The organism is Amorphus orientalis (assembly GCF_030814015.1).
Classification (GTDB): domain Bacteria; phylum Pseudomonadota; class Alphaproteobacteria; order Rhizobiales; family Amorphaceae; genus Amorphus; species Amorphus orientalis.
Map to the genome: position 1 here is coordinate 455978 of NZ_JAUSUL010000003.1, position 56154 is coordinate 512131.

At 67.3% G+C, this 56154-nt stretch carries 54 protein-coding genes (2 of these 54 only partly in view); 27 read left to right on the top strand and 27 right to left on the bottom strand.

The features are described from left to right. From J2S73_RS16535 to J2S73_RS16550, 4 genes are all read right to left on the bottom strand, one after another. Window positions 1-220 carry the start of a TRAP transporter small permease subunit gene (locus tag J2S73_RS16535; RefSeq protein WP_306886724.1) on the bottom strand. It extends 302 nt beyond the left edge of the window, so only the first 220 of its 522 coding nucleotides appear in the window; its start codon is at window positions 218-220; its stop codon lies beyond the left edge, outside the window. Window positions 221-298: 78 nt separating this feature from the next. Further along, window positions 299-1324 (bottom strand): TRAP transporter substrate-binding protein DctP, encoded by a 1026-nt coding sequence (dctP, locus tag J2S73_RS16540; RefSeq protein ID WP_306886725.1) that lies wholly within the window; start codon window positions 1322-1324, stop codon window positions 299-301. Between the two features lie 444 nt (window positions 1325-1768). Next, the gene (locus J2S73_RS16545; RefSeq protein ID WP_306886726.1) at window positions 1769-2200 is read right to left on the bottom strand and encodes an amidase family protein; all 432 of its coding nucleotides are present in this window, start codon (window positions 2198-2200) and stop codon (window positions 1769-1771) included. 90 nt (window positions 2201-2290) lie between these two features. Beyond that, window positions 2291-2728, bottom strand: a complete 438-nt coding sequence (locus J2S73_RS16550) for a VOC family protein (RefSeq protein WP_306886727.1) — start codon at window positions 2726-2728, stop codon at window positions 2291-2293. Window positions 2729-2830: 102 nt separating this feature from the next. Here J2S73_RS16550 and J2S73_RS16555 point away from each other — a divergent pair, with 102 nt between their 5' ends. The 9 genes from J2S73_RS16555 to J2S73_RS16595 all read left to right on the top strand — a co-directional run bounded on the left by J2S73_RS16555 (window position 2831) and on the right by J2S73_RS16595 (window position 12579). Beyond that, window positions 2831-3775, top strand: coding sequence for a LysR substrate-binding domain-containing protein (locus J2S73_RS16555; RefSeq protein WP_306886728.1), 945 nt, complete (start codon window positions 2831-2833; stop codon window positions 3773-3775). Between the two features lie 114 nt (window positions 3776-3889). After that, window positions 3890-4873, top strand: a complete 984-nt coding sequence (locus J2S73_RS16560; protein ID WP_306886729.1) for an ABC transporter substrate-binding protein — start codon at window positions 3890-3892, stop codon at window positions 4871-4873. Between the two features lie 76 nt (window positions 4874-4949). After that, the gene (locus J2S73_RS16565) at window positions 4950-5777 is read left to right on the top strand and encodes an ABC transporter permease (protein WP_306886730.1); all 828 of its coding nucleotides are present in this window, start codon (window positions 4950-4952) and stop codon (window positions 5775-5777) included. After that, complete coding sequence (locus J2S73_RS16570) at window positions 5774-6580, top strand: ABC transporter ATP-binding protein (protein ID WP_306886731.1); 807 nt, start codon at window positions 5774-5776, stop codon at window positions 6578-6580. Before J2S73_RS16565 ends, J2S73_RS16570 begins: the two co-directional genes overlap by 4 nt. Window positions 6581-6584: 4 nt before the next feature. Beyond that, complete coding sequence (locus tag J2S73_RS16575) at window positions 6585-7328, top strand: ABC transporter permease (protein ID WP_306886732.1); 744 nt, start codon at window positions 6585-6587, stop codon at window positions 7326-7328. Window positions 7329-7374: 46 nt separating this feature from the next. Continuing rightward, complete coding sequence (locus J2S73_RS16580; protein WP_306886733.1) at window positions 7375-8898, top strand: amidohydrolase family protein; 1524 nt, start codon at window positions 7375-7377, stop codon at window positions 8896-8898. Window positions 8899-8902: 4 nt separating this feature from the next. Next, window positions 8903-9748, top strand: a complete 846-nt coding sequence (locus J2S73_RS16585) for an FAD binding domain-containing protein (RefSeq protein ID WP_306886734.1) — start codon at window positions 8903-8905, stop codon at window positions 9746-9748. Beyond that, on the top strand, window positions 9735-10229 hold the full coding sequence (locus J2S73_RS16590) for a (2Fe-2S)-binding protein (protein WP_370874451.1): 495 nt from the start codon (window positions 9735-9737) through the stop codon (window positions 10227-10229). The genes J2S73_RS16585 and J2S73_RS16590 overlap by 14 nt, the downstream gene beginning before the upstream one ends. Continuing rightward, window positions 10222-12579: a xanthine dehydrogenase family protein molybdopterin-binding subunit gene (locus J2S73_RS16595; RefSeq protein ID WP_306886735.1), complete on the top strand. Its 2358-nt coding sequence runs from the start codon at window positions 10222-10224 to the stop codon at window positions 12577-12579. Before J2S73_RS16590 ends, J2S73_RS16595 begins: the two co-directional genes overlap by 8 nt. Window positions 12580-12697: 118 nt before the next feature. Here the strand turns inward: J2S73_RS16595 and J2S73_RS16600 are convergent, their stop codons facing one another. The 6 genes from J2S73_RS16600 to J2S73_RS16625 all read right to left on the bottom strand — a co-directional run bounded on the left by J2S73_RS16600 (window position 12698) and on the right by J2S73_RS16625 (window position 19014). Next, entirely contained in the window at window positions 12698-13768 is a 1071-nt protein-coding gene (locus J2S73_RS16600) for an Ldh family oxidoreductase (RefSeq protein ID WP_306886736.1), read from the bottom strand. Next, window positions 13765-15048: a hydantoinase/carbamoylase family amidase gene (locus J2S73_RS16605; RefSeq protein WP_306886737.1), complete on the bottom strand. Its 1284-nt coding sequence runs from the start codon at window positions 15046-15048 to the stop codon at window positions 13765-13767. The genes J2S73_RS16600 and J2S73_RS16605 overlap by 4 nt, the downstream gene beginning before the upstream one ends. A 69-nt stretch (window positions 15049-15117) precedes the next feature. Continuing rightward, the gene (locus J2S73_RS16610) at window positions 15118-15903 is read right to left on the bottom strand and encodes an HpcH/HpaI aldolase family protein (RefSeq protein WP_306886738.1); all 786 of its coding nucleotides are present in this window, start codon (window positions 15901-15903) and stop codon (window positions 15118-15120) included. Between the two features lie 35 nt (window positions 15904-15938). Beyond that, window positions 15939-16916 carry a hydroxyacid dehydrogenase gene (locus J2S73_RS16615; protein WP_306886739.1) on the bottom strand — a complete coding sequence of 326 codons (978 nt, stop codon included), beginning with the start codon at window positions 16914-16916 and terminating at the stop codon, window positions 15939-15941. Beyond that, entirely contained in the window at window positions 16913-17815 is a 903-nt protein-coding gene (locus J2S73_RS16620) for a hypothetical protein (protein WP_306886740.1), read from the bottom strand. The genes J2S73_RS16615 and J2S73_RS16620 overlap by 4 nt, the downstream gene beginning before the upstream one ends. 233 nt (window positions 17816-18048) lie before the next feature. After that, entirely contained in the window at window positions 18049-19014 is a 966-nt protein-coding gene (locus J2S73_RS16625) for a LysR family transcriptional regulator (RefSeq protein ID WP_306886741.1), read from the bottom strand. Window positions 19015-19713: 699 nt separating this feature from the next. Here J2S73_RS16625 and J2S73_RS16630 point away from each other — a divergent pair. Continuing rightward, window positions 19714-21399, top strand: a complete 1686-nt coding sequence (locus J2S73_RS16630) for a thiamine pyrophosphate-requiring protein (protein ID WP_306886742.1) — start codon at window positions 19714-19716, stop codon at window positions 21397-21399. Window positions 21400-21475: 76 nt separating this feature from the next. Here the strand turns inward: J2S73_RS16630 and J2S73_RS16635 are convergent, their stop codons facing one another. The 7 genes from J2S73_RS16635 to J2S73_RS16665 form a co-directional block, all read right to left on the bottom strand. Beyond that, window positions 21476-23380 (bottom strand): TRAP transporter permease, encoded by a 1905-nt coding sequence (locus J2S73_RS16635; protein WP_306886743.1) that lies wholly within the window; start codon window positions 23378-23380, stop codon window positions 21476-21478. 225 nt (window positions 23381-23605) lie between these two features. Beyond that, complete coding sequence (locus tag J2S73_RS16640) at window positions 23606-24538, bottom strand: TAXI family TRAP transporter solute-binding subunit (protein WP_306886744.1); 933 nt, start codon at window positions 24536-24538, stop codon at window positions 23606-23608. 94 nt (window positions 24539-24632) lie between these two features. Next, window positions 24633-25829 carry an ABC transporter substrate-binding protein gene (locus J2S73_RS16645; protein WP_306886745.1) on the bottom strand — a complete coding sequence of 399 codons (1197 nt, stop codon included), beginning with the start codon at window positions 25827-25829 and terminating at the stop codon, window positions 24633-24635. A gap of 43 nt (window positions 25830-25872) precedes the next feature. Continuing rightward, a complete protein-coding gene (locus tag J2S73_RS16650; protein ID WP_442320081.1) occupies window positions 25873-26607 on the bottom strand; it encodes an ABC transporter ATP-binding protein in 735 nt (244 codons plus the stop codon). Next, complete coding sequence (locus tag J2S73_RS16655) at window positions 26600-27400, bottom strand: ABC transporter ATP-binding protein (RefSeq protein ID WP_306886747.1); 801 nt, start codon at window positions 27398-27400, stop codon at window positions 26600-26602. Before J2S73_RS16655 ends, J2S73_RS16650 begins: the two co-directional genes overlap by 8 nt. After that, window positions 27397-28323 carry a branched-chain amino acid ABC transporter permease gene (locus tag J2S73_RS16660; RefSeq protein WP_306886748.1) on the bottom strand — a complete coding sequence of 309 codons (927 nt, stop codon included), beginning with the start codon at window positions 28321-28323 and terminating at the stop codon, window positions 27397-27399. The genes J2S73_RS16655 and J2S73_RS16660 overlap by 4 nt, the downstream gene beginning before the upstream one ends. Next, window positions 28324-29241, bottom strand: a complete 918-nt coding sequence (locus J2S73_RS16665) for a branched-chain amino acid ABC transporter permease (RefSeq protein ID WP_306886749.1) — start codon at window positions 29239-29241, stop codon at window positions 28324-28326. Window positions 29242-29654: 413 nt separating this feature from the next. Between J2S73_RS16665 and J2S73_RS16670 the strand changes: the two genes are divergently transcribed. The 6 genes from J2S73_RS16670 to J2S73_RS16695 all read left to right on the top strand — a co-directional run bounded on the left by J2S73_RS16670 (window position 29655) and on the right by J2S73_RS16695 (window position 35107). Then, a complete protein-coding gene (locus J2S73_RS16670; RefSeq protein ID WP_306886750.1) occupies window positions 29655-30860 on the top strand; it encodes an FAD-dependent oxidoreductase in 1206 nt (401 codons plus the stop codon). A gap of 37 nt (window positions 30861-30897) precedes the next feature. Then, complete coding sequence (locus J2S73_RS16675; RefSeq protein WP_306886751.1) at window positions 30898-31644, top strand: maleate cis-trans isomerase family protein; 747 nt, start codon at window positions 30898-30900, stop codon at window positions 31642-31644. Window positions 31645-31675: 31 nt separating this feature from the next. Next, on the top strand, window positions 31676-32587 hold the full coding sequence (locus tag J2S73_RS16680; RefSeq protein WP_306886752.1) for a polysaccharide deacetylase family protein: 912 nt from the start codon (window positions 31676-31678) through the stop codon (window positions 32585-32587). Beyond that, a complete protein-coding gene (locus J2S73_RS16685) occupies window positions 32542-33318 on the top strand; it encodes a GntR family transcriptional regulator (protein ID WP_306886753.1) in 777 nt (258 codons plus the stop codon). The genes J2S73_RS16680 and J2S73_RS16685 overlap by 46 nt, the downstream gene beginning before the upstream one ends. A gap of 65 nt (window positions 33319-33383) precedes the next feature. Then, window positions 33384-34220 carry an SDR family NAD(P)-dependent oxidoreductase gene (locus J2S73_RS16690; RefSeq protein ID WP_306886754.1) on the top strand — a complete coding sequence of 279 codons (837 nt, stop codon included), beginning with the start codon at window positions 33384-33386 and terminating at the stop codon, window positions 34218-34220. A gap of 5 nt (window positions 34221-34225) precedes the next feature. Further along, entirely contained in the window at window positions 34226-35107 is an 882-nt protein-coding gene (locus tag J2S73_RS16695; RefSeq protein WP_306886825.1) for an MBL fold metallo-hydrolase, read from the top strand. A gap of 26 nt (window positions 35108-35133) precedes the next feature. On the opposite strand, the gene J2S73_RS16700 is transcribed toward J2S73_RS16695, so the two are convergent. Continuing rightward, window positions 35134-35922: a GntR family transcriptional regulator gene (locus J2S73_RS16700; protein ID WP_306886755.1), complete on the bottom strand. Its 789-nt coding sequence runs from the start codon at window positions 35920-35922 to the stop codon at window positions 35134-35136. Window positions 35923-36155: 233 nt separating this feature from the next. Here J2S73_RS16700 and J2S73_RS16705 point away from each other — a divergent pair, with 233 nt between their 5' ends. Genes J2S73_RS16705 through J2S73_RS16730 form a run of 6 tightly spaced genes read left to right on the top strand, consistent with a single transcriptional unit; the run spans window position 36156 to window position 41250 of the window. Continuing rightward, window positions 36156-36905, top strand: a complete 750-nt coding sequence (locus J2S73_RS16705) for a maleate cis-trans isomerase family protein (protein WP_306886757.1) — start codon at window positions 36156-36158, stop codon at window positions 36903-36905. 39 nt (window positions 36906-36944) lie between these two features. After that, complete coding sequence (locus J2S73_RS16710; protein WP_306886758.1) at window positions 36945-37808, top strand: isocitrate lyase/PEP mutase family protein; 864 nt, start codon at window positions 36945-36947, stop codon at window positions 37806-37808. Between the two features lie 16 nt (window positions 37809-37824). After that, the gene (gene leuC, locus J2S73_RS16715; protein ID WP_306886759.1) at window positions 37825-39240 is read left to right on the top strand and encodes a 3-isopropylmalate dehydratase large subunit; all 1416 of its coding nucleotides are present in this window, start codon (window positions 37825-37827) and stop codon (window positions 39238-39240) included. Beyond that, entirely contained in the window at window positions 39237-39857 is a 621-nt protein-coding gene (leuD, locus tag J2S73_RS16720) for a 3-isopropylmalate dehydratase small subunit (protein WP_306886760.1), read from the top strand. Before leuC ends, leuD begins: the two co-directional genes overlap by 4 nt. Beyond that, window positions 39854-40507 (top strand): isochorismatase family protein, encoded by a 654-nt coding sequence (locus tag J2S73_RS16725; RefSeq protein ID WP_306886761.1) that lies wholly within the window; start codon window positions 39854-39856, stop codon window positions 40505-40507. Before leuD ends, J2S73_RS16725 begins: the two co-directional genes overlap by 4 nt. Further along, on the top strand, window positions 40504-41250 hold the full coding sequence (locus tag J2S73_RS16730; RefSeq protein ID WP_306886762.1) for an SDR family NAD(P)-dependent oxidoreductase: 747 nt from the start codon (window positions 40504-40506) through the stop codon (window positions 41248-41250). The genes J2S73_RS16725 and J2S73_RS16730 overlap by 4 nt, the downstream gene beginning before the upstream one ends. Window positions 41251-41265: 15 nt before the next feature. Here the strand turns inward: J2S73_RS16730 and J2S73_RS16735 are convergent, their stop codons facing one another. The 7 genes from J2S73_RS16735 to J2S73_RS16765 form a co-directional block, all read right to left on the bottom strand. After that, entirely contained in the window at window positions 41266-41988 is a 723-nt protein-coding gene (locus tag J2S73_RS16735; RefSeq protein ID WP_306886763.1) for an ABC transporter ATP-binding protein, read from the bottom strand. Further along, window positions 41978-42718, bottom strand: coding sequence for an ABC transporter ATP-binding protein (locus J2S73_RS16740; protein WP_306886764.1), 741 nt, complete (start codon window positions 42716-42718; stop codon window positions 41978-41980). Before J2S73_RS16740 ends, J2S73_RS16735 begins: the two co-directional genes overlap by 11 nt. After that, window positions 42715-43725 carry a branched-chain amino acid ABC transporter permease gene (locus tag J2S73_RS16745; RefSeq protein ID WP_306886765.1) on the bottom strand — a complete coding sequence of 337 codons (1011 nt, stop codon included), beginning with the start codon at window positions 43723-43725 and terminating at the stop codon, window positions 42715-42717. Before J2S73_RS16745 ends, J2S73_RS16740 begins: the two co-directional genes overlap by 4 nt. A gap of 3 nt (window positions 43726-43728) precedes the next feature. Continuing rightward, window positions 43729-44592 (bottom strand): branched-chain amino acid ABC transporter permease, encoded by an 864-nt coding sequence (locus J2S73_RS16750; protein WP_306886766.1) that lies wholly within the window; start codon window positions 44590-44592, stop codon window positions 43729-43731. 37 nt (window positions 44593-44629) lie between these two features. After that, window positions 44630-45886, bottom strand: a complete 1257-nt coding sequence (locus J2S73_RS16755) for a thiolase family protein (RefSeq protein ID WP_306886767.1) — start codon at window positions 45884-45886, stop codon at window positions 44630-44632. A gap of 27 nt (window positions 45887-45913) precedes the next feature. Then, window positions 45914-47464, bottom strand: coding sequence for a class I adenylate-forming enzyme family protein (locus J2S73_RS16760; RefSeq protein ID WP_306886768.1), 1551 nt, complete (start codon window positions 47462-47464; stop codon window positions 45914-45916). An 86-nt stretch (window positions 47465-47550) separates the two neighbouring features. Beyond that, window positions 47551-48735, bottom strand: a complete 1185-nt coding sequence (locus tag J2S73_RS16765) for an ABC transporter substrate-binding protein (RefSeq protein WP_306886769.1) — start codon at window positions 48733-48735, stop codon at window positions 47551-47553. 192 nt (window positions 48736-48927) lie between these two features. Between J2S73_RS16765 and J2S73_RS16770 the strand changes: the two genes are divergently transcribed. Next, window positions 48928-49467, top strand: a complete 540-nt coding sequence (locus J2S73_RS16770; RefSeq protein WP_306886771.1) for a MarR family winged helix-turn-helix transcriptional regulator — start codon at window positions 48928-48930, stop codon at window positions 49465-49467. A 20-nt stretch (window positions 49468-49487) separates the two neighbouring features. Here the strand turns inward: J2S73_RS16770 and J2S73_RS16775 are convergent, their stop codons facing one another. Together J2S73_RS16775 and J2S73_RS16780 are read right to left on the bottom strand one after the other, a co-directional pair. Then, window positions 49488-50384 carry a hydroxymethylglutaryl-CoA lyase gene (locus tag J2S73_RS16775; RefSeq protein WP_306886772.1) on the bottom strand — a complete coding sequence of 299 codons (897 nt, stop codon included), beginning with the start codon at window positions 50382-50384 and terminating at the stop codon, window positions 49488-49490. Window positions 50385-50421: 37 nt separating this feature from the next. Then, window positions 50422-51801, bottom strand: a complete 1380-nt coding sequence (locus J2S73_RS16780; RefSeq protein WP_306886773.1) for an aminotransferase-like domain-containing protein — start codon at window positions 51799-51801, stop codon at window positions 50422-50424. Between the two features lie 138 nt (window positions 51802-51939). Here J2S73_RS16780 and J2S73_RS16785 point away from each other — a divergent pair, with 138 nt between their 5' ends. The 4 genes from J2S73_RS16785 to J2S73_RS16800 form a co-directional block, all read left to right on the top strand. Next, window positions 51940-53244 carry a hydroxymethylglutaryl-CoA reductase, degradative gene (locus J2S73_RS16785; RefSeq protein WP_306886774.1) on the top strand — a complete coding sequence of 435 codons (1305 nt, stop codon included), beginning with the start codon at window positions 51940-51942 and terminating at the stop codon, window positions 53242-53244. 74 nt (window positions 53245-53318) lie between these two features. Next, complete coding sequence (gene dctP, locus J2S73_RS16790; protein WP_306886775.1) at window positions 53319-54362, top strand: TRAP transporter substrate-binding protein DctP; 1044 nt, start codon at window positions 53319-53321, stop codon at window positions 54360-54362. A 72-nt stretch (window positions 54363-54434) separates the two neighbouring features. Continuing rightward, entirely contained in the window at window positions 54435-54971 is a 537-nt protein-coding gene (locus tag J2S73_RS16795) for a TRAP transporter small permease subunit (protein WP_306886776.1), read from the top strand. Then, window positions 54968-56154 carry the 5' portion of a TRAP transporter large permease gene (locus J2S73_RS16800; protein WP_306886777.1) on the top strand. Its footprint extends 127 nt past the window's final position, so the window shows 1187 of its 1314 coding nt (coding positions 1-1187); it begins with the start codon at window positions 54968-54970; its stop codon lies beyond the right edge, outside the window. The genes J2S73_RS16795 and J2S73_RS16800 overlap by 4 nt, the downstream gene beginning before the upstream one ends.

The window sequence follows — 56154 nt, forward strand, 5'->3', positions numbered from 1 at the left end:
CGAAGTTGCCTCGGGCCAGCGCCCACGGACCGCCCAGGAAGATCATGGCCACCAGAAGCCACGAGGACAGCTCGCCGGCCCAGGCCATGGAAACAGAGAAGAGATCCCGCGAGATCATTTCGGCGATCATGATGGCGATGATCACGAGGATCAGTAGCGCCACCAGCTTGCCGAGACCGGCGATGAACGCATCAATCACGGCAACGATACGTCGAAGCATCTCGGGCCGGTCCCCTCTTCAAGAAGCGGGCGGGGCTTCCCAATGGAAACCCCGCCTCAAACATCGGCCGCCGGGCCGTTACTGCTGCACCCGCCCCAGATCGACGAGGAAGCCGTTCAGCATGTCCACGCCACGCTTGGCGAGATCGCCCTCGTCGGCGTAAGCCTGCCACAACTCGCGGGCCTGCGCTTCCATCTCGGCCCACTCTTCCGGCGGGATCGTGGACACCTCGACGCCGGCCGCTTCCATTTCCTTCATCGCCTTGGCGTCGTTGTTCATCGACGTCGCGATGTAATCGAGCGACGAAGCGACTGCGGCTTCCTTCAGGATTGCCTGAATGTCGGCCGGCAGGCTCTCCCAGGCCGTCATGTTGACGGCGAAGAAGTTGTTCGGCACCGGCATCGGCGACGGCTGGACGTAGTATTTCGCGACCTCGTGGAAGGAGTTGTTCATGTTGCCGGCCGGGCTCGCCCACCGCGCGGCGTCGATCACGCCGGTGGCGAGCGCCGTGTAGATCTCGCCGCCGCCGAGAAAGACCGGGCTTGCGCCCATCTTCTCGTACCAATCGGCTTCCAGGCCGAAGGAGCGGATCTTCAGCCCTTCGAAATCCGCCATGGAGGTGATCGGCTTGGTCGACATGATGTCCCAGGACGGCGAAAGCTGCGGTCCCAGATAGTAGACGCCGTACGCCGAGTAGGCCTCACGCGCGAGATCGATGAACCCCTTCTTGTAGAAAAAGTTGAAGCGCTCCATCGGCGTGCGCAGGGAGCCCGGGACGCCGCTCTCCAGATTGGCGATTGGACCGAGCTTGCCGGAGTAGTAGCCCCCGGTCAGCACCGCCATTTCGGTAACGCCCGCACCGACAGCCTCAAGGCCGTCCTTCACCGGATAGAGCGCACCGACCGGGAAGATCTCGAACGTGATCTCGCCGCCCGACATCTCCGTGGCCAGGTCGGCGAACTGCTCCTTCAATGCGACATAGCCCGGCTCACCGGGGTTGAGATTGCTCTGAATGCGCCAGTGGAACTCTTCGGCCTCAGCGCCCGCCGCCACTCCGACAGCCATCGCGCAGGACAGCGCGATCCCGCAAACGCTCTTCATCATGGACATCATTCCCGCTCCAATGTTCCATTTTTCGAGATAATATCTTGTTTTTTGGGATTTTGTCACGGTGCCAACAGATCCGTCAAGCTCAACAAAGCGGCGGAGGCGCCATCGACGCGGGGGCACCCGTCCGGAGGCCGCTGTGGAAGCGGGGTCGGGACTGATGCAGAATGGAGGGGTCGACGCGGGGTGCGGGCGGGCCGCACGCCGGCACCGGGCCGGATGCGCTTCCGGTCGCGGACGTGCGCCGGCCGGATCCCGAGGGGAACGGACATCGGCTTCCCTCAGCGCATGGGCGTGTGTCATGGAGAGGGTGTCGCGGAGCGTATCAGGTCCAAATGCGGGGGACCACGCCGGGTGGCGCCCTGATCGTTGCAACGATCAGGGAAAGCGGCTGGATGGAGCCGGACTCCTTACCCCCGCCGTTCACGTCGGCCGTCGAACCTAGAGGGACGGACGTGCGCGCTTCTCATGGCCGGTGGCCCGTTCGTAGGCGCCGCCGAGCGATAGGAGCGAAATGTCGTCATGGGCGGAGGCCACGGCCTGAAGGCCGACGGGAAGGCCCTCCGACGACAGCTCCACGGGGATGGACGCCGCAGGGTTGCCTGTCAGGTTGAACGGATAGGTGAAGGTCGCCCACGAAACGATGTTCTTGTCCTCAAAGCCCGGCGAAAGGATGATGCCGTCGTCTTCCGCCGTGCCCGCCAGCGCCCGATGTGGGCGGGCGTCGGCGTTGCAGAGGTCGGGAAGACCGCGGCACGACCGAAATGAGGCTTGATGCCGAACAGGCAGATCAATCCGGCAGGGCTGCGCGCGTTCTTCCGGCCTGACGCAGCTAGGTCCATCGTGCGCATTTACTTGGCCCGCTCGGTGCACTCGGCCGCTTCGGAAACGCCTTAAGCCCTATTTCAAGGACTCAGCGGTCACCCCTTTATGGGAAGACCAGATCCTTTGTAGCTATACGGCTCAGGCTTGGAAAACCGCATCGTCTGACGCAAAACCCTTGAACTCAAGCGGGTTTCCCGATGGGTCAAGTATGAACAGCGTCGCCTGTTCTCCGGCTTCGCCTTTGAAGCGCACCTTGGGCTCCAGCACCCAGCGCGTGTCGGGATTGGACTTCAGACGATCAGCGAGAACAATCCACTGCTCCATGGTGAGCACGACCCCGAAATGGGGGATCGGAACGGCATCGCCGCCAACCAAACCCGTTTCGTCGCCCGCAAGCGATGCGGGCCTCAAATGCGCGGACATCTGATGGCCGTAGAGATCAAAATCAATCCAACGGCCGGGGTCTTCACGTCCGATCCCGCAGCCGAGCACATCGCGATAAAAGGTGCGCGTCGCCTCCAGATTGGTCACTGGGAAGGCAAGATGGAACGGGCGCGCTTTATCCTGAGCGGTCATGCTCTCTCCTCAAGTCTCGACTTCACCGGAGAAATAACGGCTCTCCGCGCTCGTTCAATTGCACTATGCTCATGCATCCATTCCAAAAACTCATGATGGATCATGTTGCATACCCGCTCTTCCCGAGTCCTCGCCGCCCTGCCCCTTTTTGATGCCTGCGCCCGGTTCAAGAGCTTCACGAAGGCCGCGCACCATCTGGATCTGACGCAGAGCGCGGTCAGCCGGCGTATGCAGGCGCTTGAGGCGGAGGTCGGCTCGACGCTGTTTTCACGTGGCGGTCGACGTCTCACCCTCACCCGCGACGGTGAACGCTTCTGGGACTACGCCACCGAAACGATGCGTCGCCTGGAAGCGACGACGCAGGATTTTGCGGAAAGCCTCCCCGGCATCCTTCGGATCGGAACCCTGCCCTCCATCGGCGCCATGTGGCTGACGCCGCGGCTGGGCCGATTTCTGGACGCTCACGCGCATGCGGCGATCGAACTCGTCACCATCGACGCCGATTTCGGCACCGACCGCAAAGACCCATTGAACTGGGACCCTGGCGCCATCGACATCGCGATCACCTGGGGCCGTGGCGGATGGGCTCCGTTGTTTTCCCAACGTCTCATGCCGGAGACGATGCTCGCCGTGGCGAGCCTCGAGTTCACCAAGCATCATGGGCTTGAAGCGCCGGGAGACTTGGCACGGGTGCGCAGGCTCAGCCACACGACCCGCGCCCAGGCGTGGTCCCGTTGGGGCGCGCGTCACGGAATCCAGCTCGATTCCGACACGGTCAATGCGCTCGCATTCGAGCACTTTTTCATGGTGCTTGAAGCTGCCCGGTCGGGATTGGGAGTCGCGCTTCTTCCGGAAATACTAGTCCGCAATGATATCGCGTCCGGACGCCTTGTCGCCGTTCCCGGCGCCGATTGGCTTACCGGGGCAAGCTACTGGTGCGTCTCCCGGCCGGCCGCCGCTAGCGCCCCTGTTCTCTCGGCATTCATCCGCTTTCTGCAGACGATCGCAAACGATCGAAAGCCATCCCCGGCGGCAAATGAGCTATAAATTAAAGAGAATAGTTTATTCGATCTTTCCATTGGTCTGATTAATCGAGCCCATGCGAGGCTGTCGGTCGTGCCGCAAATCTAGGCTGCGGTTGGACGTTCGCAGGAGATCCCCATGAACATGCTTAAACCGATTACGACGGCAGCTTTCTTCGTGATGACCGCCTTCGGCGCTCAAGCCCAGGATGTCGGCACCATCCGTATTGCCGAAGCCGACACCTTCTCCGCGGAAGACCTGATCCAGCTCATTGCGTACGAGCGCGCCAAGGAGCGCGGCGTCGACATCGAGCTGTCCTCGCTGCGGGCGGACGACATCGTGTTCCAGGCTGTCTTGAACGGACAGATCGATATGGGCGTCGGCGATTCCTACGAGCCGATCCTCAACCTCAACGCCCCGGTGCGCAACATCTACCAGATCCGAAAGCTCGCCTACATTCCAGTGAGCGACAAGACGATCCACCCGGACTGGGCTTCGCTCGACGGCAAGCCGTTCGTGGTGCATTCGCGCGGCTCCGGCACCGAGACCATGGCGCAGATCATCGAGGCCAACCGCGGCATCGAGTTCAGCGAAATCAGCTACGTGCCGGGCTCCGAAGTCCGCGTCGTCGCGATGCAGCAGGGCAACATCAAGGCGACCTTCCTGGACATGACCAGCGCGGGAATCCTGCTGGACAGCGATCCGGACCGGTTCGGCCGGCTGCCGATGGATGGCGTCGACGCCTCCGACTCCACCCTCTACGCCAACACTGAATTCCTTCAGAGCAACCCGGAAGCGGTCCAGATCTTGCTTGAGGAGCTCCTGAAGGCTGCCAAGGCGACCGTCGCCGACCCCTCCTGGCCGGCCGCCCAGCGCGAAGAGCTCGGACTGCTGCCTGACCTGAGCGATGAGGAAGTGGCTGACATCACGCCGTTCTTCGAGGCGGCCGTCGAGGCGGGGATCTTCCCGACAGACGGCGGCGGCGAGGCCGCGGCGAAGTCGGACATCCAGTTCCTGGCCAAGGCCGGCAAGATGGACACGTCCGCTGCGGAAGACCTGGAGACGGTCTGGGACTTCGGTCCTCTCGACGCGGCCCTCAAGTCCGTCGGCGGCTCCAACTGAGCCGACGCCAATCCCGACTGCGCCCGGCCCGTCCGGGCGCAGTTTCCGTTGCCCATCGCGAGGTCTGAACGAGACGATGTCCGCCGATACGGTCGCCCATCCTCCGATCTCCGCGGGACCCGCCGCGTCCCCGCAGAGCCGGGCCCGGAACCTTCCGCCGATTGCCTGGAAGGTCCTCTCGTTCGTGATCTTCTTCGGCATCTGGGAGATTGCGGGTCGCATTCCGGTCAGCCTCGCCTTTCCGCCCTTCAGTGAGGTCATGCTGGCCCTGGTTCGACTGATGGCGAGCGGCGAACTGTTCACCGCCTACAGGCGCACGCTGCCGCCCCTTGCCATTGGCCTTGCCATCACCTCGGTGCTCGGGGTCGGGCTTGGCGTCGCAATGGGCCTCTCGCGGCTCTCCGAGTGGGCGCTGTTTCCGCCCATGATCATCATGCAAACCGCGCCAATGGCCGCGATCATCCCGTTGATCACTTATGCCTACGGGATCGGCATAACGGCCAAGGTCATCGCCGTCGTTATCCTGAGCCTGCCGATGGTGACGCTGAACTCCTACAACGGCATCCGCTACACCTCCGCCTCGCTTCTAGAGATGACGTGCTCCTTCATGGGAACACGGCGCCAGCAGGTCACCAAGATCATGCTTCCCCACGCCAGCGGTATGATCTTCGCAGGCCTTCGGCTCGGCATCTCCGGCGGCTTCATCGGCATTGTCCTCGCCGAACTCCTGATCACGCCCACCGGCATCGGCGACATCATCAGCTACTACCGCTCGATCGCGCGCTACGCGGAAATGTTCGCTGCGATTTTCTCCATCATCGCCTTCGCAACGTTGGTGCTGACCGGCCTTCAGGTCGTCGAGCGCCGGATCTTCAAGGCCCTCGGCCAGGGGAGCGCCAAGTGACCACCATCAGCGCCATTCGCACGGCGGAGATCGAACCAGCCAAGGTCGACGCGATCGTCAAGGCCGTTTCCATCTCCAAGCGCTACGGCGACGGGACCGAGGCGCTCTCCGACGTCTCGATCGAGTTCCGGCGCGGCGAACTGACCACGCTGCTCGGGCCTTCCGGCTGCGGCAAGACCACGCTGCTCAAGATCATCGCGGGACTGTTGCCGCCCACCGACGGCGAGGTCCGGGTCAACAACAAGACCGTCTACGGTCCCGGCCCCGAGCGCGCCTTCGTGTTCCAGGACTTCGCGCTCATGCCTTGGGCCACGGTCCTGCGCAACGTCGCGTTCGGGCTCGAACTGAGGGGGACCCCGAAGTCCGAGCGAGAGGACGTGGCCCGGCGCTACATCAAGAGTGTCGGTCTCGCAGGATCGGAGCACAAATTCCCGAGCGAGCTCTCCGGCGGCATGCGCCAGCGCGCCGGCCTCGCCCGGGCACTCACCGTCAACGCCGACGTCCTCCTGATGGACGAACCCTTCTCCGCGATCGACGAGCAGATGCGCCGCAAGCTGCAGGAGGACTTGTTGGAACTCCTGCGCGAAGAGAAGAAGTCGGTGATCTTCGTCACCCACTCGATCGAGGAGGCGGTCTATCTCTCTGACCAGATCGTGCTCTTGACCCGCAACCCCGGCCGCGTGGTCAAGTCGATCCGACCCGGCTTCGACCGCGCAGCTGGTCCGGACGCGGTGCGCCGCGATCAGCGCTATCTTGATGCGGTCGACGATATCTGGTCGCAGCTCAAGCAGTATCTGAGCTGAACCGATGGCCGGACGTCTTCCCATCCTGCTGTCACTGCTGACCTGGGCGATTCTCTGGGAGCTGGCGACCCGGATAGCCGGCAGCACGATGTTCCCGCCGCTGAGCACGATCCTGTTGACGGTCGGCGACGTGGTTCAGCTCAAGTCGTTTCAGACCGCGCTGGTCGTCACCGCCCGCGCCTTCGTGATCGGAATGGCGCTGGCGCTCGTTGTCGGGATTCCGGTCGGCGCGCTGATGGGCCGCTTCTCCGCCGCCGACAAGATCCTGAACGTCTGGGTGAACATCTTCATCTCGGCGCCGCTGACGGCCGTCGTGCCGGCGCTGATGCCGCTGCTCGGGATCGGTGAAACGACCGTGGTCGCGACGGTCTTCCTGTTCGCGGTCTGGGTGATCATCATCGACACCCGCGAGGGCATCCAGGGTGTGAGCCCGTCCCTCGTCGAGATGGCACGCTCCAACGGCGCCACCCGCTTCCAGATGTTCTGGAAGATCCTGCTGCCGTCCGCGATGCCCGAGGTGATGACCGGGGTCCGGCTCGGCGTCGTCCGCGGCGTGAAGGGCGTCATCATCGGCCAGATCGTGATCGCGCTGGTCGGCTTCGGCGCCCTGTTCGAGACCTATCTGCAGACCTTCCAGATGACCCGCTTCTGGGCGCTGGTGCTGGTCGTGTTCTCGCTCGGCTTCGTTCTCGTCGAGCTCGTCGGCCTTCTGGAAAAGCGCCTGACCTTCCACGCAAAGTCGCGCTGACGTCGGCTTTCTCCCTTCTGTCGTCTTGCTCGGAGGCCCGTTCGGTATGGCCGGCTGTTCCCTTCTGATCCGCAACGGTCTCGTCCTCGTCGACGGCGGCGACCCGCATCGCCCGCAGCAGGCCGAAATCCTGGTGAAGGACGGCGTCATCGCGGCAATCGGGGATCAGGCGGTTGTCGGGGCGGCAGCGATCCCGGGGATCACGGAGATTGACGCCGGCGGCAAGCTGGTGTCGCCGGGCTTCATCAACGCGCACTATCATTCCCACGACACGCTGGCGAAGGGGCTGATGGAGCAGAAGCCGCTGGAGACCTGGCGGCTTCTGGCGCTGCCGCCGCAGTATCCCAAGCGCAGCCGCGAGGAAATCAAGGCCCGCACCCTCCTCGGCGCGCTCGAATGCCTGCGCTCAGGGATGACCACCGTGCAGGACATGGTCACGCTCTATCCGTTCGACGAGGAGCACCTGGACGCAGTGCTGGAGGCCTATGACGAAATCGGCCTGCGCGCCGTCGTCGCCCTTCAGTACGCCGACATCAAAGGGATCAACACGATCCCGTTCTGGAAGGAGGTCTTCCCGAAGGAGCTGCACGGCCAGCTCTCCACGGCGGCCGAACCCGATGCGCGGATCGACCAGCTGGCCTACTTCGAGGACACCTTCCTGAAGAAGCCCTGCCAGTTCGAGCGGATCACCTGGGCGCTGGGTCCCTCCGCGCCGGAACGCTGCACCAGCGATCTGATCGCCCGCACGGTGGCGCTCTCTGAGACCTACGACCTGCCGATCTTCACCCACATCTACGAATCCAAGGGCATGGCACTGCAGGCCCGCATGGAATACCCGGAGCACGGCGGCTCGCTGATCCGGCGTCTCGACGAGGAAGGCCTGCTCGGCCCGCGGCTCAACCTGGCCCACTCGGTCTGGCTGCAGGACGCGGAGATCGAGCTCCTCGGCGAGACCGGCACCAACGTCGTGATCAACCCGCTCAGCAACATGAAGCTCAAGAGCGGCATCCCGCCGATCCTGGAGCTGCAGCGGGCCGGTGTCTCCCTGGCGCTCGGCTGCGACAACTGTTCGTGCAGCGATGCCCAGAACATCTTCCAGGCGATGAAGCTGTTCGGGCTGATGGTGCACATCAGCGACGATCAGGACCAGACCCCGCAGGCCGAGGCAGCCTTCGATGCGGCAACCACCGGCGGTGCCCATGCCGTCAACCGCGACGCCGATCTCGGCCGGATCAAGGTGGGAGCGCGCGGTGACCTGGTCCTCTTCGACCTGACCGATCCGTCCTACGTGCCTCTCAACAGCGCGGTCCGCCAGATTGTCTACACAGAAGGCGGCCGTGGCGTGGACACGGTGATCGTCGACGGCCGTGTGGTGATCGACGACGGCGAGCTGAAGACGATGGACCAGGCCAAGCTGCTGGAGCAGATCATGGCCGTGGTGCCGCAGTTCCGCGAGGACTACGCCCAGATTGAGAAACGGGTCGACAAGCTACAGCCCTATCTCGACGAGGCGCACCGCAGGATCTGGGCGGCCGACGTCGGCGGAAACCGCCTGTTCACCGGCCACTGATCCGATGAAGCCGGCGCCGTTCGCCTATCTCCGGCCGGACAGCCTGGAGGCAGCGCTGGAGGCCCTCGACGAGCACGGCGCCGACGCCGCGATCCTCGCCGGCGGCCAGAGCCTGATGCCGGAGCTCGCCACCCGCGTGCGGGCGCCTAAGGTGCTCGTCGACGTCAACCGGATCGGAGCGGCCCACGCGATGATCTCGGCTGACAGCGAAAGCCTGACCATCGGCGCGAACGCCCGCCACCGGGATGTGGTTGGCGACGCCACCGTGGCGCGGACGGTCCCGATGCTCGCCCACGCCGGTACGCTGATCGGCAACGTCGCGATCCGCAACCGGGGAACTTTCGGCGGCTCCATCGCCCACGCCGACCCGTCGGCCGAGTGGCCGCTGTGCCTCCTGGCCCTCGACGGGCGGATCACCGTCGCCTCGACTTCCGCCACACGCTCGATTGCGGCCGAGACCTTCTTCACCGGCCGCAATGCGACCTCGCGTGGAGCAGACGAGATGGTGGTCTCCGCGACCGTTCCGATTCCCGACTTCGCGTTCTTTGACGAGATCGCGCTGCGGCCGACGGCACCGGCGATTGCGAGCCTCTCCCTGTCCCGGGCACGTGACGGGACGATCCGGACCGCGCTCGGCGCAGTTGCCGACCGGCCGATCCTGATCGCGGCAACGGCACTTGCCGCGCTCGCGCCCGATCCGGACTGGCGCGCCGTGCGCGCGGTCGCCGAAGCGGAGATCGGCGACCTGTTTCCGGTGTCTGACCGGACGTACCGGCTTCATCTCGTCATGACCCTGCTCGGGCGCGCCGCCCGGGCCCTTCGGAAGGTGTCCGACCCTGACCAGTCCTGAGCCCTTTCGCACCATCACCTGCCGCGTGAACGGGATCGCTCGGACCGAGGCCGTTCCCGTCCGCATGAGCCTCGCCGACTTCCTGCGCGACGTCCTCGGACTGACGGGCACGCATCTCGGCTGCGAGGAGGGCCAGTGCGGCGCCTGCACCGTGGTCTCCGACGGCGCTACCGTGCGCGCGTGCCTGCTGCTCGCCGTCCAGGCCGACGGAATGGCGATCGAAACCATCGAGGGTGCGAGCGACAGCGGCCGGCTGAAGGATCTGCAGGAAGCGTTCTATGCCCGCAGTGCGCTCCAGTGCGGTTTTTGCACGTCCGGCATCCTGCTGACGGCCGACGCGATGCTGCGTGACGACAGGCCGGTCGACCGGCGCGCGATCCGCGAGGGGCTGACCGGTCACATCTGCCGCTGCACCGGCTACCATGCCATCGTCGACGCGATCGCCGAGACTGCCGAACAGCGGGCGACCTGCGATGGGTGAGCTCGGACGTCCCGGCGTCCTCGGCGGCCGGGTCCCGGTGCCCCGGACGAAACGGCTTCTGGCCGGTCGCGGGCGATACACGTCGGACATTGCCGCGCCGACCGCGCTCGCCGCCGCCTTCCTGCGCTCGCCGCACGCCCACGCACGGATCGTCTCGATCGACACCGAGACGGCGAAGGCGCTTCCCGGTGTCGTGGCCCTCATGACCGGTCGCGACCTGGCGGACACCGTCGCCGGCTTCGCGGCAACGACCGCCGTCCATCCGGAGATGAAGGTGCCACTCCAGCGTGCGCTCGCCGTCGACGTCGCCCGCTGGCACGGTGAACCCGTCGCCGTGGTCGTCGCCGACACCCGCGCCCGTGCCGAGGATGCAGTCGCCGCGATCGCGGTCGCGTGGGAGCCCCTGCCCGCTGTGACCGATCCGGCCACCGCAGCTGACGCGCCGCCGATCCACCCGGATCTTGGCACCAACGTCGCACTTCATCTCGAACAGGCGAGCGACGGTGCGGCGGCGGTGTTCGAGTGCGCCGACCGGGTCGTCGAGCGCACCTTCAGCTTCAACCGGCAGACCGGTGTGCCGATGGAGCCGCGCGCGATCCTCGCCGATTTCGATCCGAACGAAGGCCGGCTGCAGGTGGTGATGAGCCACCAGTGTCCGCATCAGATGCAGGTGGAGTTCGCCCGCCTTCTCGGCCTCGCCCAGCACCGCGTGCGGATCACCACGCCGGACGTCGGCGGCGCCTTCGGCGTGAAGCAGCAGCTCTACGGGGACGAGTTGGCGGTGGCCGCCGCGTCGGTCGCCCTCGAACGCCCGGTCCGCTTCGTTGCCGACCGGGCCGAGGCGATGCTGTCGGACATCCAGGCCCGCGAGCACGTCGTCGGGGCCCGGATCGCCCTCGACGAAGACGGCGCCATCACCGGCTTTGCGGTCGACGACGTCTACGCGATCGGCCCCTATCTTCAGTATCCCCGCTCCAACCTCGGCGAGTGCCGGGCACTGATGACCCTGACCGGCGCGCCCTACGGCTTCGATGCGTTCGCGGCGACCGCCGACATCGTGTTCCAGACCAAGGCGATGGCCGGCCACTATCGCGGCGTCGGCCATCCGCTCGCCTGCACCGTCACTGAGGCGCTGATCGACGAGGCGGCAAGAGCCTCGGGGCGCGACCGGATCGAGATGCGCAAGGCGCAGATCGTGCGCAGCTTCCCTCATCGATCGCCGACCGGAGTCGTGTTCGAGCGCCTCGCCTTCGCCGAGTGTTTCGAGGCGCTGGGCGCGAAGGTCGGCCTTCCCGCCATCGCCGCCGAGGTCGAGGACGCCCGGCATGCCGGCCGGATTCTGGGCTGGGGCATTGCCGCCTTCGTCGAGCAGACCGCGCGCGGCCCGGGCTTCTACGGTCAGGGCGGACAGGCCGTGTCCAGCCGCGACGGCGCCGTGGTCCGGCTCGAGCCTTCCGGCACGATCCGCTGCCTCTCCAGCGTCACCGAGCAGGGCCAGGGAACGGAGACCGGTGTCCGGCAGCTCGTGGCGCGGGCGCTCGGCCTGCCGATGGACGACGTCGAGATGATCACCGGCGACACCGCGACGACGCCTCACGGCGGCGGCACCTGGGGGTCGCGGGCGATGGCCATCGGCGGCCAGGCCGCCTGGGATGCGGCCATGATCCTGCGCGCGGAGATCCTGCGGTTGGCCGGTCTCTTGACCCAGCGCCCGCCGGAAGCGCTCGACCTGCGCAACGGGAACGTCGTGGACAGCGAAACCGGCTCAGCCCTGATCATGCTCGCCGATCTTGCTGCGATGGCGCACTTCCAGCACTACCAGTTCGGCACCGACCACCAGCCGCAACTGTCGGCCAGCGCCGAATACGGCCCGCTTAACCAGCCGTTCCGTGCCGGCACGGGCATCCAGCTCTCAGTGGTGGAGATTGATCCCGGCACGGGTCAGCTCGTGCTGCTCCGCCATCTGGTCGTTCACGAGGCCGGGCGCGTGGTGAATCCGCTGCTGGTCGATGAGCAGATCCGGGGCGGTGTCGCCCAGGGGCTCGGCGCGGCCCTGTTCGAGCACTGCGCCTATGACGAGGACGGCCGGGCGCAGGCGACCTCGCTTTCCCGCTACATCGTGCCGATGGCCATCGACCTGCCGGACATCGAACTCGTCCACGCGGCAAGTCCGGCCTTCACCGATGACGGGCTCGGCATCGTCGGCGTTGGCGAGGCCGGCACGGTTGGCGCCGGTGCGGCCCTCCTGAACGCGGTCAATGACGCGCTTGCGGCGACAGGCGGCCGGGAATCCGTGTTCGCGTTTCCGTTGACGCCGCAGCGGATCCTGGCCGCCCTCGGCGTCCTTTAGCTCATCATGATGGTTAATGCCCGGATTCGGACGCTGATTCGGCAAAGCGCCCGCCAAGCCAGCGGACCAACGGCTGCTTTCTACACATGATGCGAGGCTGCGCTCCGAATCCGACGGGTCAGGTTAGTTCCGGCTGCCCGAGGTCGGCCGCCAACCCGTTCAGCCGGTCGAAGGTCCAGCGCGCCAGCGGGATTCCCTCCGCTTCGCGGGCCTTCTGCGTGCGCTGGCTGCGTTCCCCGGCGAAGCTGATGCCGGTCGCCTCGGCCGCCAGCGGCACCGCCTTCATAGTGTCGATCATCTGCTCCATCGTGGCCTCGAATTCGGCGCGCGGCTGGAAGGCGGAGATGTCGACGGCGAGCATGGTGAAGCTCGTGTTCATCGCGCCGTCGAAAGGGCGGAAGCCGGTCGACGAGCCCGCGAACAGCTGTCCCGCGGCGAGGACGCTGGTGAAGATCTCGTGGACGGCGGCGAGATTGAACGCCTTGTAGCCACCGAACGGCTGCAGCGAGAGGGTCTCGAGCGCGACGGCGGGATCACGGGTTTCGCGACCCTCCGCGTCCAGCGCCCAGCCCGGCGGGATCGCCTCGCCGCGCTCGTTCGCCTTGACGATGCGCTCGACCGCGGCTGCGGTGCAGGCCATGTCGAGCACGAACGCGCCGTAGCGTCCGGCCGGGGCGGCGTAGGCGACCGGGTTGTTGCCCAGCACCGGTACCGTGCCGCCGGGCGGCGCCATCAGCTTGCGCGAGGTATTGGTGAAGGCGGCGCCGACCATCCCGGCATCGGCCGCCATCAGCGGATAGTACTTCGCCGACGTGAACGAGTTGCCGTTGCGCACGGCCACCAGCCCGACGCCGGTCTTGCGCGCCATATCGATCGCCCGCGCCATTGCCCGCGCGGCGGTGACCTGGCCAAGGCTGCGGTTGGCATCCCAGTGCGCCACGGAGGCGCGTTCGGACAGCACGGTGATGTCGGTCGCTGCCCGGTCGCCGCCGGCGCGCACGCGCTCGATCACCTGACAGAGCAGCCGGATGCCGTGGCTTTCCTCACCCATCAGCTCCGCCTGCAGGAAGACGTCGACCGTCTGCGCGGCGTCGGCTTCCGACACGCCGGCCTGGGTCAGAAGTCCCTCGCAGTGCCGGCGCAGCCGATCGGCGGGCAGCAGGACGGACGTCTCGACGTCGGCGCTCATTCGGACCTCCAGGCGGTGGCGGGGGCGGTCAGCATCTCGGTCAGGGCTGCAAGCGCGGCGTCAAAATCCACCATCTCCATCGCCTCGTCCGGATTGTGACTGCCGTTGGCGTTGCGGATGAAGATCATCACGCTCGGCACGCCTGCGTTGGCAAAGGTGGCGGCGTCGTGGCCGGCTCCGCTCGGCATGGTGTGGACAGGCAGGTTCTTCGCGCGGCAGGCATCGTTGACCAGGGCGACAAGGTGCGGCGCCATGATGGCCGGTTTCGATCTGCTGCGGGGGCCGAGATCGAACCGGGTGCCGGTCTCCTGTCCGATCGTCGCGCACAGGGTCTGAAGTTCCTGCTCGACCCGGGCGAGCGTCGCCTCGTTCTGGCTGCGGACGTCGAGACAGAGCCGGACCTCGCCGGCGACCTTGGAGAAGGAGTGGTTCGCCGGATCGGTCCCGATCTGGCCGAAGGTCACGGTCAGGTCCTCGCCGTCGGCCTCCATCCGCTCCCAGAGCCCCTGCATCCCGACCACCAGCCGGGCCGAGGCGACAGCCGCGTCCCGTCTCAGGTGACGCGGCATCGCTCCGGAGTGAGAATATTCGCCGCGGCAGACCATTTCCCGGAAGCGGAAGCTGCCCCGGATGCCCGAGACGGCAGCGAGCGGCAGGCCGGCATCGATCAGCGCAGGCGCCTGCTCGATGTGCGGTTCGATGTAGGCGACGACGGTCTCCGGCGTCAGCCAGGAGGCACCGTTGCGCACGCCCTCGGCGTCGAAGCCGAGTGCATCGATGTGGTGGGCCAGCGTTTCGCCGCTGTCGGAGCGGCGAACACCATCGACGATCCCCTCCTCCAGCCGGCCGAGGGCCGTCTTCGAGCCGATGTAGGAGTGCGGAAACCAGCAGCTTTCCTCCGCCCTCAGGCAGGCGACGGTAACGTCGTAGGCGGGCACGACGCCCGCCTCCGCCAGCGCCTTCTGGGCGGCCACGCCCATGATCACGCCCGCGGCGCCATCGAAGTTGCCGCCGTGGGGAACGCTGTCGAGATGGCTGCCGACGACGATGCGCTTCGAGCGATCCCGGCCGGCGAGCGTCAGGAACTGGTTGCCGGCGGCATCGAAGGTCTGCTCCGCCCCGAAGGCCATCGCCGCCTCGGCGACGAGCGCGAACGCGGCCTGTTCACCGTCGCCGTACGTGACCCGGGTCACGCCCGGATCGTCGCGGGTCTGCTCGAAGAGCGCGTCGAACAGGCCGGAGGCGAGCCTGCGCGCCGCGTCGAGGTCGAGGGAAGGCATGGAAGGCCCTTTTTTTGTACGGGCGATGCGGGGCCGGTCTAGGTCATGTCTTGACCGCTGCCCCCCGGATTATCGACCGCCCACCTCGTGCAGCTTCGGCACCGCGGCACGGGCGGTGTTGAACACCATCGCCGCATCGTTCTGATACGGGATCCACTTGCAGCCCTTGGAAACCCAGTCGCCCGCCATCTCCGGCGACTGCGCCGACAGGCCGTAGGTCACGCCGTGCTTCTTGCAGAGCCCGAACACCTCGTCATAGGCCTCGTGCAGAACCTTGGCTTGAAGGTCGCCCGGTACGCCGAGGTCCTGGCTCAGATCGTCGGGTCCGATCATGATCGCGTCGAGGCCCTCGACTTTCAGGATATCCTCCAGATTGTCGATGCTCTTGCGCGTCTCCACCATAGCGACGGTCAGCGTTTCCTGGTTCAGGTGGGCGATCACCTCGGCCGGCGGCGCGACGAAGTAGTCGGTGTGCGGCCCCTTCAGGTTCATCGGGCGATTGCCAATCGGGTAGTACTTCACCTGCTTGATGATCGCCTCGAGCTGGCTGGCATCGTCGATCGACGGCAACAGAAGTCCCTGCGCACCGGCGTCGAGCGGCCGGGTCAGGTCGTGCGGCTTCAACGTGCCGGCTGGGCGCACGATCGGGGCCAGGCCACATTCGCGGGCGTACATCGCCAGCGTTCCGACCGTCTGCATCGAAAAGTCGGTGTGCTCCATCTCGATCAGCACGAAGTCGAAGCCGGCAACCGCCAGGATCTTCACGACGCGGGGATGCGGACACAGCGTGATCCAGGTGCCGAATGCGGGCTTGTCCTCGGCCCAGAGCGCCTTCACGGGGTTGGACTTGATCATCTCGATTTCCTTGCTGGGGTGCGGGGCGGAGGGGATCAGGCCACCTTGCGGCGGCGCTCCCACACGTCCGGATTGACCATGTGCTCGGGCCTTTTCCCGTTCAGGACGGCAAGCACCGCCTCTGCTGCCTGGACGGCGGTGCGCTCCGCAGCCTCCTCGGTCGACCCGCCGATGTGAGGCGACAGCACGAGGCCCTTGCAGGCGAGATAGGGATGGTCCGCGGGCGGCGGCTCGGTCTCGAACACGTCGAAGGCGGCGCCGCGCAGGTGGCCGCCCTCGACCGCCTCGACCAGCGCTTCGCGATCGACGAGCGCGCCACGCGCAGTGTTGATCAGCGCCGCGTCCTTTTTCATCGCGAACAGCCGCTCGCGTGAGAAGAGCCCGCGGGTGCGCGGCGTCAACGTCTGGTGCAGGGAGACGTAGTCGGCCTCGCCGAGGGCGGCGTCGAGATCGGGCGCGGCGACAAATCCGGCGGCCTCGATGTCAGCCGCCGGAACCGACGGGCTGTGCACAAGGATGCGCATGTCGAACGCCGCCTTCGCCACTTCCGCCGTGCGCCGGCCGATCCGGCCGAAGCCGCAGATCAGGAGCGTCTTGCCGCTGACCTCGCGGAAATCGCGGGTGTAGCGATAGTCGAACCGGTCATCCCGGACGGCCGTGTCGCACTCCCGCACCCGCTTGGCGATCGCCAGCATGTGGGCGATCACCAGCTCGGCGACCGACTGGACGTTGGCGTAGGGCGTGAACGCGATCGGCAGGCCGATTTCGGTGGCGTAGTCCACGTCGACCGGATCCACGCCGATGCCATGATTGCCAAGCACCTGAAGCTTGGAGCCCGCCTCCATCGCCGCCCGGTTGAGCCCGGCATTGCGGGTGATGGCCGCATCGGCGCCGACGATCTCGCGGGCAACCGTCTCCATGTCATGGGCACTCGCCTGGACGACTTCCAGCCCGGCCTCCTCCAGCAGCGCGATCCCGCTTGGATGGATCGGCTGGATCAGAAGGCACTTCATGCCGTCGCCTCGAGGACGAAGCGGTCATGCAGCGCGCGCGCCTCGGCGGTGGTCACGAACTGCCCGTGCCGCTTCGGCACCACGTCGAGGAATCGGCGATAGCGCTCCAGCCACTCCGGTACCCCGACGGAGGCGGTGTGGAACAGGCAATGGACGATCTGCGATCGCTCTTCGCGCTCGGCGCGCGCAACAATCGCGGCCCAAACACGCTCGAGATTGTCGAGTTCGCTCATCTCCACGTGCAGGATGTTCTCGTACGCCTCGCCCTCGCCGTCGGACCCGATCGGGATCTCCAGAATCCTGGTGCGCCGCTGCCCCTCCCAGGGCTCACGCGGTTTTTCGGGAATGTAATCCGCGCTCAGCGATGCATGGGTCCAGATCGCCTCGCGGTCGGGCTTGTTCATGCCGGGGCAGCAGGAATAGTCGACCAAGACCTCCTGCGCCTCCATCAGCTCGTTCATCAGCGGATGATAGGCATTGTGGCCGCCGCGATAGGCAACCGGGATAATGCCGGCGTCCTCGAGGCGGCGCTGGCAGTCCTTGAACACCTCCGCCATGTGCTCGGGCTCGTCGTAGCGGGTGCCCTCGCCCTTGATCTCCTCGTGGAGGTGAACTGACAGCTCGCCGCCCATCTGCACCGCCTCGCGGTAGACGTCGAGCATCTCGCCCTCGTAGTAGCCGGTCCGGCAATAGGTGCCCGCATGCGGCGTGAGGATGAACTTGCCGTCCGTCATCGACTTCATTTCGCCGATGAGCTGGCGCGTATCGAGGACCGACTGCGGCACGTTCGGCGGATCGACGCGGAAGTTCCGGCCGGGGTCGAAAGGCGCATAGACCAGCCAGTTCACGTCGATCAGCGGCACCACATAGACGCGGTTGTCGTCGGGTCCGAAGGCCACGCATCACCTCCTGCTTGGTTCGTATTTCCAAGCATTTATAGAAGGCCGGCCGGCGCCCGAACAAATCCAATGACCCGAACGATTATTCGACGCAACTTCACAATCGGCCGCATAGATAATTGTTTTCCGCGGTATCCGGCGGGTGCCTATCTGGGGAGAAGGGCAGCGACGCGCTGCAGCGATGGCCGGGCGGATCGGCGCCCTCCGAAGCGGCCGCCTCAACGCAGGTGCCGCTAGAACAGCCTGGTCTTCTCCAGGGCCTTGTGATCCCACTCGACGTTCGGAAAGTGGGCCTCCATCTCGCCGTCGACGATGCAGCGGTGCAAGGAGGCCAGGATCGCGGAGGCCGCCGGAGACAGGCCCTGCCCCTTTTTCCAAAACAGCGAGATGGGGCGCCGAATTGTCGGGTTGGAGAGCGGCCGGCGGCGGATCAGCGACTGGTTCTCGCGGGGCAGCGCAAGATCCGGCGCGGCGGAAATGCCGATACCCTCCTCGATCATGCCGCTCAAAGTGGCTAGGTTGGAGATTTCGCTGACGATTTTGAGCGAGATCCCGAGCTTTTCGACCGTTTCATCTACCAGGTCCCGAATGCCGGTTTCGTGGGACATGGCCACGAAAGGCTGACCATCCAGATCCGCCCATCGGATCGCGCGCTTGCGGGCCAGGGGCGAAGTAACCGGCACCACGACGCACATCATGTCCTTGGCGAACGCGCAAGCATCGAGATCGCTATGGGCCACGACGGCGCTGCCGATCCCGAAATCCGCGTCGCCCGAGAGGATCATCGCGGCCACGCCCTTCATGTTGCTATCGCGGATCGTCACGTGAATGTTCGGGAACTGCTTCTCGTTGACGGCAAGTACGCGGGGCATCAGGCGTGAAGCGACCGATGGCAGACAGGCAACGGTGACGTTTCCCTGGCGCCGCTGGACCGTATCCTGGACGTTGGCCATCAGGTTGTCGAATTGGCGCAGGATGTCGCGAGCGTGCGGGATGAAGCTCAGGCCTAGCGGCGTGATGTAAACCGACCGGGTGGTTCGATTGAACAATGGACTGCCGATATGATCTTCCAGCTGACGGATGCACTGCGACAGGGCCGGCTGCGAAAGATTGAGCGCGGCCGCCGCTTTCACGAAGCTCCCCTTGTCCGCGACCATCACGAAGGCGCGGAGCTGCCGCAAATTGACACTATTCACCATTTCAAAACAAAAGCGCCCAGTTATTTGATTTGCCTATAAAAATAGCACCGGCGGTCCGCCGTCAATCGCGCGTCGGATCGCCGAAACTGGACCATCCCCATGCAGAACCGGGACCGGGCAGCAATAATCTGTCTGCCTTCAACGCTTTGAGGCGACCGCGGGCGAGGGCAAACTCGTGCTTGGTTGATTTTTTTGACACGGAGCCAGAAGTCGATCATTAGCCCAGTCCCAGATCCCTTCAAGGAACTTCCAAATCTGAGCAATCGACATGCCGACGCGGTCGAGGTGCCGGGGTACGGATCGGAGGGGCTGGCACCTCGCTGAAGATCCACTCTGAATTCAGAATACGGTGCCCCAGTCCGCACGACGGATCGGGGACGACCCTTGCGCGGGTGGCGACGGAAGGGGCGGACGAAGGCATGTCCGTCACGGATGAGGCGGTCCCGCCCGCCCGTATCGGGTCGTGACGACCGGCCCGACCGCTCCGTATTTGTCTGGACAACCCGGCCCGCCTCCTCAACACTGGACCCGATCGAGCAGCCCGCAGCCGCGGGCGTCCGCCTGCCCGTCCCGCGACTCCCGTGGCCCGGATCTTCCGTGCCCGAACGCCCGGCACCACCGGCCGGCCGTGTCGCCCGGTCGGGTCCGGACGCTCCACGGCCCAGAGCGGGCAGACACGCCATTGGAGGGACGGACGGCATGAGCGAGGGACGCGGGCTTCTGGCGGCGGAGGCCTATCTGCGGGCGATGAAGCGGTACGGCATCGATGCGCTCTATGCCGTCGCCGGCACCGACTTTCCCTCCGTCGTCGAGGCTTACGGCCGGGTCGGCGAGCAGTCGGACGATCTGCCCCGCCCGCTGATCTGCCCGCACGAGAACCTCGCGGTCGCGATGGCGCACGGCCACGCCCTCGTCACCGGCCGTCCCCAGGCGGCGATGGTGCACGTCTCCGTCGGCACCGCGAACATGGTCTGCGGCGCGATGAACGCCGCCCGGGACAACGTGCCGATCCTGCTGTCGGCCGGCCGCACGCCGGTGACGGAGCAAGGGCCGCACGGCACCCGGACCCGGTACATCCACTGGGCCCAGGAGATGTTCGACCAGGCCGGCGTCCTGCGCGAGGCGGTGAAGTGGGACTACGAGATCCGCTACGGCGAACAGGTGGAGGACGGCCTCGCCCGGGCGCTGGAGGTGGCGATGGCGCCGCCGCCCGGCCCGGTCTACCTCTCACTGCCACGCGAGATGCTGGCGGAGACCGTCAACCCGAACCGGCCGGACCGGCGCCCGACGCCGGCGAGCCTGCCCTTCCCCGACCCGGCCGCGATCGACCGCCTCGCCGACCGGCTGCGGGCCGCCGACGCGCCGCTGATCATCACCGCCAACTCGGGGCGCGATCCGGCAACAGTGCCGCTTCTGGCCGAACTCGCGGAGCGCTGGGCCGTGCCGGTGGTCGAATTCAATCCGCGCTCGATGAACATCGCCGCCGATCATCCGATGCATCTGGGCTTCGAGCCGGCCGGCCTGGTCGGAGGGGCCGACCTGATCGTGACGATCGGCGTCGACGTGCCCTGGGTGCCGGCCGTCACGAAGACGCGGCCGACCGGCGCGATCGTGGAGATCGGCCTCGACCCGCTGCACGCCCGCTATCCGATGCGGAGCTTCAACGGCGAGGAGGCGATCACGGCGGCGCCGGCCCAGGCGCTGGCGGCCCTCATCGAGGCGCTCGGCCCGCTGGGTGATGCGGAGCCGCGGATCGAGGCGCGCCGTGCCCGGATCACCGAGGCCCACGCCCGCACCCGGGAGGCCATTGCGGCGGAAGCGGCCGGCGACAGGATGACGGCGGCAAGCGCAAGCCGGGCACTGGCCGAGCTTCTTCCGGCGTCCGCGACCATCGTCAACGAATACTCGTTCAAGGTCGCCCAGGCCGGCCTCAGCCGGCCGGGCTCCTACCATGGTTCGACGCCCGCCGGCGGCCTCGGCTTCGGCTTCGGCGCCGCGCTCGGCATCAAGAATGCCGGCGTGCCCGGCCCCGTCGTCGCCATGCTCGGCGACGGCGCCTACATGTTCAACAACCCGTCCGCCTGCCACTGGGCGGCGGAGGCGCACGGCCTGCCGATCCTGTCGGTGATCTTCAACAACCGGCGCTGGGGCGCGGTCCGCAATTCCACGCTCGCCATGTACGGCCAGGGGGCGGCGGCGGCGAGCGACGGCATGTTCATGGCCGACCTGTCGCCCTCGATCGATCACGTGATGCTGGCCAGGGCCCACGGCGCCCACGCCGAAGCAACCGGCGACCTCGCCGAGCTGCCGACGCTGGTCGATCGCGCGCTCACGGCCCTCGCCGGCGGCAAGCAGGCGCTGATCTCACTCGATCTGCCGGAATAGGCGGCGCCCGCCCAAATTCACACGCGCCTGAAAGCGCCGCGCCCGTCCGGAGCGCGGCGTTTTCACGTGTGTTGATTCAGGAGGCTTCCTGACGCGCGGGTGCGGCCACGCCCGGCCGCCGGCTGTGCCAGACGATCAGGGCGATGCCGGCGATCGCGCTCGCCCAGGTGGCGATCACCAGTGCATCCACCCCGCCCGACGGCACGATACAGATCACGCCGAGCACCCCGGCCAGCACCCGTTCGGCCAGGCTCAGCCGGCGCATCCCGTAGCCCAGCATCGCCGCCGTCACCAGCGGCACCGCGATCAGCGCGAAGGCGGTTTCCGACAGGACGGCGAACACGCCGCCCTGCATGAGCAGCGCCGGGTGATAGATGAACACGAACGGCAGCACGAACGCGATCCAGCCGAGCCGGATGCACTCGAAGGCCGTGGCCATCGGCTTCGCGCCGGCCATCGTCGCGGCCGCAAAGGCGGCGAGCGCGACCGGCGGCGAGATCATCGACAACAGGCCGAAATAGAAGACGAAGAAGTGCGCCTCGAGCCGGCCGATTCCGAGCTGGACCAGGGGCGGCGCGGCCAGCGTGGCGAGCAGCAGGTAGACGCCGGTGGTCGGCAGGCCCATGCCGAGAATGATCGACACGATCGCCGTCAGCACCAGGAGAAGGATCAGGGAATCCTGGCCGAGCTGCAGCAGTACGAAGGTCAGGCCGAACGACAGGCCGGAACTCGACAGAAGCCCGATGATCATGCCCGCGACGGCGCAGATCAGGAGGATCTCGGCGGAATCCCGGCCGGCGTCGTAGATCGCCCGGACGAACGCGCCCGGCGACACCCGGTGCGGCCCCCCGAGATTGAACAGGCCGATCACGATCAGCGCGCAGGAGGCCCAGACCACCGCCTGTTCCGCCGACGTGTCGAACGCGAACAGGCCGGTGAGCAGCGTCAGGATCGGCACCACCACGACCATCGCGTGTCGCACGATCACCGAGGCCGGCTTCGGCGGCTCCTGCTCTCCCGATCCGAGATTGTGCTTTTCGGCCAGGAGCGAGATCTGCAGGTAGACCGAATAGAAATAGAGCAGGGCCGGGATCGTCGCGGCGATGATGATCTCGCGGTAGGGCATCCGCAGATATTCCGCCATCAGGAACGCGGCCGCGCCCATCACCGGCGGCAGGATCTGGCCGCCGGTGGAGGCGACCGCCTCGATCGCGCCGGCCGTCTGGGCGCGGAAGCCGGCCTTCTTCATGGCCGGGATCGTGACCACGCCGGTCGACATCACGTTGGAGACGGCGCTGCCGGAGATCGAGCCCATGAAGGCCGACGCGATCACCGACATCTTGGCGGTCGCCCCGCGCTTGTCGCCGGCAAGCGCCCGGGCGGCATCGGTCAGCACGCCGGCCCCGCCGGTCACGACCAGGAGCCGGCCGAAGATGATGAACATGACCACCACGAAGGCCGCGACCTGGAGCGCAGACCCGAGCGTGGCGGCGCTGTCGACGCCGACGAAGCGGATGATCTCGGGAAGCGGGATCGGCTTACCCTGCAGCCGGCCTGGCACGTGGTTGGAAAACAGCGCGTAGAGCACGATCGCCAGCAGAATGAAGATAAGGCTCTTGGCGCCGACCCGGCGCAGCCCCTCCAGGGCGATCAGGCAGACGCCGGCTCCCAGCAGGAGCGATTCCGTCGGATGGAAGAAGGCGCCTTCCGACAGCACCGGAAAGCGCCACAGAATATGGACCGCGACCCAGAGGCTGATCGCCACCAGGACCAGATCGACCGCGAGCATCAGCCCGCGCTCCTCGGTGGCATTGCGCAGAAACACCGAGGCGGCCGCGAGCCCGAGCATGAAGCCCGCAACCTGCTCGGGATAGACCAGCAGGCCGAGATAGAGCGGCACGTTGAGCGCCCACGCAACCGGCAGCAGGGCAACCGCAAGGCACAGAACCCACAGGGCGACGTTGACGACAGTCCGGCGCATGGCCGCTCCACCTGGCTGGAGCATTTCCAGGCGAAGTGGGAACCGGTTCGCCGTCAGGAAATGCGTCGAAACAATTGGTTAGAGCCGGCCAGCGATTCCGTGAAACGCTGAACGGGTCTAGAGCAGGTCCCGTCCGGACCGACCGGCGCGAACGGGACGTGTTTGGGACCTTGACCCAAACGTCGTTGTGTCCGGCCGGACGTTTCCGCCCGGCCGGAGCAGGCCCTAGTTCAGGCCGAGGTCCTTGCAGGCCGCGAGCGCACCCGGATGATATTCGAGGTCGCTGTTCTTGCACATCTCGTCGCGCTTGAAGTCGGACCAGATCGGGCTGGAAGCAATCAGCGCGTCGGAATTGTCGTAGATTGACTTGAACACGCTGGAGACGACCGCGTCGTCGACGTCCTTGTTGGCCCAGAGCATGTAATCGTAGGCGAAGATCGTCGCGCCCTCGTCGATGCCGGGCAGATCGTCGCTCGCCTCGACCTCGTAGAGGAAGATGCCGGGCATCAGTTGCTCCATCCCCGGCAGGTTCTCCTCGGTGAAGGACAGGAACTTGATGTCGCCCAGCGAGGCTTCGAGATCGTAAGTCGGGCGGGCACCGAGGGCGGAGATCGAGATCGCCGTCTGGCCCTGCTTCAACGCCTCGTACATGCGCGGGAAGTTGGCGACGGGGACCTCGGTGACGTCGTCATAGGTCAGGCCGCCGGCCTGGAGCCCCATCCGGATCACGAACTCGCCGAGCGAGTCGTCCGGGAACCTGGGCACACCCTTGCCCTTGAGGTCGGCGAAGGAGTCGATGCCGGACTCCTCCGTCACGACCAGTCCCGCCACGAACGGGAACAGCGTCGCGACCATGCGCAGGTTCGGGTTGGGCTCGCTGGACATCCCCTCGCCCTTCACCGCGTACCAGGTCTGCGGGAAGTTCGCGACGCCGAACTCCAGCTGGCCGGCGTTGACGAGCGGGATGTACTGGGAGGTGTTGGCGACGATCTGCGGCCGCATCTGGATCTCGCCGTCGGCGGAGACCTCGTTGGCAATCGCGGTGGCGAGCTGGTTGGTGGCGCCGCCCTGGGTGGTGCCGATGCCGACGGTCTGGGCCGAGGCCGCGGCGATCGACGTCAGCACGAGCGCCGACGAGATCAGGATGGATTTGAACATCTTGGTGCCTCTCTGGATTTTCTGGTTGGAGGGGTCCGACGCCGCCCGCGCCGAGACGCGAGCGGCCAGGACCGGACGACGCGCTGCCGCGTCGCTACTCGCAGGGATCGGCCGGAACCTCGTCGAACTTGGTCCACTCGCCGTCCTTGATCTCGATGATGTAGCCGGGCAGCTGCGCGTCCTGCCCCTGGAAGCAGATGTCGTCGCCGATGATGCCGGAGAAGACGATGCCGTCCATCGCGTCGACGATGGCCTGGCGCTCCTCCTCCAGCTTCGCCGGATCGCCGGTGACGTCGGCTTCCTCCATCGCCTGCTTCAGCATGTAGACGATGTCGTAGGCCTGGGCGTCGGAATGGTGCGCGCCCAGCTTGTGGATGCCGCGGGCCTCGGCCTCTTGCACGAACGCCTCGTTGAAGGCGGCGGACTCCTCGGTGCGGCCCTTCCAGAAGCCGGCGACCAACAGCGTGCCGTCGCCGGCCTCGCCGAACAGCTCGACCACGTTCGGATCGGCGAAGATCTGGGAGCCGATGATGCGGCCGTCGTAGCCCAGCCGGCGCAGCTCCTTGATCACCTTGGAAGCCTGGTCCGGCAGGCCTGCGATGGCGACGATGTCCGGGTTTTCCTGTTTGATCTTGGCCGCCTGGGCGGACATGTCGAAGCTCTTGAACTGGACCGGGATCGGCTCGCCGTACTCGATGTCGTACTTGTCGAACAGCGCCGGATAGAGCTTGGTGCCGGCGATGTTGGAGACGACGTCGTCGGAGATGTAGACGATCTGGGCCGTATCGGCCTTGATCCCGTCCTTCTTCATGGTGTCGAGCAGACGGCCGAACTGGACCGCCTCGTCCTCCGAAAGCCGGAAGATGTAGCTCTTGCCGTCGACCAGCCCCGGCGCCGAAGACGAGGTCGGCAGCATCAGCGTCTTGAAGCGCTCGGCGTCATTGAGGGCGACGCGGGTCTCGCTCGACGAGAACGGCCCGATGATCGCGAGCACGTCGTCGTCCTGGATCAGCTTGCGGGCGCCGACCGACGCCTGCTTCGGATCGGAGCCGGTGTCGAAGCGGACGATCTCGATCGGCTTGCCGTTGATGCCACCGTTGGCGTTGATCTTCTCGACAGCGATGTCGACGGCGACCACGCTCGGCTCGCCCGGCCCCTTCAGCACGCCCGACGTGGCAACGAGGTTGCCGATCTTGATGGTGTCCTGGGCGAACCCGGCGGCCGGAGCCATCGTCAGCCCGACCGCCGCGGCCACAGCCGCCGCGATCATCGTCCCTGCAATTCTACGCATCTCCGCTCCCCTTCTGTTGCTTGCGGAAGTCCGTTCGAAAGTCTCATCCCGCCGCCGGTTGGGCGGGTGCCGGGGCGCCACCACCGAGGTAGGCCTCGGTCAGCGCCTCGTCGCGCATCAGCTCCGCCGACGTGCCCTCCAGCACGACAGCGCCCAGATCCAGGACGTAGGCGCGGGCGGCCAGTTCGAGCGCCATGGTGGTGTTCTGCTCGACCAGCAGGATCGCGATGCCTTCGCGGTTCAATTCGCCGAGCAGATCGAACAGCCGTTCCACGAACAGCGGCGAGAGACCCAGCGACGGCTCGTCCAGCATCACCAGCCGCGGCCGGCCGAGCATCGCACGGCCGATCGCGAGCATCTGCTGCTCGCCGCCCGACAGCACGCTCGCCTTCATGTCGCGCCGCTGGGCGAGGTTCGGGAAGCGGTCGTAGATCGCGTCGATGTCGCTCTCCACCGCGCCGTCGCGGCGCAGATAGGCCCCCATCAGCAGGTTCTCGTGCACCGTCATGGAGACGAAGATCTGGCGCCCTTCCGGCACCAGCATCACGCCCGAGCGCACCCGCGCCGCCGAGCTCTGGGCGGTGAGGTCGACGCCGTCGAACACGATCCGGCCGCCGGCCGGTTTCACGGCGCCCTGCAGCGCGCGCAGCAGCGAGGTCTTGCCGGCGCCATTGGCACCGAGGACGGCGACGATCTCGCCCTGGCCGACGGTAAGGTCGGCGCCCTTCACCGCCCGGGTGCGGCCGTAGGAGACATCGAGCCCGCTGACCTCAAGCAACATGGGTGCCTCCCGCATTGGCGGGCGCGGCGTGGCGCGGCCCCAGATAGGCCTCCAGCACCTGCGGGTCCTCCTGCACGTGCGCGGTCGCGCCGTCGTAGACCTTGCGGCCGAAATTCAGCACCACGGCGTGGTCGCAGAGGCTGCGCACCAGCCCCATGTCGTGCTCGACGACGAGCAGCGTGATGCCGCTCTCGGAGATCTGCAGGAGAAAGTCGCGCAGGCTCGCCGTCTCGGTCGGGTTGAGACCGGCGGCCGGCTCGTCGAGGAGCAGGAGCCGGGGTTCGGAGGCGAGCGCCCGCACCACCTCGATTTTCTTGCGGATGCCGTAGGGCAGCGTCGCCACGACCTCGCCGGGGAAGGTGCCGAGCCCCATCCGCGCAAGCAGCGCCTCCGCCTCGCGCCGCCACTTCGAACGCCCGAACAGCGACAGCGGCGCGGCCATGCCGGCGAGCGTGCCGGCCTTCGCCTGCTGGCCAAGCATGATGTTCTCGACCACGGACAGGTGCGGCATCAGCCGGATGTTCTGGAAGCTGCGCGCCATGCCGAGCCGGATGCGCCGGCGCGACGGCTCGTCGGAGATCTCCCGGCCGGCGAGGGTGATGGTGCCGGCGGTCTGCCGGTAGACGCCGGAGACGAGGTTGAACACCGTCGTCTTGCCGGCCCCGTTCGGGCCGATCAGCGCCGTGCGGCTGCCTTCGGCGACGTCGAAGCTGACGTCCTCCACCACGGTGAGACCGCCGAACGACTTGGTCACGCCGTTCAGCGACAGGAGCGGTTCGCCGGCGCTCATACCGTCGCCTCGCGCGAAGCGGAGTCCGGTGCGCGCCGCAGCCGAAGCCGTTCGATCATGGTGCGGGTGATCATGCCTTCCGGCCGGAACACCATCATCAGCACGGTGAACACGCCGAGGATGACGAAGCGCCAGGACGCATCGGGCGGCGAGACGACCCCCTCATAGCCGATCAGGGAGGCGATGAAGGCGTTCGCGGCCGGGACCACCGCGCGGAACACCTCCGGCAGGAGCGTGAAGAAGGCGGCGCCGGCGAGCGGCCCCCAGGCCGTCTGGGTGCCGCCCAGAAGGACGTAAAGCAGCACATAGATCGACATCAGAGCGTTGAAGCCCTGGATCTCGACATAGGTGTAGGTGTGGGCGTAGAGCACGCCGGCCAGCCCGGCGAAGGCGGCGCCGATGGCGAAAGCGGTGACCTGCACGCCGCGGATATTGACGCCCATCAGGTCGGAGACGACCTCGTCGTCGTGCACGGCGCGCATGACGAGGCCGAACCGGGTCGACATGATGTAGAAGACGATCAGCGTCACGATCACTGCGGCCGCGATCGGCACCTCGTAGTCGACATAGGTCGGCACCGGCAGGCCCATCGCCCCGCCGAGCGTCTCGGAATTGAGGATCAGCCCACCGACCACCTCCGCGAAGGCGAAGGTCGCCAGCACCAGATAGACGCCCCGGGTGCGCAGGATCGGAAACGCGATCAGGAAGCCGATCACGCCGGCGAGCACGAACCCGGCCGCAACGGTGACGACGAGCGGCATGTCATACTGGAAGGAGAGATAGGCCGCGCTGTAGGCGCCGATGGCGTAGAAGCCGGCGCCGCCGAGATTGAGCTGGCCGGTCGCGACGGGAAGGAAGATCCCGTAGGCGAAGACGATGTTGATCGCGAGAAGCGAGAGGATGCCCGCCCAGTAGCCGCTCATCTACAGCTTCCCCTTGCCGATGGCGTGGTGGCCGAACAACCCCTGGGGCCGGATGAACAGGGTGAAGAGCAGCAGTCCCCAGACCGCGACCTGCACCGTGTCGGCGCCGAAGAAGTTGATGGTCATCGTCTCGGTGAGGCCGACGATCAGACCGCCCAGCACCGCACCCCAGATCGAGCCGAGGCCGCCGACCACCATGCCCGCGATCGCCTTGGTGCCGATGTCCTCGCCCATCAGCGGCGAGACCTCGCCGTAGTTCACCGCGAACAGCGCGCCGGCGAGCCCGCACAGGAGCCCGGTCAGCATGAACACGACGGGCACGATGCGGTGAATGTCGACGCCGAGAATGTTGGCCGCGTCCGGGTTTTCCGCGATCGCGCGCAGGCCCCGGCCGAGCGCGCTCTTCTTGAGGAGCCAGGTCAGCCCGACCACGATGGCCAGCACCACGACCAGGCTCATGAGCTGCGGCACCCGCACGAAGACGCCGCCGATGTTCAAGGTCAGGTCGGCCGAGGGGCCGGGAAAGCGCTGGGCATCGGTGCCGTAGGCGATGCGGACCAGGTTTTCGATGATCAGCAGGAAGCCGAGCGAGGAGACCAGCGGGATCGCGTGCTCGGTGGAGTCGCCGTACTTGGTCTTCAGGTAGCGGAAGGTGAACCGCTCCACCACCAGAGAGGCCAGGATCGCGAGCGCGATGCCGACGGCCAGCGCGATCGGCCAAGGCAAAGGTCCGGACAAACCGAACGGCAGCCCCCAGTAGGCCACGGCCCAGCCGACCATGCCGGCGAGCATGAACAGCGTCGGGATCGTGAAATTGAGAAAATTGAGCACGCCGATCGTCAGCGTGAACGCGACCGCCACGGTCACGTAGACGCTGCCCAGCATCAGGCTGTTCACCAACTGCTGCAGCAACAGCATGCGCAGCTCCCTCCGTCTAATTTGTATACAAAAGAGCCGCCATTTCGCAGGCGGGACTGCCTAGTTTGTATCCAAACCGGGACGGACGGCCCGCACGAGCCGCGTCGGACCCGCACCGACGAAGAGCTGTACCAGCACGCATGGCTGCCTGAAGTGTCGATCGAGAGGCATCCGCTAGTCCCCGCTTCTGGACGCCGAACTCGAGATAATCCCGAGATATCAGCGCTTTGGCGCGACCCTTCTGCGCGGGCCTTTGCGCCGTCCGGTCGGATGGAGGCTGTTTATCCGGCCCCGTCCGCCCAATTTCTTGTCATGAACATATCGCCATTTTCATGCTTGATATGTCCTGACAACTTGTACACATTGAAAACCGGAACTGACGATGTCAAGCGGAACATTGGGGTTTGCAGAGAATGGGTGGCGTTGAAGAACGGGTCCTGGTCGTCGGCGCGGGACCTGTCGGCCTTGTCGCGGCGAGCGCGCTTGCCGAGGCGGGCATTCCGGTGACCGTCCTGGAAGCGAGCACGGAGCTGCCGAAGGACCTGCGCGCCTCCACCTTTCATCCCCCGACCCTCGACATGCTCGACCGCTTCGGCGTGACCGACCGGCTGATCGAGCGGGGCCTGATCTGCCCGCACTGGCAGTTCCGCGACCGCACCGAGGGCGTCATCGCGACCTTCGATCTCGGCATTCTGGCGGGCGAGACCAGCCACCCCTACCGGCTGCAGTGCGAGCAGTGGAAGCTGACGGAGATGCTGCGCGACCGGATGGAGGAGAAGGGCCTCCTCGAGATCGTCTACAACGCGTCGGCCGAGGGCGTGACCCAGGACGAGAACGGCGTCGAGGTCACCTTCAGCCGTCCGGACGGCGCCTCCGAGACGATCCGCGGCCGCTTCCTGATCGCCGCCGATGGCGCCCACAGCGCGATCCGCCGCTCCCTCGACATCGAGTTCGAGGGCCTGACGATCCCGGAGATCTTCCTGTCGATGTCGACCACGTTCGACTTCGACGCCGCGATCCCGGACCTGTCGCCGATCGCCTACCTGACCGATCCGGACGAATGGGCCGTCCTGCTGCGCACCCCGTCGCTTTGGCGGGTGCTGCTGCCGACCGATCCGGAGCTTACAGAAGACGAGATCAAGGCGCCGGAGACGATGGAGCGCCGGCTGCAGAAGCTCTGCCCCAAGGACGGCGCCTACGACGTGGTCCACGCCACCGCCTACCGGGTGCACCAGCGCGTGGCGAAGAGCTACGTCGCCGGCCGCGTGTTCCTCGCCGGCGATTCCGCCCATCTCAACAACCCGCTCGGCGGCATGGGCATGAACGGCGGCGTCCACGACGCCATCAACCTCACCGACAAGCTGGTCGACGTGTGGAACGGCAAGGCCCCGCTGGAGAGCATGGCGCGCTACGAGCGCCAGCGCCGCAAGGCCTGCATCGACACCGTCCAGGCGCAGACGATCCGCAACCGCCAGATCATGGCCGAGAACGATCCGGAAGCCCGCAAGGCCTACCACGACGAATTGCGCCGCACCGTCGCGGATCCGGAAGCCCACAAGACCTATCTGATGCGCTCGTCGATGATCCAGTCGCTGCGCGACCTCGAGGCCGTGGCCTGATCGCGGGCCGATTTCCCGAACAAGGAGCAAAAAGCTGATGGTGGACAGTCTCGGCTATCGGATGAAGTTCGGCGTGATCGCGCCTTCGACGAACACGTCGGTGCAGCCGGAATTCGATTCGATGCGTCCCGTGGGCGTGACCAACCACTTCTCGCGCATCCGTATCCCCGACGATCCGGTGCACACCGACGAGGACTTCAACGAGCTCGTCATGCGCATCCGCGCCGCCACCATCGAGGCGATCGATTCCGTGCTGACCTGCTCGCCGGGCGCGATCGTCATGGGCATGTCGGCGGAGACCTTCTGGGACGGCAAGTCCCGCGCCGACAGCCTGAAGGACGAGATCACGGCTCATGCGGGGATGCCCGTCGCGATGGGCTCGGACGCGTGCCAGGCGGCGCTGTCGAAGTTCGGCGACATCAAGCGGATCGCCGTGATCACGCCCTACATGCCGATCGGAGACGAGCAGGTGCGCCGCTTCTTCACCGACTGCGGCTACGAGGTCGTCACGGTGAAGGGACTGAAGTGCAAGAGCCCGATGCTGATCGCCCACGAAAGCGAGAAGACGCTCCGCGACGCGATCAACGAGGTCAACGATCCCTCCGTCGAGGCGATCGTCCAGGCCGGCACCAACCTCGCCATGGCGCGCGTCGGCGCGATCGCGGAGTTCTGGCTCGACAAGCCGGTGATCGCGATCAACACCGCCACCTACTGGCACGGACTGCGCATGAACGGCATCGAGGACAAGGTGCAGGGCTTCGGCTCGCTCCTGTCGCACTACTGACCCGGTCCTCCCTCAAACCCGAAGGGCGACGATGGATTACGACTTCGTTCCGATGCCCCGGCGCAAGCCGCTGAAGTGGCCGAACGGCAAGCGGCTGGCGCTGATTCTCACCACCAACCTGGAATACTGGGACAAGGTGCAGGAGAGCGACCGCCCCTACTATCCGGGCGGTCCGGGCATCGTCGGCGGCAACCTGCCGGGCAATGTCTACGACAACCCGAACTTCACCTGGCGCGAATACGGCCAGCGGGTCGGCGTCTGGCGCATGTTCGACGTCTTCGACGCCGAGGATGTGCCGTCGAGCTGCACCATCAACGCCAAGATCGCCGAGGAGCGGCCCGAGATCGTGGAGGCCGCGCTCGACCGGGGCTTCGAGATCGTCGCCCACAACTACGTCCAGGACGAGCTTCTCACCGACTACATGTTCGACGAGGCGGCGGAACGCGCCGTGATCCGCCGCACCCTCGACACCTACGAGAAGGTGGTCGGAGAGAAAGCCAAGGGGTGGCTGTCGAGCTCGCTGCGCTCGACCCTCAACACCATCGACATCCTCGCCGACGAAGGGCTGATCTTCGTCACCGACCTGCTCAACGACGACCAGCCCTATCTGGTGAAGACGCGGTCCGGACGGCCGATGGTGTCGATTCCCTACACGTCCGAGGTCAACGACTTTTCGTTCCTGCGGCAGGGGCTGACCGTCGACACCGGCTTCCAGATGTTCAAGGAACAGTTCGACTGGCTCTATGCGGAGGGCGCGAAGAGCGGCCGGATCATGAACATCGGCCTGCACCCCCATGTGATCGGCCAGCCGTTTCGGATCCGCGCGCTGCGCGACTTCATCCGCTACGCTAAGACGTTCGACGGGGTGTGGTTCGCGAGCCGGGAGGAGATCGCCGAATGGTATCTGCAAAACCACGCCTCGCACATCGATCCGACGCCATGAGCTTCGAGGCGAACCTGCATGAGATCGCCCGCGAGCGGCCGGACCTCGTCATCGGCGGACGGGCGGACGATCAGGACGCGGAGCGGCAGCAAAAGCCCGCCGAACGGGCCTATCAGGGTATCCGGCGCGCGATCCTGACCGGCGAACTGAAGAGCGGCGCGCACCTGCGCGAGGAGCATCTGGCGCAGCTGACCGGCACCAGCCGCACCCCGGTGCGCGAGGCGCTTCGCCGGCTCGTTGCCGAGGGGCTGGCGACGGTGGAGAACCGCCACCGCTACGTGACCGACTTCTCCTATGACGAGGTGGAGATCATCTTCGAGGTCCGCGCCAAGCTGGACGCCTACGCGGCCGCCGTTGCCGCCCAGAAGATCAACGACGCCGAGCTGAAGCGTCTCGCCAGCCTGATCGAGGCCATCGACTTCATCGAGGACGACGGCAGCGACGCGGCGGTGGAGCGCTTCGTTTCGCTCAACAGCGCCTTCCACGGCGTCATCGTCGAAGCCTCCCGGTCGCGACAGCTGCATGCCCTTACCGCCCAGGCGACCGCCCTGCCGCTGGTGCTGATCAAGCAGTTCGTCTGCGACCAGAAGATCAACATCGCCCGCTCCAACGCCCAGCATCGCGACATCCTCGCCGCGCTTACCAAGCGCGACAGCCAGTGGGCGGAGGCGGCGATGGCGGGACACGTCCTTTCCACCAAGCCGAAGCCGGGACAGGGCTTCGACCGGTAACGGGCGCCGAGCCAGCGGACCGTCGAGGCGCCGATCCTTCACGTCTTTCATTGCCGGAGCGCGCCATGTACCGCCATCCTTCCCTGACCGGACGCGTCGTCGTGGTGACCGGGGCCTCGCGCGGGCTCGGCCGCGAGATGGCTTTGGAGCTGGCCGCTGCCGGTGCATCGCTGGTCCTGTGCGGATCGACCGAAAGCGAGGCGCTGGCCGCCACACGGGCGGAGGCCGCGGCACTCGGGGGTGACGAGGTCGTGGTCGCAGTCGCCGCCGATGTGGCCGACCCGGAAGCCTGCCGGAAGGTCGCCGAAACCGCGCTGGGGCGCTTCGGACGCATCGACGTGCTGATCAACAATGCCGGCATCGGAATGCGCCTGATCAGCGAGCGGTTCAACACCGAGCCGACCCGGTTCTGGGAGGCGCGGCCGGAGGCATGGCGCGCGATCGTCGACGCCAACGTCAACGGGCCGTTCCAGATGGCGGCCGCCGTCGCCCCCGCGATGATCGAGCGCGGCTTCGGCAAGATCATCAATGTCTCGACCAGCGACCAGACCATGGTCCGCCGCGGCTATTCTCCCTACGGCCCGAGCAAGGCGTTCCTGGAGGCGGCGTCTCGGGTCTGGGCCCAGGATCTCGCAGGGACGGGCGTCGACGTGAATGTCTACCTGCCCGGCGGCGCGGCCGACACAGACCTCCTGCCGCCGAGCGCCCAGAAGAAGGGCGCGGACGGCAACCTCCTGCCGGCTTCGATCATGCGGCGCGGGATCGGCTGGCTCGCCTCCGACGCCTCCAACGGCGTCACGGGCGCCCGCTTCATCGCCCGGCTCTGGAACGAGGAGCTCCCCCCGTCGGAGGCCGCGGCCGGCGCACGCTCGCCGCACGTCGACAAGCCGGCGATCATGTGAGCGCGATGTTCACGCTCGGCCAGGCCACCGTCCGCCGCATCGTCGACATCGACCGCTTCGCGCTGCCGCTCGACTTCCTGTTTCCGGACGCGAGCCTCGCGGCCCTGGGCGCCGACGCGGAGGCGCTCGCGCCGGATCATCTGGACCTCGCCGAGGGCGCGGTGCTGCTTGGGATACAGAGCCACCTGATCGAGGTCGGCGGCCTCAGGGTCCTGATCGACACCTGCGTCGGCGAGCACAAGGAGCGCGCACTCCGGCCGGACTGGCACCGCCGCGCCGGCGGCCCCTATCTGCCCGCGCTTGCCGCCGCCGGCGTGACCCCGGACGACATCGACATCGTGCTGTGCACCCATCTCCACGCCGATCATGTCGGCTGGAATACCCGGTTGGAGGGCGGCCGCTGGGTCCCGACCTTTCCGAACGCCCGCTATCTGGTCGGCCGCACCGAGCTGGAGCACTGGTCGGCGGTGGAGCGCAAGACGCCCGGATCGGCCAATCACGGCGCGTTCGCCGACAGCGTCGCGCCGATCGTCGAGGCGGGACTCTGCGAAACCGTCGAGGACGGGTTCGAGATCACGGCCGGACTGACCATCGTGCCGCTCGCCGGCCACTCGCCGGGGCAGGTCGGCCTGGAGGTCGCACCGGCAGAGGGACCCGCCGCCCTCTTCTGCGGCGACGCGATCCATTCGCCCGTCCAGGTGATCCGGCCGGACTGGTCGAGCCGCTTCTGCCACGACGGCGAGGCGGCCGCCCGGCTCAGACTGTCGCTTCTCGACCGCGCGGCCGACGACGGATCGCTGCTGGTGCCGGCGCATCTCCGCCGCGCCGATGCGCTGCGGGCGGACCGGCGTGGAACCGGTTTCCGGCCGGTGATGGTTTCAGCATGAGCCCGCGAGGCGTCCGTCGCAGCTCTTCAGCTCCGGCCGTTGCCGGACTGGTCGCCCTGCCGGCTGCGCTGGATGTGCATCACGTAGGTCATCTGGTCGGCCGGGTGCCAGTTGAACGAGGCGATCAGGACACCGGCCTCGGTCACGTAGCGGCGCAGGATCTGCAGCGACCAGGAGCCGGGGCGCAGGCCGAGCAGCCGGCCGATCTCCGGCGGCATCTCGGTCGCCCGAATTTCCTGGACGGCCTCCTCGATCGGTCCTTCGGCGTGGCTTTCCAGAAGCGAGAACAGCGGCCCCTGATGCTGGGCGAAGCTCGGAACCACCTCGCTGAAGCGGGCCGGCACATAGCTCTGGATGTAGCAGATCGGCTTGCCGCCGGGCTCTGTCCAGCGCATGCCATCGACCCGGTACCACTCCTCGCCGGCAAGGCCGCCAACGCGCTCGGCGACCTCGGCCGTAAGCGGCTCCAGCGTGGTGCCGAGGATCACGTACCAGGTGTCGACCGCGACCTGGAACAGCTCCTCCAGCGAACCGTAGGACTGGTAGAAACTCGACACCGGCCGGGTGGAGATGACCCGGGTGCCGACGCCCTGCCGGCGCTCGACGTAGCCGTGCTCGGTCAGGTGGCGCAGCGCCTCGCGGATCGTGAAGCGGCTGGTGTCGAACTCGGCGGCGAGCTCGATCTCCGTCGGCATCAGACTGCCGACCGGATAGAAGCCGTCCTTCAGCCGATCCTCCAGGATCTTGCGGATGCGTGCATAGCGCGGACCTTCCGGCCCCGCCGTTCCGCCAGTTGTGGACGTCGTATCCGCCACGTCGCCGGTTCCCGATCCAGATCTCTCAGTCCCATGCCTAGAGCTTTTCGCGGCGGTGCGAAAGTTCCGGCGCGCCCGGACCTCGCCTGCTTCGGAACCGCAGCTTTCGACGGGCGCGGCCCGTCGCCGCGCCGATTGGTCGCCTCTCGCATGGGCTCGACACTTTGTCTGGACAATGTGATACAATCCATGGGATTGGGTCCGCATCAATCTCGTGAGGCCACAGCGCGCGCATGACCGAACCGCGACATCTGTCCACCTACAGTCCCCGGGCCAAGCTCGGGCTCATCGTTCCGCCGACGAACACGGTGAACGAGGCGGAGTGGTCGCGCATGCTGCCCGAGGGCGTGACCTTCCACACCCATCGCATGAAGCTGCATTCCGACACGTCGAGCCCGGCCGGGCGCGCGGCACTGCTCGACGATCTCGCCGAGGTCATCGCGATGCTGGCCCAGGCCCGCGTCGATGCGGTCGCCTATGCCTGCACCGCCGGCTCAATGGTGACGCCGGCCGACGCGCTGCCGCGCGAGGTCTCCGAACGCAGCGGCGTGCGCACGCTCACCACGTCCGCGGCGATCGTCGACGCGCTGAAGGCGCTGGGCGCGGTGCGTCTGTCCGTGGCGACGCCCTACGCCCAGGCGACCAACGACCACGAAGTCCACTTCCTGACCGACAACGGCTTCGAGGTGATGCGGCTGATCGGCCTCGGCATCGGCGCCGGCGGTCCGCACGAGTTCCCCCGCATTGCCGAGACGCCGCTCGACGCCGTCGTCGCCCACGCCCGCGCCGCATTCGTCCCGGGCAGTGACGCGCTCCTGATCACCTGCACCGACTTCCCCACGCTTCCGGCGATCGCCGCGCTCGAGGACGAGCTCGGCGTGCCGGTGGTGACCTCCAACCAGGCGACCCTCTGGGCGATGCTCCGGGCCACCGCGATCGACGATCGGATCGACGGATGCGGCCGGCTGCTTCGTCAGCACTGAGCCCGGCATCGGCCGCCGCAAGAAGACGGAAAGACCAAGATGGCAGACCCCAAGCTGAAGCAGCGCATCAAGGACGGCGAGCTGGTGCTCGCGCCGGGCGTGTTCGACCTGATCTCCGCGCTGATCGCGGACCGCACCGGCTTCCCGGCGCTCTACGTGACCGGCTACGGCACCGTCGCGTCCTATCTCGGCCTGCCCGACGCCGGGCTTGCCACCTACCGCGACATGATCGAGCGCATCGGCCAGATGGTGAAGCGCACCAACACCCCGGTGATCGCCGACGCCGACACCGGCTATGGCGGGCTCCTCAACGTGCGCCATACGGTGCGCGGCTACGAGGAGGCCGGCGTCTCCGCGATGCAGATGGAAGACCAGGAATTCCCGAAGAAGTGCGGCCACACCAAGAACCGCCGGGTGGTGCCGCTGGAGGATATGGTCCGCAAGATCGAGGTCGCCGTCGACAGCCGCCAGAGCGACGACTTCCTGATCATCGCGCGCACCGATTCCCGCACCGGGCTCGGCCTCGACGAGGCGATCCGGCGCGGCAAGGCGTTCGCGAAGGCCGGCGCCGACATCGTCTTCGTGGAATCGCCGGAGTCCGAGGACGAGATGAAGCGGGTCGCCGACGAGATCGACGCGCCGCTGTTCGCCAACATGGTCAATGGCGGGCGCACCCCGCTGTTGTCGGCCGCGCGGCTGAAGGAGCTCGGCTACTCGATCGCGATCCATCCCGCGATCGGGTTCCTGTCCATGGGGGCGGCCCTGCAGAAGGCCTATGCCGACCTGCTGGCGAACGGCGAGACCAGCGCCGACATCGACCTCTACGACTTCTCCGAGTTCAACAAGCTGCTCGGCTTCGAGGACGTGTGGGACTTCGAGGCGAAGTACGCCGAGGTCAGCTGATCGGAAAGGCGCCGGGATGAGCGGAGCGACCCTCTACGACAAGCTGTGGGCGAGCCACGTCGTGCGCGACTATGGCGACGGCTCGGCCCTCATCTACGTCGACCGGCACCTGCTGCACGAGGTGAGCACGCCGCAGTCGTTCCTGGCGCTGGAGGCGAAAGGCCGGACGGTCCGGCGGCGGGAGGCGAACCTCGCCGTCCCCGATCATGCGGTCCCGACCACCGGGCGCGATCGGCCGATCGCCGATCCGCTCGCCCGCGCCCAGACAACGCGCCTCGCCGAAAACGTCGCCCGGCACCAGATCCCGTACATCGCGCTGGACGACGCGCGCCAGGGGATCGTCCACGTGGTCGGGCCGGAGCAGGGCTTCACGCTGCCGGGCATGACGCTTGCCTGTGGCGACAGCCACACCTCCACCCACGGCGCGTTCGGCACGCTCGCCTTCGGCGTCGGCGCCAGCGAGTGCGGCATCGTCATGGCCGCCCAGTGCCTGCGCCAGCGCAAGGCGCGGACGATGCGCGTCGTGGTCGATGGCGCCCGCCCGGCCTGGCTCACCGCGAAGGACATCGCGCTGGCCCTGATCGCGAAGATCGGCGCGAACGGCGCGGCCGGGCACGCGGTCGAATATGTCGGCCCGGTCATTTCCGCCATGTCGATGGCGGAGCGCATGACGCTCTGCAACATGACCATCGAGACCGGCGCCCGGGTCGGCCTGGTCGCACCGGACGAGGTGACGTTCGCCTTTCTGGAAGGCCGCCCGATGGCGCCCAGGGGCGCGATGTGGGAGCGCGCCGTCGCCTACTGGCGCACCCTGCCCTCCGATCCGGATGCCCGCTACGACCGCACCGAGACCCTCGACGTGGGCGATCTCGCCCCGTTCGTGACCTGGGGCACGAGCCCGGAGGATGCCGCCCCGATCTCGTCGGCGATCCCCGACCCCGACGCCGACCCGGATCGCGCCCGCGGCGAGCGCCGCCGCAAGGCACTCGCCTACATGGACCTCGAGCCCGGCACGCCGCTGGACCGGGTCCGAATCGACCGCGTCTTCATCGGCTCATGCACCAACGGGCGGCTCGACGACCTGCGGCTCGCCGCCGGGATCGCGAAGGGCCGCAAGGTGGCGCCGGGCGTCAAGGCGATCGTGGTGCCGGGCTCCGGCCTGGTGCGCGCCGCGGCGGAACGGGAAGGCCTCGCCGACATCTTCCGCGCGGCCGGCTTCGAATGGCGCGATGCCGGCTGCTCCATGTGCGTGGCCATGAACGGCGACCGGCTCGATCCCGGCGAGCGCTGCGCCTCCACCTCCAACCGCAACTTCGAGGGCCGGCAGGGGCCCGGCGGCCGCACCCACCTGATGAACCCGGCGATGGCCGCAGCGGCCGCGATCGCCGGCCATCTGGTCGACGTGCGCGATCTGGTGGAGGAGCCGGCATGACGCCGCTCACCCGGATTACCTCCCGCGCCGCCTTTCTGCCCGAGGAGAACGTCGACACCGACATCATCTTCCCGGCCCGCTTTCTCCTGCTGATGGACCGCGACGGGCTCGGCCGGTACGCGTTCCACGATCGCCGGTTCGACCGCGACGGCAACGCGATCCCCGGCTTCGTCCTCGACGATCCGGAGTTCGCGGACGCAAAAATCCTGATCGCCGGCGATGGCTTCGGCTGCGGCTCGAGCCGCGAACAGGCGGTCTGGGCGCTCGCCGGGCACGGCATCCGCTGCGTGATCGCGCCGAGCTTCGGCGAGATCTTCGCCGGCAACTGCGCCAAGAACGGCGTGCTCACGATCACGCTCCCCCAGGCGCAGATCGAGACGCTGGGCGCGCTTGCCCAGGAGAAGAAAAGCTTCGAAATCGACCTGGAGCGGCGCACCTTCCATGTCGAGGGCGACAAGGTCGCCGACCTGGACCTGCCGGAGACCGAGCGCCAGATGCTCGTCAACGGCTGGGACGAGACCGACCTGCTCCTGCGCGACGAGGGCGCCGCCATCGACGCCTTCGAACGCGCCCATCGCGACGCCCAGCCCTGGCTGTTCGAGGACCCTGCCCGATGACCGACGATCTCGCCGAGAACTACAAGCGCGCCTACTCCAACCGGGTCGGCTTCGGCCGCAATCCCGCGCTGGTGCTGGTCGACTTCGCCCATGCCTATTTCGACCCGGACTGCGATCTCTACGCCGGGGTCGACGACGCGCTGGCGTCGGCGCTCCGGATCCGGGCGGCAGCCCGTGAGGCGGGGGTCCCGGTCGTTCTGACCGAGGTGACCTATCAGGAGGGCGGCCTCAACGGCGGCCGCTTCTTCGAGAAGGCGAAGCCGCTCGCCAACTTCGTGCGCGGCCGCAAGACCGCCGAGTTCGCCGCCGGTCTGGTGCCCGAGCCCGACGAGATCGTCGTCTCCAAGCAGTATCCGAGCGCCTTCTTCGGCACCTCGCTGGCCTCGACGCTGACGGCGGCCGGGGTCGACAACGTGATCCTGACCGGGCTGACCACCAGCGGCTGCGTGCGCGCGAGCTGCGTCGACGCCATGTCCCACGGCTTCATCACCACGGTGGTGGCCGATGCCTGCGGCGACCGACATCCGGCACCGCACGAGGCCAACCTGTTCGACATGAACGCCAAGTACGCCGACGTGGTCTCGGAAGCCGAAATCCTCGCCTTCATCGCCGAGATCGGCGCGACCCGCACCGCCGGTGCGCCGGCATGAGCGGGCGGGACGGCGGCCGCCGCATCGCGGTTCTCGGCGGCGCCGGCGGTATCGGCCGCGTGCTCGTGGCGGATCTGATCGCGCGCGGCGACGAGGCGATCGTGCTCGACCTCCCGGCCTCACTGGAGCGCCATCCGCTCGAGACCCGGACGATCGGGATCGACGTCCACGACGAAGCCTCGATCGCGGCGGCTGTGAAGGAGCTTGCGGAGGCAGCCCCGAACATCGACGGCTTCGTCAATCTGGTGGGCTACAACAACCGGATCCAGCCGCTTGCGGAGACGGCGACCGACTATTTCGACGATATCATCGCGGTGAACCTGCGCGGCCTGTTCCTCGCGACGAAGGCGATCCTGCCGCTTCTTTCGGACGGTGCCGGCGCGGTGCTGCTCGCCTCAGGGCTTGGCCAGTACATCCGGCCGGGCTTCGGCTCCTACGCCGCCTCCAAGGCCGGTGTGATCGCGCTCGGCAAGACGTTCGCGCTGGAGACGGCGCCCCGCCTGCGCGTCAACATCGTCGCGCCGGGTGCCGTCGACACCGCCTTCCTGCGCGGCGGCACCGGCCGCTCCGACGAGAGCGCGGAGCCGGACATTCCGGTGGATGCCTACGCCGCGAACCTGCCGCTCAAGCGCCTCGCGCAGCCGGAGGACGTGGTCGGGCCGATCCGCTTCCTGCTCGGTCCCGACAGCCGCTACATGACCGGCCAGGTGCTCTGGGTGAACGGCGGCGCCTACATGCCGTAGCAGGCCATGGAAGGCTCAGGTCGCGGCGGTGCCGGACAGAAGAGACGAGACCCGCGCCGTATCTGTCTCCAGCGCGGCCTTGTCGCCGGCCCAGCCGACCCGTCCGGAATCGAGGATGACGAACCGGGAGGCGAGTTCCGCCGGCACCCGGAAATTCTGCTCCACGAGGATGACGCCGACCCCGGTCGCCACGATCGATCGGATCGACTCCACAAGCCCCGACACGATGTTCGGCGCGAGCCCTTCCATCGGCTCGTCGAGCAGCAGGAACCGCGGCGCGCAGATCATGGCACGCCCGATGGCCAGCATCTGCTTTTCGCCGCCGGACAGGGCCTGCCCGAGGGCGCGGCGACGCTCGGCCAGCCGGGGGAACAGGGCGAACGCGTCGTCCACGCCCCATGTCGATCCGCCCCGCCGCACCACCTTCGCGATGGCGAGGTTCTCCTCGACGGTGAGGGTGGGGAAGATCTGCCGGTCCTCGGGCACGTAGGCGATCCCGCCCCGGTTCATGTCTTCCGGCGTCGGCGTTGAGAGCGCCTTGCCGTCCAGCCGCAATACGCCGGCGCTGAGGGGGAGAAGCCCGGACATGGCCTTCAGCGTGGTCGACTTGCCCGCGCCGTTGCGTCCGGCTAGCGCCACCACCTCGCCGCGCGCGACCGACAGCGAGACGCCGTGCAGGGCCTGGGCGGCGCCGTAGAAGACGTCCGCCGCCTCCATGGCCAGGGTTTCATGCTCCAAGATAGGCCTCGCGCACTTTCGGATCCGCCTGGATCGCCTCCGGTCCGCCGCGGGCCAGCACCTGTCCTCCGACCAGAACGACGATGTCCCGGGCCAGCGTCATCAGGACGTCCATGTTGTGTTCGACCAGGATCGTCGTCTGTCGGGCGCTGACCTCCCGCACCAGATCGGCGAAATGATCCAGCTCCGCCCGGCCCACGCCGGCAAGCGGCTCGTCAAGAAGGAGGACGCGCGGCGCGTTGACCAGCACGATGGCGAGTTCAAGCGCGCGCTGGCGGCCGTGGGAGAGGGTGCCGGCGGGAACATCGGCGACGTCGGCGAGGCCGAAGCGCTCGAGCGCCGCGCGCGCCTCCCGCTCCACCGCCGGAAAGGACGCCAGCGTGCGCCACGGGACAGCGACCTTCATGTGGGCCCGCATCCGGGCGACCTGGACGTTCTCCAGCACCGTCATCTGCGGGAACACGGTGACGATCTGGAAGGAGCGCGCCATGCCCATCCGGGCTCGGCGATGGGCGGACAGGACGGTGATGTCGCTGCCGTCGAGACGGATCGTGCCGGAACTGACCCGCTGCAGGCCGGCGAGCGCATTGAGGAAGGTGGTCTTGCCCGCGCCGTTTGGCCCGATCAGGGCGGTGGTGGCACCGTCCTCGAAATTGAGGGTGACGTCGGAGAGGGCGGCGAACGAGCCGAACGACACCGAGAGGTTCGAGCAGGACAGCACCGCGCTCATGCCGCCTCCGAAGATCGCCCGGAAGCGCGCTCGGCGTCCGCCCGGCGTGGGCGCCGCGGCTGCGCCCGCCGCTTCGTGAGCCGGCTCAGGAGCCCAATCAGGCCTCCCGGCATGTAGAGCGTGATCAGGATGAAGACGATGCCGAGCACGCCGTACCAGTGTTCGGTGTAGCCGGAGACGGACTCCTTCAGCCACTCGAAGACGACCACCCCCAGCACCGGGCCGGCGAACGTGCCGCGGCCGCCGAGCACCGTCATGATCAGCACGTCGCCGGAGGTGATCCAGCGGGTCATCTCCGGGCCCACATACATGACGAGTGCGCCGAGCAGCCCGCCGGCGATGCCGGAATAGCCGCCGGAAATGGCGAAGGCGGAGAGCTTGTAGAGACGCACGTCGTAGCCGAGCTGCTCGACGCGGACCTCGTTCTGGCGCATGGCGCGCAGCACCTCTCCGAACGGCGAGGCGCGCATCACCGCGTTGGCGAACATCAGGACGAAGAAGATCGCCGCCACGAACACCACGAACATGCGGTCGTCGTAGAAATCGATGCCGAAGAGTTCGGGCCGCGGCACCCCGGCCAGGCCGTCGGTGCCGCCGGTGATCCCCTTCAGCTTGACCTCGACCAGGTGATGCACGAGTTGGGCGAGCGCCAGGGTGGTGAGGGCGAGATAGATCCCGGTCACCCTGAGCGTCACGACACCGAAGAGCGCGCCCATGACCGTGCCCATCGCGACCGCTGCGCCGAGGGCGGCAAGGCCGGAGACACCGTAGTCCAGGGTCAGCACGGCGTAGACATAGGCCCCGGCCCCGAAGAAAGCCGCATGGCCGAAGGACAGGATGCCGGCCACGCCGAACACCAGGTCGAAGCCGACCGCGAAGATGCTCCAGACCAGGATCAGCGCGATCAGGTACTGGGTGCCCGCGTCGCTGGCGAAGGCGGCGGCCACCGCCACCAGCGGGATCGAGAAGGTGAGAATGAGGCTGGAGATCCAGCGCGACCGGCTCATCGCTCAGGCCTTCCGCGCCGGGGCTGCGGAGAACAGGCCCTGAGGCCGGATCAAGAGCACCCCGATCAGCACGACGTAGGTGACGACCTCGATCCAGGACGGGAAGTAGTGCTGGCCGAACGCCTGCACCAGGCCCAGCAGGATCGCGGCGGCGATCGCGCCGCGGATGTTGCCCAGCCCGCCGAGGATGACGACCACGAAACAGTCGACGATGATGGTGAAGCTCATGCCCACCTGGATCGGCACGATGGGGGCCGCGATCGCCCCGGCGAGCGCCGCCAGGGCCGCCCCCACGGCGAACACGATGGTGCGCACCCGGTCGACGCGGATGCCCAGCGCCCGCACCATCGTCGGATAGCTCATCGCCGCGCGCAGGACCATGCCGAGCCGGGTCTTCTCGATCAGGAGGAAGAGGCCCGCGCCCACCGCCGTCCCCGCCGCCAGCAGGAACAGCCGGTAGACCGCGACCTGGTCGCCGAGGACCGGCACCGAGCCTTCAAGCGCGGAGGGAAGCGGCAGGTCCCGGTAGCCGAGCCCCCACACCATGCGGACCGCCTCCTCGATGACCAGGATCGCGCCGAACGTCATCAGGAGCTGTTCGACATGGTCGCGGTCATAGAGCGGGCGCAGCAGCACCACCTCCATGGCCGCGCCGATCAGCGCCACCACGATCGGCGCGACGACCAGCGCAAGCCAGAAGCTGCCGGTGGTCCGGTAGACCTCGAACGCGCCGAAGGCACCCAGCATGTAGATGGCGCCGTGGGCGAAGTTGATCACGCCCAGCATCCCGAAGACGAGGGTCAGCCCCGCCGCGAGCAGGAAAAGCAGCATCGCGATGCTGAGGCCGATCAGCGCGGTGGCGACCATGGCATCCTCCCCGAGACGGCGGTGCGGGGGCGTGAGGTCATCGGATCCGCTCGTAGATGGAGACGGCGGCAAGCGCCTCTTCCATGCCGATGATGCCTCCGCCGTTCTCCTGCAGCGCGTAGGTCGCGCCCTCGACCTGCCGGGCCCCGGCCTCGCCCCTGAGCTGGGTGGCGAGTTCGTAGCACATGGACACGCCGGTGGCGCCGATCGGGTGGCCCTTGGAGACGAGCCCGCCGGACGTGTTGACCGGCAGCTCTCCACCGATCTTGGTCGCCCCGCTGCCGACGAAGGCACCGCCCTCGCCTTCCTCGCAGAACCGCATCATCTCGCACTGATAGATTTCGCAGAACGAGGTGGCGTCGTGCACCTCCGCCAGATCGATGTCGCGGGGCCCGATGCCGGCCTGGGCATAAGCCTTGTCGGCGGCGGCCCGGGTCAGGCTCGGCTCGTCGAGGCCACGGTACTTGCCGCCGGCAAGCCCAAGTCCGGCGATGCGGATGGCGCGATCCCGCACGGCGGCCGGCTGCGTCTTCAAAAAGCGTTCCGAGCACAGGATGGCGGCGGCCGCGCCGTCACCCATCGGGGCGCACATGGCGCGCGTCAGCGGCGCGGAGATCGGCCGGTCGGCGAGCACCTCCTCCGGGGTCATCTCGAAACGGTACTGGGCCTTCTCGTTGAGCGCGCCGTTGCAGTGGTTCTTGGCCGCGCCGACGGCGATCTGCTCGGCCGTCGTGCCGTAGGTCGCCATGTGATAGTTCGCCTGCATGGCGTAGGTGTCCATGGCGATGGTGCGGTCCTCGCCCGGCCGGAACGGAACGCCGATCTTCTCGCCGATCGCGCTGTATTCCGCTTCCCATTCCTGGGGATCGAGCAGGTCCATCCCGCCGGCGAAATGGGGGAAGATCGCGCGCGGATCCTTCTGATCGAACAGTTTCTCCAGACCGATCGCAAGCGTGACGTCGGCGTCGCCGGCCCGGATCTCCTTGGCCGCCCCGGCGATGGCGAGACTGCCGGTGGCGCAGGCCCCCTCGACGTTCACGATCGGCGCCCGGTCGGGAAACAGCCCCTCGCGGACCAGCGGAATGAAGGCGATGTTGCCGCGGGTCAGCGCCTGGCCCCAGTAGTACATCAGGCAGTTGCCGAACCAGGCGGCCTCGATGTCCCGACCGGTCTCGAGGCCGGCGTCGGCGAGCGCGCCGAGATAGGCTTCCCGGGTCAGATCCTTGATCGACGCATCCGGCCGCCGGCCGAACGCGGTGGTGTGGACCCCGAGCACGTAGACATCGTTCGACATGGCATTTCTCCCTGGCGGATTCCGTCGTCAGACGGCCCGCTCGTGGTCCTTCCAGAAGGCTTCGCGCACGGTGCGCTTGAGCACCTTGCCGTTGCCGCTGCGCGGCAGCTCGTCCCAGATCTCGATGGATTTCGGCGCGTGCACGCTGCCGAGTTCCGCCTTGACCAGCGCGATCAGCTCCGCCTCGCTGGTCGCAACGCCCGGCCGAACCTCGATGACCGCCTTGACCGCCTCGCCCCACTTGTCGTCGGGCACGCCGACAACGGCGCATTCGCGCACGGCCGGATGGGACAAAAGAACCTGTTCGATCTCGACGGAGAAGACGTTGAAGCCGCCGGTGACGATCATGTCCTTCTTGCGGTCGACGATGTAGATGAACCCGTCCTCGTCGCGGTAGCCGACGTCGCCGGTGTGGTGCCAGCCGAACCGGGAGACCTCTTCGGTGGCGGTCGGATTGCGGTAGTAGCCGGGGAAGACCAGAGACCCTTTGGCGACGATCTCGCCGCGCTCGCCCGGCGGCAGGACGGTGCCCTCGTCGTCCATGATCGCCAGGCGGACGTTCATGGTGGGCCGCCCGCAGCTTGCGTAACGCCGGGCGCCTGCGTTCGAGGTCGCGCCCTGCAGATCGGCCGTCGACAGGAACGTCATGAACATCGGCACTTCGGCCTGGCCGTAGCACTGGCACATGACCGGCCCGAACACGTCCATCGCCTGCTTCAGTTTCTCCGGCGCGATCGGCGCCGCGGCGAGGACGAAATATTTGAGCGACGAGTAGTCGTAGGTCCGCACGTCGGGATGGGCGAGCATCATGTAAAGCACGGTGGGCGGCAGATAGACGTGGGTGACCCGGTGCCGCTCGATCGCCTGCATGATGAGCTCCGGATCCGCCTTCGGCAGCACCACGTTGGTGGTGGCCCGCGGCACCATCATCAGGGCAAGGCCGCCGGCGGCGTGGGTCATCGGGCCGGCGACGAGATGGACGGACGGCTCCTCGTTCGGCATGCAGTGCCAGAAGGCGCTGATCATCGCCTCCCAGGTGCGGTGGGACCAGGGCGCCCCCTTCGACAGGCCGGTGGTCCCGCCGGTCGGGAAGATCGTGACGATCCGGTCGGGATCGTCCGGCACGTCGGGCGCGGATCCCGTGCCCCACGCCATGAACGCGTCCAGGGACGGCTCGCCCTTGCCACCCTCGGCATCGATGCAGATTGTGAGGCCGATGGACGGCACGCGCTCACGCAGCTCGTCGACCTCGGCCTGAAAGCTCGAGTGGTAAAACAGGATCTCGCAGCCGGTCATGGAGAGGAAGTGGGCGTTCACCGCGACCGTGTTGCGGGCGTTGGCCGGAACCCAGACGCCACCGGCATAGAAGATGCCCATGATGCAGGCGAACGCGAGCGGATGGTTCGGGCTGTAGACGGCCGCCCGGACCCCTTCTGGCCCGCTTTCCGGCATCGCCCCGGCGATCCGCGACGCGAGGTCGTCGATCTCCCGGTAGGTGATGGCGATCGTGTCGTCGACAAAGGCGGGCCGGTCGGGCGCCCGCTCGACGCCCTTACGGAAGTAGTCGATCATCCGCATGGTGGGATCCTGTCAGGCGATGGGAAGCGCACCGGAAGGACCCGCCGCGCCGCAGCACATGCGACGCGGCAGGCCGAGGCGAGCGTTCAGTCTGCGCACGGGGCGAACAGGAGATCGGGCTCGAAGGTGTAGGTGACGTCCATGGTGACGTCGGGATACGGCGCCTCGCCCTTCACCGCCTTGCCGAAGACGCCCATCTGCGCTGCCTGATGATCGCAGGCCCGCATCGTCTTCACGCCCTCGACGGAGGTCTCGTAGGTGCTGGTCTCGAACGCCGTCACCCAGTCGTCCGCGTCCCAGCTCCCGGTCTCCTCGACCACATCGAGGAACCAGGAGAGGCCGTCGAAGGCCTCGCCGGCGAACTGGTTCGGGAACTCGCCGTACTTGTCGTGAAAGGCCTTCACGAAGGCGGAGTTGGCTTCGTTCTCGGTCGAGAAGTGATAGCGCAGGGTGGAGTTCACGCCGTAGCTCTGATCGCCGACGGCGCTGCCCATCAGCTCGTCCATGATCATGGTCCCGAAGACCGCCTTCTCGTCCTTCAGGCTGACCTGGCCGGACTGCTTCAGGAACGTGATGGCATCCCCGCCGGTCATGATCATCGCGACGCCGTCCGCGTCGGACTTGCCGACCTTGTCGATGATGATCGCGTAGTCCTTGTTGCCGAGCGGCGGAAAGTCCTCGGCGACGATCTCGATGTTCTTGGCCTCGAGCTTGGCCTTGAGATTGTCCCACATCTCCCGGCCGACGGCGTAGTCCGCGACGACGCCGTAGACCTTCGTGAGGCCCTCCTTCGACGCGAACTCGGCCATCATCTGGTTTTCCATGTTGACCGGGTTGGAGGTGCGGAACGCATATTTCGACATCTGCGAACCGGTGATCTCGTCGCTCGCCGAAAGCGTGACCAGCAGCGGGACCTTGCGGCGCTCGGCGACCTTCATGACCGCGAGCGTCGACCCGGAACTGACCGCGCCGAACAGCATGTTCGCACCGCCGGCCATCAGCTTCGTGGCCTTCTGGACGGCGACCTGGGGCTTGGTTTCGGTGTCCTGCCAGTCGAAGACGATCGGGGCACCGAGAACCGTGCCGCCGCGCATCTCCACGGCCAGTTCGGCCCCGCGCTGCATCGCCTCGCCGATGACACCGTAGGCGCCGCTCATCGCGACCACGCCGCCGATCTTGAATTCCTTGTCCTGAGCGACGGCCCCGGTGGCCCAGAGGCCCGCGAGCGCGGCGACAGAAAGCGCGCACGTCGTGCGCAAGCCCTTATGCATGGCAGTCCTCCCGATATGATTCAGGCCCGTCTCCGCGGGTTGGGGAGGAGAGTAATCCGCGCCCAAAATTTATGTCAACAAGATTGTAATATACGGAAATGCGCGCTTATCTGAATTGCGCACATCTCGCCCTGTGTGTAGGTCGATAGGCTCCAGGTGAAGCCCGCAACCACAAGGACCGGCGCGGCCCGCATGACGACCGAAAAGACCGACACGTCCGCAACCGCGGCGCGCTCCCGCAGCCGGGACCCGCAGGAGCGGCCCTGGGCCTCGACGGAAGCGCTGCATCGCGGCCTCGAGCTTCACTTCTTCGCGCACCTGAACCTGGCCGAGGATGCCGATCGCACCCTGACCGAGCTCGGGTTCGGCCGGACGCATCATCGCATTCTCTACTTCGTCTCCCAGACCCCCGGCATCACCGTCGGCGAGATGCTGTCGATCCTTCGCGTCACCCACCAGAACGTGCAGCGGCCGATGGGCGAGCTGCTGCGCAAGGGGCTGATCGAGCAGAAGACGTCGATGACGGACCGGCGCCAGCGTCAGCTTTACATCACGGAGGCCGGTCAGGAGCTGTTCGACCGCCTGACGGCGCGCCAGTTCGACCGGATCGCCCGGGCCTACGAGGCCGCCGGTCCGGACGCCGTGCGCGGCTTCTGGACCGTCCTTTGGCACATGATCGACGACGGCGACCGCGCCTGGCTGGAAGAAAACCGCATTCCGTCCGAAGCTTGACGCGGCCCGGCGCAAGCTGTTCAGCCGAGCGCCTTCGCCACGTGGGAGGCGGGCGCGCGGCCGATCGCCGCCGAGATGAAACGGGCCGTCTCCGTCAGGGCGGCCAGATCGATTCCGGTCGCGATGCCCATGCCGTCGAGCATGTAGACCAGATCCTCGCTCGCCACGTTCCCGCTCGCCCCCTTGGCATAGGGACAGCCGCCGAGCCCGCCGACGGCAGCGTCGATCACGCTCACGCCCAGCCCGAGACAGGCATAGATGTTGGCCAGCGCCTGGCCGTAGGTGTCGTGGAAGTGGAGGGCGAGCCGGTCCACGGGCACGTCCGCGGCAACCGCCTCGACCATGCGGGCCGCCTTCAGCGGCGTGCCGACCCCGATCGTGTCGCCAAGCGAGACCTCGTAGCAGCCCATGTCGGTGAGCGCCTTCGACACCCGCGCCACGTCGGCGAGCGGCACCTCGCCCTGGTAGGGGCAGCCGAGCACGCAGGAGACGTAGCCGCGGACCTTGAGCCCCCTCGCGGCGGCCGCTTCCGTCACCGGGGCGAACCGCTCCAGGCTTTCGGAGATCGAGCAGTTGATGTTGCGCCGGGAGAACGCCTCGGAGGCGGCGGCGAAGACGGCGACCTCCTCCACCCCGCTGTCCAGCGCCCTCTCGAGCCCCTTCATGTTGGGCACAAGGACGGGATAGCCGACGCCGGGCCGGCGCTCGATGCCGGCCAGCACCTCGGCGGTGTCGGCCATCTGCGGCACCCATTTGGGCGAGACGAAACTGCCCGCCTCGATGGTCTCGCAGCCGGCGGCGGCAAGCCGGTCGATCAGCTCGATCTTGACGTCGGCCGGCACGATCTCCGCCTCGTTCTGGAGGCCGTCGCGGGGGCCGACTTCGACGATGCGGACGCGGGCGGGAAGGGGACTCATGACGGGAACCTGGATGCTTCGGAGGGAGGGACGGCGCTCAGAAGGCGCCGGCGAGGAATGTCAGCAGTTTCGGGTCGGAGCCGTAGGCGACGTTGAAGCGGAGCGCCGCCGGACGGTCGCCCTCCCGGTCGGGCCGAAACACGCTTCCCGGCGCCAGGAAGATGCTTTCGGCCGCCGCGCGCCGGCACAGATCCAGCTCGTCGACATGGTCGGGCAGGTCGGCCCAGAGATAGAAGCCCGGGCTTTTCCCCGGCCTCAGCCGGAGACCGACGCTTTCCAGATCGCTGACGGAGGCGCGATGGGCCGCCTCGATCCGGGCACGCAGACGGCGGATGTGCCGCAGATACTGACCGCCCTGGATCAGGTTGAGGACGAAACGCTCGACGAAGTCGGAGGTGGCGACGGAGGTCAGGATCTTCAGGTTGGCGAGCGCGCCGATCAGGTCGGGATGGCCGGCCACGAAGCCGCAGCGCAGGCTGGCCGACAGCGTCTTGGAAAACGTGCCGACATAAAGCACCCGGTTGAGCTGATCGAGGGCGGCAAGCCGCGGCAGGCTCGGCGGCAGGATGTCGGCGAAGGCGTCGTTCTCGACCACCAGCGTGCCCCAGCGCTCGGCCGCCCTGAGCAGACCGAAGGCGACGGGCGGCGACAGCCATCCCCCGGTCGGATTGTGGGCCTGGGACTGGGTGAAGAAGATCCGGGGCCGGTGAAGCGCCAGCTTGGCGGTGAGGTCGTCGAGGTCGGGACCGTCCGGATTGCGCTTCACCCCGACGATGCGGACCTTGGCCAGCGCGAGCTTGGCGAACAGCGGATAGTAGCCGGGATCGTCGACCAGTACGGTGTCGCCGGCCTCCAGAAGATGGCGGACGATCAGGTCGAGGGCGTGGTTCGCCCCGCTGGTCAGGAGGAGGCCGTCCGGCTCCACGGAAATCGACCGGTCGAGCAGCATCAGCCGCAGCCGCTCGCGCAGGGGCTCGTATCCCCGCGACGAGCCGTAGCCGAAATCGACGCTCTCCGGCCCGGCGGCCTTGAAGCTGGCGAAATGGCGCCGGAGCTCCGAGCCCTCCATCCACGACGACGGCGGCCGTCCGTCTCCCGGACGCACCTCGTAGCGGCGGTCGAGCTGTTCGCCGAGCAGCGTGACGAGATCGACGGCGGTGGCCACGTGGGGCGGCGGAGCCGTCGGGCGCGGAAGCTCCAGGTGCGAGACGTAGAAGCCCGATCCTGCGCGCGCCTCCAGGAGTCCCTGGGCGACCAGACGGTCGTAGGCCTCGGCCATGGTGTTCTTGGACACGCCGTAGTCCTCGGCGGCCTGACGCACCGAAGGCAGCCTGTCGCCGACCTTGTAGGCGCCGTTTGCCAGCCCGGCGGACACCTTGCCGACGATCGCCTCGACCCGCGTCCCGGTGCGCTTCACGAAATCGTCCCCAGGTAAGTACTGGGACAGTCACCCCGCAATCGGCCGTAACTGTCCCTTGATTGTCCCAATAACAATAGGACAATCGTCGTCCGCATCCAAGCAAGAGATGCAGCAATTCGGGTGATGGAAACGATCATGTCGGCAGTACGGCGTTCGCTGAACTCGCGCCTTGAGGGCTATCGCAATAAGACTCCCGAGCAGCGCCTGGAGCAGCTCGCCGAGGCCGCCGGCCTTGCCAGCGAGGATGCCGCCACGCTCGGCGATCCGGCCGCGCTGGAGCTGGCGCGCGCCAATGGCATGATCGAGAACGTCATCGGCACGTTCCAGCTGCCGATGGGCATCGCCACCAACTTCACCGTCAACGGCCGCGACTACCTGATCCCGATGGCGGTCGAGGAGCCCTCGGTGGTCGCCGCCGCGTCCTACATGGCGCGCATCGCCCGCGACCATGGCGGCTTCCAGACCTCGTCGACAGCCCCCGTCATGCGCGCCCAGGTCCAGGTGCTCGGCATCACCGACCCGTACGGCGCGCGCCTCAAGATCCTGGCCGCGCGCGAGCAGATCCTGGAGATCGCCAACAGCCGCGACGCCTTCCTGGTGAAGCTGGGCGGCGGCTGCAAGGACATCGAGGTCCACGTCTTCCCCGACACCAGGCGCGGCGCGATGGTGGTGCTGCACCTGCTGGTCGACGTGCGCGACGCCATGGGCGCCAACGCCGTCAACACGATGGCCGAGGCGGTCGCGCCCACGATCGAGGAGCTGACCGGCGGCCGCGTGCGCCTGCGCATCCTCTCCAACCTCGCCGACCGGCGCCTTTCCCGCGCCCGGGTCCGGGTGCCCCAGTCGGCGCTCGCGACCAAGGAATTCTCCGGCGAACGGATGGTCGAAGGCATTCTCGACGCCCACGAGCTGGCCGTGATCGATCCCTACCGGGCGGCCACCCACAACAAGGGCATCATGAACGGCATCGACCCGGTGATCGTGGCGACCGGCAACGACTGGCGCGCCATCGAGGCCGGCGCTCATGCCTTCGCCGCCCGCTCCGGCACCTACACCTCGCTGACGAGCTGGGAGGTGGACACGGAGGGCTGCCTGGTCGGCACCCTGGAGATGCCGATGGCGGTCGGCCTCGTCGGCGGCGCCACCAAGACCCATCCCGTCGCCCAGGCGGCACTGAAGATCCTCGGCGTGGAAAGCGCCCAGGAGCTGGGAGAGATCACCGTCGCGGTGGGTCTCGCCCAGAACATGGCGGCGCTCAGGGCGCTGGCCACCGAGGGCATCCAGCGCGGCCACATGGCGCTGCACGCCCGCAACATCGCCATCGTCGCCGGCGCCGTCGGCAACGAGATCGAGGTCGTGGCGGGCAGGCTCGCCGAGGACCACGACGTGCGCACCGACAGGGCGCGCGAAATTCTGGCCGAGATGCGCGGGAGCGACTGATCGCGATCCGTCGTTCGTGTCGCGTTGACCGGCCCAATCACAACAACGATCAGATCCTTGAAGGAGAAACACCCATGACCAGGACAGTCACGCGCCGCACGGCGCTCATGGTGACCGCGGCTTCGCTGGCGGTCGCCTCGCTCGGCTCCGCCGCCTTCGCCCAGGACGGCGAAACGGTGAACTGGCGCATGCAGGCGCTCTGGGACGGCGGCACCACGCCGCAGCAGTACGAGCAGATGTATGTCGACCGGGTCGCCGAGCTGACCGACGGCAAGTTCCAGATCGAGCTCTTCTCGGCCGGCCAGCTGGTTCCGCCGGCCCAGGCCTTCGACGCCGTGCGCGGCGGCGCCTTCGAGATGATGAAGACCTTCGACGGCTACGAGGCCGGCAAGATCCCGGCGCTGGCGTTCACCTCGACGATCCCGTTCGGCTATCCGGAATCCGGTCAGTACGCCGACTGGTTCTACGAGAAGGGCGGCCTCGAGATGGCCCGGGAGGCCTACGCCCCGGCCGGCCTCTACTACATCGCGCCGTCGATCTACGACCAGGAGCCGATCCACTCGAAGGTGAAGATCGAATCCATCGAGGACTTCGACGGCAAGAAGGGCCGCTTCGTGGGTCTCGCCTCGTCGGTGATGAGCGACTTCGGCGTGGCCGTGTCGCCGCTGCCGACCTCGGAGGTCTACTCCGCCCTCGACAAGGGCCTGATCGACATCGCCGACCGCGGTGACCTGCAGGCCAATCTCGATGCCGGCCTCGCGGAAGTCGCGCCGTACATCATCCTGCCGGGCGTGCACCAGCCGACGACGGCGACCTCCTACGTCGCCAACAAGGCCGCCTACGACCAGCTGCCGGACTCCTACAAGGAGGCCCTCGCCACGGCCGCCAAGGAAGTCTCGGACGCCTATCAGGCCGCCAAGACGAAGAGCGACAAGAGCGCTCTGGAAGCCTTCAAGGAGCAGGGCGTCGAGGTAATCGAGCTTTCCGAGGACGACGTCACCGAGGCGCGCTCCAAGGCGATGGAGTCCTGGCGCAAGGCGACCAAGGACAACGAGCTGGCCACCCGCATCCTCGATTCCCAGGTCGAGCAGATGAAAGAGCTGGGCCTGATCCAGTAGGACTCTCCGGTCAGGAGAATGGACGGCGGGACACCATGCTTCCGCCGTCCGCGTCTATTCGGAGAACACAGCATGCCCGGCCCGATCGCCGCCGTCGTCCGCTGGATCACGGCGCTCAATCACCTGCTCTACAAGGCGGCCAGCCTGCTGATGCTGGTGATCGTCCCGGTCATGCTCTACGCGGTGACCGCGCGCTACCTGTTCAACTCGCCCTCCAGCTGGGGGCTTGAGCTGGCCACGCTCCTGTTCGGGCCGTTCTTCCTGCTCGGCGGACCCTACCTGCTGCACATCGGCGGCCACGTGAACCTGGACCTGGTCAGGCGGTCGGTCTCGCCGCGGATGAACCGCATCTTCGACCTCATCAACTATCCGATCATCGGCGCTTACGCGGTGATCCTGTTCTATTTCGCCTGGCCGTTCGCGATGCAGTCCTATGCGCTGAACGAGACCTCCTACACCTCCTGGAATCCGGTGATCTGGCCGATCAAGTTCGTGATCCCGATCGCCCTGGCGCTGCTTCTCCTCCAGGCCGCCGCCGAGTGGCTGAGGGTCATCTTCAACGAGCCCGCGCCGCAGCAGACCGAGGATGCGCAGGGAGACGCCCTGTGAGTTCCAATCTCATCCTCATCCTGATGTTCGGCGGGCTTACGGTCTTTCTCCTGACCGGCCTGCCGGTGGCCTTCGTGCTTGGCGGACTGTCCGTCCTGTTCACGGTCCTGTTCTGGAACCCGCAGGCGCTGATCATCCTGATCCTGCAGGTGTTCGACACCATGCGGTCGGAGGCGCTGCTCGCCATCCCGCTCTACATCTTCATGGCGGTGGTGCTGCAGCGCTCCGGCGTCATCGAGGACCTCTACCGGGCCATGGAGCTCTGGTTCGGCCGGGTGAAGGGCGGGCTCGCGATCGGCACCGTGATCATCTGCGTGGTGATGGCGGCGATGACCGGCGTCGTCGGCGCGGCGGTCACGGCCATGGGCATCCTGGCCCTGCCGGAAATGCTGAAGCGCGGCTACGACCCGAAACTCGCGACCGGCACCATCTGCGCCTCGGGCACGCTGGGCATCCTCATCCCGCCCTCGGTGCTGACCATCGTCTATTCGGTCACCGCCCAGGTCTCGATCGGCAAGATGCTGATCGCCGGCATCGTGCCGGGCATCCTGCTGGCATCCCTCTACATCGCCTACATCGTGATCGCGTCCTGGCTGAAGCCGGAGCTGGCCCCGAGCGTCGACGACGCGCCGCGCGCCAGCCTGGGCGAGCGCCTCGCCTCGCTGAAGACGCTGGTGCTGCCCTCGCTGATCATCGTGATGGTGCTGGGCTCGATCTTCTTCGGCGTCGCCACGCCGACGGAGGCGGCGGCGGTCGGCGTCTTCGGCGCCTGCATCGCGGCCGCAACGCGGCGCCACCTGACGCTCTCGATGCTGGTCGCTTCGTCCGGCGTGACACTCAAGTCTACGGCGATGATCCTGTGGATCACCATCGGCGCAAAAGCCTATGTGGCGATCTTCACCGGGCTCGGCGGCGCCGACGCGCTTCTCGGCACCATCCAGTCGCTGCAGGTCAGCCCCTATCTGGTGCTGGCGGTGATGATGCTGATCCTGGTGTTCCTGGGCACCGTCCTCGACGAGATCGGCATTATCCTGCTCACCGTACCGGTGTTTCTGCCGGTGGTGCGCTTTCTCGGCTTCGACGAGATCTGGTTCGGCGTGCTCTACGCGCTGACGATCCAGATGGGCTATATCAGCCCGCCGTTCGGCTACACGCTGTTCTATATCAAGAGCACGCTGCCGAA

Excerpts from the sequence above, each read along its gene's own strand:
- dctP (WP_306886725.1), bottom strand. The coding sequence starts at position 1,324 with ATGATGAAGAGCGTTTGCGGGATCGCGCTGTCCTGCGCGATGGCTGTC.
- J2S73_RS16550 (WP_306886727.1), bottom strand. The coding sequence starts at position 2,728 with ATGACCGCTCAGGATAAAGCGCGCCCGTTCCATCTTGCCTTCCCAGTG.
- J2S73_RS16555 (WP_306886728.1), top strand. The coding sequence starts at position 2,831 with ATGTTGCATACCCGCTCTTCCCGAGTCCTCGCCGCCCTGCCCCTTTTT.
- J2S73_RS16560 (WP_306886729.1), top strand. The coding sequence starts at position 3,890 with ATGAACATGCTTAAACCGATTACGACGGCAGCTTTCTTCGTGATGACC.
- J2S73_RS16565 (WP_306886730.1), top strand. The coding sequence starts at position 4,950 with ATGTCCGCCGATACGGTCGCCCATCCTCCGATCTCCGCGGGACCCGCC.
- J2S73_RS16575 (WP_306886732.1), top strand. The coding sequence starts at position 6,585 with ATGGCCGGACGTCTTCCCATCCTGCTGTCACTGCTGACCTGGGCGATT.
- J2S73_RS16580 (WP_306886733.1), top strand. The coding sequence starts at position 7,375 with ATGGCCGGCTGTTCCCTTCTGATCCGCAACGGTCTCGTCCTCGTCGAC.
- J2S73_RS16585 (WP_306886734.1), top strand. The coding sequence starts at position 8,903 with ATGAAGCCGGCGCCGTTCGCCTATCTCCGGCCGGACAGCCTGGAGGCA.
- J2S73_RS16595 (WP_306886735.1), top strand. The coding sequence starts at position 10,222 with ATGGGTGAGCTCGGACGTCCCGGCGTCCTCGGCGGCCGGGTCCCGGTG.
- J2S73_RS16600 (WP_306886736.1), bottom strand. The coding sequence starts at position 13,768 with ATGAGCGCCGACGTCGAGACGTCCGTCCTGCTGCCCGCCGATCGGCTG.
- J2S73_RS16605 (WP_306886737.1), bottom strand. The coding sequence starts at position 15,048 with ATGCCTTCCCTCGACCTCGACGCGGCGCGCAGGCTCGCCTCCGGCCTG.
- J2S73_RS16610 (WP_306886738.1), bottom strand. The coding sequence starts at position 15,903 with ATGATCAAGTCCAACCCCGTGAAGGCGCTCTGGGCCGAGGACAAGCCC.
- J2S73_RS16615 (WP_306886739.1), bottom strand. The coding sequence starts at position 16,916 with ATGAAGTGCCTTCTGATCCAGCCGATCCATCCAAGCGGGATCGCGCTG.
- J2S73_RS16625 (WP_306886741.1), bottom strand. The coding sequence starts at position 19,014 with ATGGTGAATAGTGTCAATTTGCGGCAGCTCCGCGCCTTCGTGATGGTC.
- J2S73_RS16630 (WP_306886742.1), top strand. The coding sequence starts at position 19,714 with ATGAGCGAGGGACGCGGGCTTCTGGCGGCGGAGGCCTATCTGCGGGCG.
- J2S73_RS16635 (WP_306886743.1), bottom strand. The coding sequence starts at position 23,380 with ATGCGCCGGACTGTCGTCAACGTCGCCCTGTGGGTTCTGTGCCTTGCG.
- J2S73_RS16640 (WP_306886744.1), bottom strand. The coding sequence starts at position 24,538 with ATGTTCAAATCCATCCTGATCTCGTCGGCGCTCGTGCTGACGTCGATC.
- J2S73_RS16645 (WP_306886745.1), bottom strand. The coding sequence starts at position 25,829 with ATGCGTAGAATTGCAGGGACGATGATCGCGGCGGCTGTGGCCGCGGCG.
- J2S73_RS16655 (WP_306886747.1), bottom strand. The coding sequence starts at position 27,400 with ATGAGCGCCGGCGAACCGCTCCTGTCGCTGAACGGCGTGACCAAGTCG.
- J2S73_RS16660 (WP_306886748.1), bottom strand. The coding sequence starts at position 28,323 with ATGAGCGGCTACTGGGCGGGCATCCTCTCGCTTCTCGCGATCAACATC.
- J2S73_RS16665 (WP_306886749.1), bottom strand. The coding sequence starts at position 29,241 with ATGCTGTTGCTGCAGCAGTTGGTGAACAGCCTGATGCTGGGCAGCGTC.
- J2S73_RS16670 (WP_306886750.1), top strand. The coding sequence starts at position 29,655 with ATGGGTGGCGTTGAAGAACGGGTCCTGGTCGTCGGCGCGGGACCTGTC.
- J2S73_RS16675 (WP_306886751.1), top strand. The coding sequence starts at position 30,898 with ATGGTGGACAGTCTCGGCTATCGGATGAAGTTCGGCGTGATCGCGCCT.
- J2S73_RS16680 (WP_306886752.1), top strand. The coding sequence starts at position 31,676 with ATGGATTACGACTTCGTTCCGATGCCCCGGCGCAAGCCGCTGAAGTGG.
- J2S73_RS16685 (WP_306886753.1), top strand. The coding sequence starts at position 32,542 with ATGGTATCTGCAAAACCACGCCTCGCACATCGATCCGACGCCATGAGC.
- J2S73_RS16690 (WP_306886754.1), top strand. The coding sequence starts at position 33,384 with ATGTACCGCCATCCTTCCCTGACCGGACGCGTCGTCGTGGTGACCGGG.
- J2S73_RS16695 (WP_306886825.1), top strand. The coding sequence starts at position 34,226 with ATGTTCACGCTCGGCCAGGCCACCGTCCGCCGCATCGTCGACATCGAC.
- J2S73_RS16705 (WP_306886757.1), top strand. The coding sequence starts at position 36,156 with ATGACCGAACCGCGACATCTGTCCACCTACAGTCCCCGGGCCAAGCTC.
- J2S73_RS16710 (WP_306886758.1), top strand. The coding sequence starts at position 36,945 with ATGGCAGACCCCAAGCTGAAGCAGCGCATCAAGGACGGCGAGCTGGTG.
- leuC (WP_306886759.1), top strand. The coding sequence starts at position 37,825 with ATGAGCGGAGCGACCCTCTACGACAAGCTGTGGGCGAGCCACGTCGTG.
- leuD (WP_306886760.1), top strand. The coding sequence starts at position 39,237 with ATGACGCCGCTCACCCGGATTACCTCCCGCGCCGCCTTTCTGCCCGAG.
- J2S73_RS16725 (WP_306886761.1), top strand. The coding sequence starts at position 39,854 with ATGACCGACGATCTCGCCGAGAACTACAAGCGCGCCTACTCCAACCGG.
- J2S73_RS16730 (WP_306886762.1), top strand. The coding sequence starts at position 40,504 with ATGAGCGGGCGGGACGGCGGCCGCCGCATCGCGGTTCTCGGCGGCGCC.
- J2S73_RS16740 (WP_306886764.1), bottom strand. The coding sequence starts at position 42,718 with ATGAGCGCGGTGCTGTCCTGCTCGAACCTCTCGGTGTCGTTCGGCTCG.
- J2S73_RS16745 (WP_306886765.1), bottom strand. The coding sequence starts at position 43,725 with ATGAGCCGGTCGCGCTGGATCTCCAGCCTCATTCTCACCTTCTCGATC.
- J2S73_RS16750 (WP_306886766.1), bottom strand. The coding sequence starts at position 44,592 with ATGGTCGCCACCGCGCTGATCGGCCTCAGCATCGCGATGCTGCTTTTC.
- J2S73_RS16755 (WP_306886767.1), bottom strand. The coding sequence starts at position 45,886 with ATGTCGAACGATGTCTACGTGCTCGGGGTCCACACCACCGCGTTCGGC.
- J2S73_RS16760 (WP_306886768.1), bottom strand. The coding sequence starts at position 47,464 with ATGCGGATGATCGACTACTTCCGTAAGGGCGTCGAGCGGGCGCCCGAC.
- J2S73_RS16765 (WP_306886769.1), bottom strand. The coding sequence starts at position 48,735 with ATGCATAAGGGCTTGCGCACGACGTGCGCGCTTTCTGTCGCCGCGCTC.
- J2S73_RS16770 (WP_306886771.1), top strand. The coding sequence starts at position 48,928 with ATGACGACCGAAAAGACCGACACGTCCGCAACCGCGGCGCGCTCCCGC.
- J2S73_RS16775 (WP_306886772.1), bottom strand. The coding sequence starts at position 50,384 with ATGAGTCCCCTTCCCGCCCGCGTCCGCATCGTCGAAGTCGGCCCCCGC.
- J2S73_RS16785 (WP_306886774.1), top strand. The coding sequence starts at position 51,940 with ATGTCGGCAGTACGGCGTTCGCTGAACTCGCGCCTTGAGGGCTATCGC.
- dctP (WP_306886775.1), top strand. The coding sequence starts at position 53,319 with ATGACCAGGACAGTCACGCGCCGCACGGCGCTCATGGTGACCGCGGCT.
- J2S73_RS16795 (WP_306886776.1), top strand. The coding sequence starts at position 54,435 with ATGCCCGGCCCGATCGCCGCCGTCGTCCGCTGGATCACGGCGCTCAAT.